The organism is Flavimaribacter sediminis, from assembly GCF_019492055.1.
Classification (GTDB): domain Bacteria; phylum Pseudomonadota; class Alphaproteobacteria; order Rhizobiales; family Rhizobiaceae; genus Flavimaribacter; species Flavimaribacter sediminis.
Window position 1 is genome coordinate 397,872 of record NZ_JAICBX010000003.1, and the last position, 57,671, is coordinate 455,542.

General features: G+C 57.8%; 53 protein-coding genes and 1 pseudogene (2 of these 54 cut by a window edge). 30 read left to right on the forward strand and 24 right to left on the reverse strand.

All coding sequences use genetic code 11. From position 1 onward, the window contains the following. Both K1W69_RS17590 and K1W69_RS17595 read right to left on the reverse strand, forming a co-directional pair. On the reverse strand, window positions 1-347 hold the 5' portion of the coding sequence (locus K1W69_RS17590; RefSeq protein ID WP_370688267.1) for a paraquat-inducible protein A. 145 nt of this gene lie to the left of the window's left edge; the window shows 347 of its 492 coding nt (coding positions 1-347); the start codon lies at window positions 345-347; its stop codon lies beyond the left edge, outside the window. 118 nt (window positions 348-465) lie between these two features. After that, window positions 466-819, reverse strand: coding sequence for a flagellar export protein FliJ (locus tag K1W69_RS17595; RefSeq protein ID WP_220229731.1), 354 nt, complete (start codon window positions 817-819; stop codon window positions 466-468). 422 nt (window positions 820-1,241) lie between these two features. Between K1W69_RS17595 and ctrA the strand changes: the two genes are divergently transcribed. Further along, window positions 1,242-1,943 (forward strand): response regulator transcription factor CtrA, encoded by a 702-nt coding sequence (ctrA, locus tag K1W69_RS17600; RefSeq protein ID WP_220229732.1) that lies wholly within the window; start codon window positions 1,242-1,244, stop codon window positions 1,941-1,943. A gap of 91 nt (window positions 1,944-2,034) precedes the next feature. Here ctrA and chpT read toward each other — a convergent pair whose 3' ends face one another. Beyond that, on the reverse strand, window positions 2,035-2,670 hold the full coding sequence (gene chpT / locus K1W69_RS17605; protein WP_220229733.1) for a histidine phosphotransferase ChpT: 636 nt from the start codon (window positions 2,668-2,670) through the stop codon (window positions 2,035-2,037). A 165-nt stretch (window positions 2,671-2,835) separates the two neighbouring features. Between chpT and K1W69_RS17610 the strand changes: the two genes are divergently transcribed. Then, complete coding sequence (locus tag K1W69_RS17610; RefSeq protein WP_258571162.1) at window positions 2,836-3,435, forward strand: DUF1134 domain-containing protein; 600 nt, start codon at window positions 2,836-2,838, stop codon at window positions 3,433-3,435. Between the two features lie 136 nt (window positions 3,436-3,571). Continuing rightward, complete coding sequence (locus K1W69_RS17615; RefSeq protein ID WP_220229734.1) at window positions 3,572-5,119, forward strand: coiled-coil domain-containing protein; 1,548 nt, start codon at window positions 3,572-3,574, stop codon at window positions 5,117-5,119. Between the two features lie 33 nt (window positions 5,120-5,152). On the opposite strand, the gene K1W69_RS17620 is transcribed toward K1W69_RS17615, so the two are convergent. Together K1W69_RS17620 and K1W69_RS17625 are read right to left on the reverse strand one after the other, a co-directional pair. Further along, window positions 5,153-5,980 (reverse strand): TrmH family RNA methyltransferase, encoded by an 828-nt coding sequence (locus K1W69_RS17620; protein WP_220229735.1) that lies wholly within the window; start codon window positions 5,978-5,980, stop codon window positions 5,153-5,155. Beyond that, window positions 5,977-6,357 (reverse strand): hypothetical protein, encoded by a 381-nt coding sequence (locus K1W69_RS17625; RefSeq protein ID WP_220229736.1) that lies wholly within the window; start codon window positions 6,355-6,357, stop codon window positions 5,977-5,979. The genes K1W69_RS17620 and K1W69_RS17625 overlap by 4 nt, the downstream gene beginning before the upstream one ends. Window positions 6,358-6,386: 29 nt before the next feature. Between K1W69_RS17625 and K1W69_RS17630 the strand changes: the two genes are divergently transcribed. Together K1W69_RS17630 and rpoH are read left to right on the forward strand one after the other, a co-directional pair. Beyond that, window positions 6,387-7,427: an RluA family pseudouridine synthase gene (locus tag K1W69_RS17630; protein ID WP_220229737.1), complete on the forward strand. Its 1,041-nt coding sequence runs from the start codon at window positions 6,387-6,389 to the stop codon at window positions 7,425-7,427. Window positions 7,428-7,587: 160 nt separating this feature from the next. Continuing rightward, window positions 7,588-8,493 (forward strand): RNA polymerase sigma factor RpoH, encoded by a 906-nt coding sequence (rpoH, locus tag K1W69_RS17635; RefSeq protein ID WP_220229738.1) that lies wholly within the window; start codon window positions 7,588-7,590, stop codon window positions 8,491-8,493. Window positions 8,494-8,594: 101 nt separating this feature from the next. Here the strand turns inward: rpoH and K1W69_RS17640 are convergent, their stop codons facing one another. The 4 genes from K1W69_RS17640 to K1W69_RS27330 form a co-directional block, all read right to left on the reverse strand. Then, window positions 8,595-10,295 (reverse strand): hypothetical protein, encoded by a 1,701-nt coding sequence (locus K1W69_RS17640; protein ID WP_220229739.1) that lies wholly within the window; start codon window positions 10,293-10,295, stop codon window positions 8,595-8,597. A 49-nt stretch (window positions 10,296-10,344) separates the two neighbouring features. Beyond that, a complete protein-coding gene (locus K1W69_RS17645) occupies window positions 10,345-11,643 on the reverse strand; it encodes an adenylosuccinate synthase (protein ID WP_220229740.1) in 1,299 nt (432 codons plus the stop codon). Between the two features lie 203 nt (window positions 11,644-11,846). Then, complete coding sequence (locus tag K1W69_RS17650) at window positions 11,847-12,383, reverse strand: hypothetical protein (RefSeq protein WP_220229741.1); 537 nt, start codon at window positions 12,381-12,383, stop codon at window positions 11,847-11,849. A gap of 104 nt (window positions 12,384-12,487) precedes the next feature. Then, on the reverse strand, window positions 12,488-15,490 hold the full coding sequence (locus K1W69_RS27330; protein ID WP_220229742.1) for a CARDB domain-containing protein: 3,003 nt from the start codon (window positions 15,488-15,490) through the stop codon (window positions 12,488-12,490). Between the two features lie 374 nt (window positions 15,491-15,864). Between K1W69_RS27330 and K1W69_RS17660 the strand changes: the two genes are divergently transcribed. Beyond that, window positions 15,865-16,761: a DMT family transporter gene (locus tag K1W69_RS17660; protein ID WP_220229743.1), complete on the forward strand. Its 897-nt coding sequence runs from the start codon at window positions 15,865-15,867 to the stop codon at window positions 16,759-16,761. A gap of 17 nt (window positions 16,762-16,778) precedes the next feature. Here the strand turns inward: K1W69_RS17660 and serA are convergent, their stop codons facing one another. Together serA and K1W69_RS17670 are read right to left on the reverse strand one after the other, a co-directional pair. Further along, entirely contained in the window at window positions 16,779-18,374 is a 1,596-nt protein-coding gene (gene serA / locus K1W69_RS17665) for a phosphoglycerate dehydrogenase (protein ID WP_220229744.1), read from the reverse strand. Window positions 18,375-18,446: 72 nt separating this feature from the next. Further along, window positions 18,447-19,622: a phosphoserine transaminase gene (locus K1W69_RS17670; RefSeq protein ID WP_220229745.1), complete on the reverse strand. Its 1,176-nt coding sequence runs from the start codon at window positions 19,620-19,622 to the stop codon at window positions 18,447-18,449. Window positions 19,623-19,897: 275 nt separating this feature from the next. On the opposite strand from K1W69_RS17670, the pseudogene K1W69_RS17675 reads away from it, so the two are divergent. The 4 genes and pseudogenes from K1W69_RS17675 to K1W69_RS17690 form a co-directional block, all read left to right on the forward strand. Beyond that, window positions 19,898-20,650: pseudogene (locus K1W69_RS17675) on the forward strand (portal protein); the annotation flags it as partial. Further along, complete coding sequence (locus tag K1W69_RS17680; RefSeq protein ID WP_220229746.1) at window positions 20,647-21,006, forward strand: hypothetical protein; 360 nt, start codon at window positions 20,647-20,649, stop codon at window positions 21,004-21,006. The pseudogene K1W69_RS17675 and the gene K1W69_RS17680, both read left to right, overlap by 4 nt. Window positions 21,007-21,008: 2 nt before the next feature. Next, window positions 21,009-21,893, forward strand: coding sequence for a hypothetical protein (locus tag K1W69_RS17685; protein WP_220229747.1), 885 nt, complete (start codon window positions 21,009-21,011; stop codon window positions 21,891-21,893). Window positions 21,894-21,977: 84 nt separating this feature from the next. Beyond that, window positions 21,978-23,219, forward strand: coding sequence for an nSTAND1 domain-containing NTPase (locus tag K1W69_RS17690; RefSeq protein ID WP_220229748.1), 1,242 nt, complete (start codon window positions 21,978-21,980; stop codon window positions 23,217-23,219). Between the two features lie 193 nt (window positions 23,220-23,412). Here K1W69_RS17690 and K1W69_RS17695 read toward each other — a convergent pair whose 3' ends face one another. The 3 genes from K1W69_RS17695 to K1W69_RS17705 are packed head-to-tail and all read right to left on the reverse strand — an operon-like array spanning window position 23,413 to window position 25,574. Continuing rightward, window positions 23,413-23,919 (reverse strand): HAD family hydrolase, encoded by a 507-nt coding sequence (locus tag K1W69_RS17695; RefSeq protein WP_220229749.1) that lies wholly within the window; start codon window positions 23,917-23,919, stop codon window positions 23,413-23,415. A 2-nt stretch (window positions 23,920-23,921) separates the two neighbouring features. Further along, a complete protein-coding gene (locus tag K1W69_RS17700) occupies window positions 23,922-24,884 on the reverse strand; it encodes a DNA-processing protein DprA (RefSeq protein WP_220229750.1) in 963 nt (320 codons plus the stop codon). Between the two features lie 3 nt (window positions 24,885-24,887). Beyond that, the gene (locus K1W69_RS17705; protein WP_220229751.1) at window positions 24,888-25,574 is read right to left on the reverse strand and encodes a phosphoribosyltransferase; all 687 of its coding nucleotides are present in this window, start codon (window positions 25,572-25,574) and stop codon (window positions 24,888-24,890) included. A 368-nt stretch (window positions 25,575-25,942) separates the two neighbouring features. On the opposite strand from K1W69_RS17705, the gene K1W69_RS17710 reads away from it, so the two are divergent. Both K1W69_RS17710 and K1W69_RS17715 read left to right on the forward strand, forming a co-directional pair. After that, window positions 25,943-26,836, forward strand: coding sequence for a phage capsid protein (locus K1W69_RS17710; RefSeq protein WP_220229752.1), 894 nt, complete (start codon window positions 25,943-25,945; stop codon window positions 26,834-26,836). A gap of 133 nt (window positions 26,837-26,969) precedes the next feature. Beyond that, the gene (locus K1W69_RS17715) at window positions 26,970-28,415 is read left to right on the forward strand and encodes an aldehyde dehydrogenase family protein (RefSeq protein ID WP_220229753.1); all 1,446 of its coding nucleotides are present in this window, start codon (window positions 26,970-26,972) and stop codon (window positions 28,413-28,415) included. A gap of 42 nt (window positions 28,416-28,457) precedes the next feature. Here K1W69_RS17715 and K1W69_RS17720 read toward each other — a convergent pair whose 3' ends face one another. The 7 genes from K1W69_RS17720 to K1W69_RS17750 all read right to left on the reverse strand — a co-directional run bounded on the left by K1W69_RS17720 (window position 28,458) and on the right by K1W69_RS17750 (window position 35,106). Continuing rightward, window positions 28,458-29,378, reverse strand: a complete 921-nt coding sequence (locus tag K1W69_RS17720) for an HpcH/HpaI aldolase/citrate lyase family protein (protein ID WP_220229754.1) — start codon at window positions 29,376-29,378, stop codon at window positions 28,458-28,460. After that, on the reverse strand, window positions 29,375-30,370 hold the full coding sequence (locus K1W69_RS17725; RefSeq protein ID WP_220229755.1) for a branched-chain amino acid ABC transporter permease: 996 nt from the start codon (window positions 30,368-30,370) through the stop codon (window positions 29,375-29,377). The genes K1W69_RS17720 and K1W69_RS17725 overlap by 4 nt, the downstream gene beginning before the upstream one ends. Before the next feature lies 1 nt (window position 30,371). Then, the gene (locus tag K1W69_RS17730; protein ID WP_220229756.1) at window positions 30,372-31,262 is read right to left on the reverse strand and encodes a branched-chain amino acid ABC transporter permease; all 891 of its coding nucleotides are present in this window, start codon (window positions 31,260-31,262) and stop codon (window positions 30,372-30,374) included. After that, entirely contained in the window at window positions 31,249-31,968 is a 720-nt protein-coding gene (locus K1W69_RS17735; RefSeq protein ID WP_220229757.1) for an ABC transporter ATP-binding protein, read from the reverse strand. The genes K1W69_RS17730 and K1W69_RS17735 overlap by 14 nt, the downstream gene beginning before the upstream one ends. After that, window positions 31,961-32,695 carry an ABC transporter ATP-binding protein gene (locus K1W69_RS17740; protein ID WP_220229758.1) on the reverse strand — a complete coding sequence of 245 codons (735 nt, stop codon included), beginning with the start codon at window positions 32,693-32,695 and terminating at the stop codon, window positions 31,961-31,963. The genes K1W69_RS17735 and K1W69_RS17740 overlap by 8 nt, the downstream gene beginning before the upstream one ends. Window positions 32,696-32,769: 74 nt before the next feature. Next, window positions 32,770-34,032 (reverse strand): ABC transporter substrate-binding protein, encoded by a 1,263-nt coding sequence (locus K1W69_RS17745; RefSeq protein WP_220229759.1) that lies wholly within the window; start codon window positions 34,030-34,032, stop codon window positions 32,770-32,772. A gap of 147 nt (window positions 34,033-34,179) precedes the next feature. Next, the gene (locus K1W69_RS17750; RefSeq protein WP_220229760.1) at window positions 34,180-35,106 is read right to left on the reverse strand and encodes a LysR family transcriptional regulator; all 927 of its coding nucleotides are present in this window, start codon (window positions 35,104-35,106) and stop codon (window positions 34,180-34,182) included. Window positions 35,107-35,216: 110 nt separating this feature from the next. Between K1W69_RS17750 and K1W69_RS17755 the strand changes: the two genes are divergently transcribed. The 8 genes from K1W69_RS17755 to K1W69_RS17790 all read left to right on the forward strand — a co-directional run bounded on the left by K1W69_RS17755 (window position 35,217) and on the right by K1W69_RS17790 (window position 44,548). Next, entirely contained in the window at window positions 35,217-36,425 is a 1,209-nt protein-coding gene (locus K1W69_RS17755; protein ID WP_220229761.1) for a CaiB/BaiF CoA transferase family protein, read from the forward strand. Window positions 36,426-36,439: 14 nt separating this feature from the next. After that, window positions 36,440-36,811, forward strand: coding sequence for a N,N-dimethylformamidase alpha subunit family protein (locus K1W69_RS17760; protein WP_258571163.1), 372 nt, complete (start codon window positions 36,440-36,442; stop codon window positions 36,809-36,811). Then, the gene (locus K1W69_RS17765) at window positions 36,811-39,063 is read left to right on the forward strand and encodes a N,N-dimethylformamidase beta subunit family domain-containing protein (RefSeq protein WP_220229762.1); all 2,253 of its coding nucleotides are present in this window, start codon (window positions 36,811-36,813) and stop codon (window positions 39,061-39,063) included. The genes K1W69_RS17760 and K1W69_RS17765 overlap by 1 nt, the downstream gene beginning before the upstream one ends. Before the next feature lie 99 nt (window positions 39,064-39,162). Beyond that, a complete protein-coding gene (locus tag K1W69_RS17770; protein ID WP_220229763.1) occupies window positions 39,163-39,900 on the forward strand; it encodes an IclR family transcriptional regulator in 738 nt (245 codons plus the stop codon). Between the two features lie 159 nt (window positions 39,901-40,059). Beyond that, the gene (gene dctP / locus K1W69_RS17775; protein ID WP_220229764.1) at window positions 40,060-41,097 is read left to right on the forward strand and encodes a TRAP transporter substrate-binding protein DctP; all 1,038 of its coding nucleotides are present in this window, start codon (window positions 40,060-40,062) and stop codon (window positions 41,095-41,097) included. A 255-nt stretch (window positions 41,098-41,352) separates the two neighbouring features. Next, a complete protein-coding gene (locus tag K1W69_RS17780; RefSeq protein WP_220229765.1) occupies window positions 41,353-41,862 on the forward strand; it encodes a TRAP transporter small permease in 510 nt (169 codons plus the stop codon). Between the two features lie 3 nt (window positions 41,863-41,865). Next, on the forward strand, window positions 41,866-43,140 hold the full coding sequence (locus K1W69_RS17785; RefSeq protein WP_220229766.1) for a TRAP transporter large permease: 1,275 nt from the start codon (window positions 41,866-41,868) through the stop codon (window positions 43,138-43,140). A 4-nt stretch (window positions 43,141-43,144) separates the two neighbouring features. After that, window positions 43,145-44,548 carry an amidase family protein gene (locus K1W69_RS17790; RefSeq protein WP_220229767.1) on the forward strand — a complete coding sequence of 468 codons (1,404 nt, stop codon included), beginning with the start codon at window positions 43,145-43,147 and terminating at the stop codon, window positions 44,546-44,548. Between the two features lie 36 nt (window positions 44,549-44,584). On the opposite strand, the gene K1W69_RS17795 is transcribed toward K1W69_RS17790, so the two are convergent. Next, window positions 44,585-45,508 (reverse strand): mannonate dehydratase, encoded by a 924-nt coding sequence (locus tag K1W69_RS17795; RefSeq protein ID WP_220229768.1) that lies wholly within the window; start codon window positions 45,506-45,508, stop codon window positions 44,585-44,587. Window positions 45,509-45,877: 369 nt separating this feature from the next. Here K1W69_RS17795 and K1W69_RS17800 point away from each other — a divergent pair, with 369 nt between their 5' ends. The 10 genes from K1W69_RS17800 (at window position 45,878) to K1W69_RS17845 (ending at window position 56,243) form a co-directional block, all read left to right on the forward strand. Continuing rightward, window positions 45,878-46,708, forward strand: coding sequence for an ABC transporter permease (locus tag K1W69_RS17800; RefSeq protein ID WP_220229769.1), 831 nt, complete (start codon window positions 45,878-45,880; stop codon window positions 46,706-46,708). Between the two features lies 1 nt (window position 46,709). Next, a complete protein-coding gene (locus tag K1W69_RS17805) occupies window positions 46,710-47,627 on the forward strand; it encodes an ABC transporter permease (RefSeq protein ID WP_220229770.1) in 918 nt (305 codons plus the stop codon). 2 nt (window positions 47,628-47,629) lie between these two features. Further along, window positions 47,630-48,655 (forward strand): ABC transporter ATP-binding protein, encoded by a 1,026-nt coding sequence (locus K1W69_RS17810; RefSeq protein ID WP_220230014.1) that lies wholly within the window; start codon window positions 47,630-47,632, stop codon window positions 48,653-48,655. Continuing rightward, a complete protein-coding gene (locus K1W69_RS17815; protein ID WP_220229771.1) occupies window positions 48,652-49,653 on the forward strand; it encodes an ABC transporter ATP-binding protein in 1,002 nt (333 codons plus the stop codon). The genes K1W69_RS17810 and K1W69_RS17815 overlap by 4 nt, the downstream gene beginning before the upstream one ends. After that, complete coding sequence (locus K1W69_RS17820) at window positions 49,650-51,182, forward strand: ABC transporter substrate-binding protein (protein ID WP_220229772.1); 1,533 nt, start codon at window positions 49,650-49,652, stop codon at window positions 51,180-51,182. The genes K1W69_RS17815 and K1W69_RS17820 overlap by 4 nt, the downstream gene beginning before the upstream one ends. A gap of 28 nt (window positions 51,183-51,210) precedes the next feature. Further along, window positions 51,211-52,386, forward strand: coding sequence for a mandelate racemase/muconate lactonizing enzyme family protein (locus tag K1W69_RS17825; RefSeq protein WP_220229773.1), 1,176 nt, complete (start codon window positions 51,211-51,213; stop codon window positions 52,384-52,386). Window positions 52,387-52,390: 4 nt separating this feature from the next. Beyond that, a complete protein-coding gene (locus K1W69_RS17830) occupies window positions 52,391-53,518 on the forward strand; it encodes a mandelate racemase/muconate lactonizing enzyme family protein (RefSeq protein ID WP_220229774.1) in 1,128 nt (375 codons plus the stop codon). A 13-nt stretch (window positions 53,519-53,531) separates the two neighbouring features. Continuing rightward, window positions 53,532-54,497: a D-2-hydroxyacid dehydrogenase gene (locus K1W69_RS17835; RefSeq protein ID WP_220229775.1), complete on the forward strand. Its 966-nt coding sequence runs from the start codon at window positions 53,532-53,534 to the stop codon at window positions 54,495-54,497. 156 nt (window positions 54,498-54,653) lie between these two features. Then, window positions 54,654-55,079 (forward strand): hypothetical protein, encoded by a 426-nt coding sequence (locus K1W69_RS17840; protein ID WP_220229776.1) that lies wholly within the window; start codon window positions 54,654-54,656, stop codon window positions 55,077-55,079. A gap of 438 nt (window positions 55,080-55,517) precedes the next feature. Next, on the forward strand, window positions 55,518-56,243 hold the full coding sequence (locus K1W69_RS17845; protein WP_370688268.1) for a tyrosine-type recombinase/integrase: 726 nt from the start codon (window positions 55,518-55,520) through the stop codon (window positions 56,241-56,243). Window positions 56,244-56,340: 97 nt separating this feature from the next. Here the strand turns inward: K1W69_RS17845 and K1W69_RS17850 are convergent, their stop codons facing one another. Further along, the gene (locus K1W69_RS17850; RefSeq protein ID WP_220229777.1) at window positions 56,341-57,339 is read right to left on the reverse strand and encodes a 3-hydroxyacyl-CoA dehydrogenase family protein; all 999 of its coding nucleotides are present in this window, start codon (window positions 57,337-57,339) and stop codon (window positions 56,341-56,343) included. A gap of 42 nt (window positions 57,340-57,381) precedes the next feature. Further along, window positions 57,382-57,671: the 3' end of a TRAP transporter permease gene (locus K1W69_RS17855; RefSeq protein WP_220229778.1), read on the reverse strand. The gene runs 1,612 nt beyond the window's last position; only the last 290 of its 1,902 coding nucleotides appear in the window; the start codon falls outside the window, past its right edge — the gene reads right to left on this strand; the stop codon is at window positions 57,382-57,384.

Here is a 57,671-nt window from a genome sequence, read left to right on the forward strand (position 1 = left end):
GCGGCGACGATCACCAGCGCAACCAGCAGAACGTCCATCATCGACCATTTGGACATCAGGGGCACCAGGCTGTAGAGAAGGCCGCGCCTGCCCGAGCCCGCGCCGCCCAGGGCCTCCGCCGCCACGGCCATCAGCTTGATTACCGGAAAGACGATCGAAAACGCCGCGACGAGGCCGGCCAGCAGGAAATCTCCACCGCTCCACAGCGAGGCGACGATCGCGACCAGCGACGGCGTTTCGGTAAAAAAGTAGAGTTTCTCGAACCGGACAAGCGGCAGGGTCAATCCGAGAGCCAGAAAAAACGGCCCCGCAATCAACAATATGGAAACGGGAATTCTGTAACGCACGCCTTTTGCCGCCTTCGGGACTGCCCGTGCGGCACGAGCGCCGCGGCTGCAAACAAGCATGGATCGGGCTGGAAGACCAGCCCGCTTTGCATTGGCCTATGCTGTTGGCCGGGTTTGGCTACACCGCCTTGTTGCGACCGGCGCCGTCGCGCTGGTCAAGCGCGGCGGCTTTCTCGAGTTCGGCCTCGGCTGCCTCCACCGCAAGTTCCGCGGCGTCCTGCTGGACCTTTAGTTCGCGAATGGACCCTTTGAGATTGTCTGCGCGCTGACGGGCGGCTTTCGCGAAGGTCGGGTAGGCGAAATGCGAGGGATCCGAGATGCCCGCTTTCTTCTCTTCCGCCGCGATCTGGTACTCCAGCTCGGCGGCCATCTTGTCGAACTCCGCCATCATGAGCTGGATCTGACCGAGTTGCCGGCGCTTGTCATTAACCTGAAACTCCTTCAGGCGAAGAAGGCTCTCACTCGATTTCATACGCAATACTCCCCTGCACGCGAGACCCAGGAACTCTACCCCGAAAAACGCACTAAAAAATTAACGGATCACCCCCGAAATCGGCGTCAAGTCCGTTCTCAAGGCCGTTTTGGTAACCTTTCGTTTACGGACATCGTTAATCATAGGTCACATCGCTTAAGGCGGGGTAAATGCGGCGCGTGATTCTTTCCGTGCAAATGACGAATCCGCCGAATCAGTTAGAAGTGGTTCTTAATGTATCACTTGAGAGTCAGTTTTTTGTGTTTTCGAGAGAATTCAACAGCTTAGGACGCAATGTTGACAAATCAATCTGCGGTTGCCATACAAAATTAGACTTTGTTAACCATTTGGTGACAAGGTGATGGGGCCGGTTCTTCGGCTTTCGGGGACGCGGTTGTCGGCGGCGGTACAAGGGGAAAACGATGCGGGTACTACTCATTGAAGACGATAGCGCTACCGCTCAGAGCATCGAACTGATGCTCAAATCGGAGAGCTTCAACGTCTACACCACCGATCTCGGTGAAGAAGGCGTCGATCTCGGCAAACTGTATGATTACGACATCATCCTGCTGGATCTGAACCTGCCGGACATGTCCGGCTACGAAGTGTTGCGCACATTGCGCCTGTCGAAGGTCAAGACCCCGATCCTTATCCTGTCCGGCATGGCCGGCATCGAGGACAAGGTGCGCGGGCTCGGCTTCGGCGCCGACGACTACATGACGAAACCCTTTCACAAGGACGAGCTGGTCGCCCGCATTCACGCCATCGTTCGGCGCTCGAAGGGTCACGCCCAGTCAGTCATCACCACCGGCGACCTGCTGGTCAACCTGGACGCCAAGACAGTCGAGGTCAGCGGCCAGCGCGTGCACCTCACCGGCAAGGAATACCAGATGCTGGAGCTGCTTTCCCTCAGGAAAGGCACCACGCTCACCAAGGAAATGTTCCTCAACCACCTTTATGGCGGCATGGACGAGCCCGAACTCAAGATCATCGACGTGTTCATCTGCAAGCTGCGCAAGAAACTCGCCACCGCGGCCGAAGGACGCAATTACATCGAGACGGTTTGGGGCCGCGGCTACGTGCTCCGCGAACCGGACGAAGACGAGATTCTCGAAAGCGCCTGAGCGACCGCCAAACGGCTCACAAAGACATCAACGCCTCCGCATAGCGGAGGCGTTTTGCATTAGGGCCCAGAGCTGGCAAGCCTTTGAATTTTCAGGAGACTTTGAAGACGATCTCTTCAGGTCCGGCCACGGTTTCGATATGCATGCCGCATTCCTCGGCGAGCAACACCGTGTAATAGAGCTGGATGCTGTGGGCGTCGATCGCCTCTTCGTTGCGGCCGTTGCACAACTCGATGAATTTCGCCGACAGCCGCACCATCTTGCCTCGCGCCGTCAGCGTAAAACGCGGTTCCGTCTCCAGGTCTTCGAGCACGATGTCAATCGTGCCGCCGCGCGGAATGGCGCCGTAGGCGACCAGGAAGAGATTGAGCAGCAGCTTTACCTTGTTCTTGGGAACGATCGCGCGCGCGCCCGTCCAAGTCACTTCGGTTTTTGAATCGGCGCGCGCGAAATCGACGGCGGCCTTCTCCGCCTCCCCGGTATCAATCGACGCGCCGACCGATCCGGAAGCGCCGAAGGCGAGCCTCGCGAATTTCAACCGGACCGACGCGTTGTGGGCGCTGGACCGGATCAGGTCCATCGCATCGTCATCAGCGCCGCCCTCGTCAAGCAGCTCCAGCCCGTTGCTGATTGCCCCGACCGGAGAGATGATATCGTGACATACGCGACTGCAAAGCAGCGCGGCCAGATCTGGACCGGTCAAATTAAGACTTGGATTTATCGACATACTTCGCCCTTCAGAATCGCTGACGCCTCTGCCGACATGCAGATATTGCAGCTCCGTTGCGGGTCGCCATAATGACAACACATTTGGTAAACGGATAATTAATATCAATGCGTCATTATCTCCGCGATTCGCAAGGTGTCGAGAAGGTTTCGTCGGAGATTCACAATGAGAATGACCCTTCAACTGTTTTCGAAGGCGGTAATTCAGGTAATTGGCGCTGTTTTTCTTCTCCTGGCTGCATCATGGCCTGCTTCCGCGCAGCAATATCAGCAACAGACTTCGCCCGGCTACACGGTCGAGGAAGTGCAGCGGGCCGGAGAGCAGTTCTTCGGCAGCGCGACGGACGGTCTTGCCCGTGTCGTCGAGCGCGCATTTGAGCGGTATGGCCTGCCAAACGGATATATTCTCGGTCAGGAAGGCTCCGGCGCGTTTTTTGGCGGCCTGACCTATGGAGAGGGCCAGCTCTACACGAAGAACGCCGGCGAACACACGATGTTCTGGCAGGGTCCTTCCGTCGGGTTCGACTGGGGCGGACAGGGCAGCCAGGTCATGATGCTGGTCTACGATCTCAATTCGGTCAGCGACATCTATGGCCGGTTCGCCGGAGCAAGCGGCCAGGCCTACGCAGTGGCCGGCGCCGGGATGACCGTCCTCCAGGGCGGCAGGGTTATCGTCGTGCCCATCAGGACGGGCCTTGGCGTGCGCGTCGGTCTCAACCTGGGATATCTCAAGATGACCGGCGAACCAACCTGGAACCCCTTCTGATCCGGGAGTTGCCAGCGGTTTCGCCGCTTGACGGGCGCCGCGCGCACTTGCGTGGAACCCGCCGACACGCTACGAAGTCGCCGCGCCGGCGTATGATAGCCGGCCATGGCGCGGCCATGCTTCCTGGACGAACGGCGTGATTGAATTTCTGCTCATATTCGGGTTCGGTTTTCTGGTCGCAATCCTGCTGACCATACTGGTTGCGCCCGCCATATACGGCCGCATCGTGAAGCTGACAGAAGACCGCATGAAGGCCACTGTCCCGCTGAATATCGCAGAGGTCAGAGGCAAGGCGGACCTCGCCCGCGCCGCCTATGCAAGCGAGAACGCCAGGCTTGCGAGCGATCTTGACCGACAGGTCGAGATTTCGACCCGAGCCCGCATCAAGGCGGACAAGCTTCAGGCAGACCTCGCGCTAATGGCGGGCGGAAAGCAGGAAGCCGAGCAGAATATTCAAACATTGTCCAATGAGGCGGATCGGCTGCGCCTCGAAATCCACGCCAAGGAAGAAGCCATCAACACGCTCGGGCGTGAAGTCCAGGAACTCGACCGGATCCGCAGAACCGGCGAACGCGAAATTGCGCAGATGCGCAACGACCTGATCGCCGCCTCGACGGAGATCGAAAACCTGCGGATCGATCTCGCCACCTCTGCGACCGAAACCGTTAATCTCAACGCCGAGATCGCATCGGAACGAGACCGGCGGCAACGGACGGAAAAGGAACTCAACGCGCTGTCGGACACGCTGAAGGAACTTGAAGCAAAACTCGGCAAGGAGCAGGACGAACACAACGAAGCCCGGATCAATCTGAGCGCAGCCCTTTCTTCTCTCTATAATCGGGAGGAAGAGGTGAGGCAGGCGGAGAAGGAATCGGCGAAAAAATCCGAAGATCTTGGCGAAGCGCGCCGGCAGCATGAATCAAACCTGCAGCAATTGCTGGAATACGAAGCTGAAGTCGGACGATTGACGGAACGATACGATGGATCGCAATCATCGTTGCAGGCGACAAAAGCCAGCCTTCAGGAATTGCGCGAGACGGTGAGCCAGCTTCAGGAAGAGCGCGATGCGCAGCAGAGGGAACTGGAAGCCGGCCACAGGATGATCGCAACGCTCGAAAAGGCGCTGGCCGCCGAGGAAGCGCGCTCCGGCAAACTCGCGCGGCGCGTTACGCAAATGGCTGATGAAGTCGAGACGCGCAACACGACAACGTCCGACGCGCCCGCTGCGAACGCCTTGACTGCGGACGCCGCCGCTTCGGATTCGTCAGCCGAATCAAACCAGTCTGCAAACGACCGGCGAAACGCCGCCTTCGGAGTCATCGGGCGGGCGCAGAACTTTCTGACGAAGGCCGTGAAACCGGGAGCGATGGACAACCCGATGGTCGCCAACAGCAATGCGAGATCGGAAGCCGCCGAATATGCCGAACTCCAGCAGCAGCAGGCGGCGCTGGCGGACAAGCTGAAATCAGGGGACGCAAGTGCGGATGAAGACGCCTTGCGGGAAGAAATGGCGGCAATCGCAGCGCGGGTTATCGCACTGGCGGGACGTCGCGAAGGCGAAGGCTCAGCCATTCTGGCGCTACTGGCCGACGAGATGAAGAAAGCGCCGGAAGCCGCCGATGGCTCGCAGCGCACCAGCCTTGCCGATCGCGCGCGCGCCGAACTCGAAAATCGACAGGTCTGAACTGCCTTTCAATCACTGTTCCCTTGGGCCGGATTAGCCGACGCGATCACCACGCCCTTTAAGACAGAACATCGCAATCGCCGCCGCTGTCGCGACGTTGAGGCTATCGAAGTCTGAAGATTGCGGTATTCTGACCGAACCTGTGCGGTCCATCAGTGATTTCGGAAGCCCCTCGCCTTCCGTGCCGACCAGCAACGCCTTGCGACCTCTCGTTTCTATATCCAGTATCGAGACCTTGCCCTCAGGCGAGAGCGCGAGAATGTCAAACCCTGAGTTGTCCAACACGTCGATCATCTCCCCGATATCGCCGCCTCGTACATAGGGCACGGTCAACGCGGCCCCGACCGAAACCCGGATCGATTTGCGATACAGCGGATCGCAGCACTGCCCGTCGAGGCAGACCAGATCGGCCGAGAAGGCGGCGGCATTACGAAACAGGCTTCCAAGATTGTCGTGGTTCGAAATGGCGTTGCAGGCGAGCACCAAAGCGTCTTCAGGCAGGTTCGCGACAGCTTTTCGGAAGTCCGGCGCCGCGTGCGCGCGGCCAACCGCAAGCACGCCTCGGTGCATGGGAAAGCCGGCGATGCTGTCCATCACGTCGGCATTGCACACCATCACGGGGATATCGGCGGCGAATTCGGACAGCACGTCCGCCATGCCTGTCACCCGGTTTTCAAGCAGCAGAATTTTCTGCGCCGTAAAATGACTGGATCGGGCGAGCATGCGCAGGACAACCCGGCCCTCGGCAATGAACAGTCCCTGCCGGCCGACAAGGTCGCGTTCCCTTATGTCTCGAAATTCGGCGACGCGATCATCTCCGGCGTCGGTGATCGGGATCAGCGGCTGCCGGATCGTGTTCATTTCAGGTCGATGACCGCGACGATCCGCGCATGACCGATGTCGTAGAGCAGGACCTGGCTCGCTCCGTCCGCCGACTGGCCGTAAAACAGCAACAAACCGCCATTCATGCTCACCTGGGCCACGTCGAAACCGTCCGGCAGATCCGCTTCCACCTCCAGGCGACCTGCCGCAGGAATTTGCAGATCGCTGGCGGCGGTCACCATCACGTCCTGGTCGTTCGACATTATCTTGTAGACAACACCGGCCAGAACCGCCATCAACCCGATAAACATGATGCTTATGGAAATTCCGAGCAGCCGAACCATTTTCCGGCGCACCTTCTCCATCTCGGGGTCGAGTGGTTTTTCGTCCTGTTCGTCCGGATGGGTTTCCGACATAATGGCCTCGTTTGTATGCGGCAACGTGAATGAAAGAACCCTTTACCCAAGCCGACGCCCGGATGAAAGTGCTGACAGCGGATGAAAACGCTGCAGGACGCATCGACGCGTGGATCGCAGCGAGCGTTGACGGCGATTTGTCGCGCAGCCGTATCAAGGCGCTGATCCTGGAAGGCGCGGTCAGCATCGGCGGCGCGGCGGTGACAGAGGCGAAGCATCGCATAAAGCCTGGGGATATCGTCGAGATAAACCTGCCTGAACCGGAAGACGCCAACCCTGCGCCCGAAGACATACCCATCGATGTCCTTCATGAGGACGACGAAATTATTGTCGTTTCAAAGCCCGCCGGCCTTGTCGTTCACCCCGGCGCCGGAAACGCATCGGGAACGCTTGTGAATGCGCTCATTCATCACTGCGGCCAGTCCCTGTCTGGCATCGGCGGCGTACGCCGTCCGGGCATTGTGCATCGTCTCGACAAGAATACGAGCGGCGTTATGGTGGTGGCCAAGAACGATGCAGCGCATCGTCACTTGTCGGAACAATTCGCCGATCACGGACGCAGCGGCGCGCTCAAACGCGCCTATCTGGCTTATGTCTGGGGAACGCCTGCGCCTTTGAAAGGCGTTGTCAATGCGCCGCTCGGACGCGCTGCAAGCGACCGGACCAAACGCGAGGTCAAACGCAGGGAATCGGCCGACAGCCGTCACGCGGTCACGCATTACCGCGTTGTCGAACGCTTCGGCGACAATTCCGATGCGATCGCCTCTCTTGTGGAATGCCAGCTTGAAACCGGACGAACCCACCAGATCCGTGTCCACATGGCCCACATCGGCCATCCTGTTATCGGCGATAGCGAATACGGATCGGCCTATCTGACGAAAGCCAACCTCTTGCCTGTGGAAACCGCAGCCATTGTGCGCGGGCTCGGTCGACAGGCTCTCCACGCCTATCTCCTGGAATTCGAGCATCCGAAAACAGGCGAGCTGATGCATTTCGAGGCGCCGCTGCCGCCTGACCTGCAGAAACTCGGTGATTCTTTGCAGGCTGCGGGCCGTATTGACGCCTCATAATTGATTCAAACTAAACCGGCAGACAGTTCCGCCTTTTTTCAAAACCTTGATATCAACCCGGCGAATAACTATCTGCATATTTTTGGACAACCGGCATTTTTGCGGTTGAACTGGCTCGCCGATTGTCGGGAGCCAGATAAAATCAAGAGAGGGGTGCTTGATGGCCCAGAATACCTTGCCTTCCATTTCTTCCGCCGAAGGCGGACTTAACAGATATCTGGAAGAAATCCGACGTTTTCCGATGCTCGAGCCGCAAGAGGAGTACATGCTTGCGAAACGGTATCACGAGCACGAGGACACCGACGCCGCGCACAAGCTGGTGACCAGCCATCTGCGCCTCGTCGCCAAGATCGCCATGGGTTATCGCGGATACGGTCTGCCGATCGGCGAAGTCATTTCCGAAGGAAATGTAGGCCTCATGCAGGCGGTGAAGAAATTCGATCCCGAGCGCGGATTTCGCCTGGCGACCTACGCCATGTGGTGGATCAAGGCCTCGATCCAGGAGTATATTCTGCGATCCTGGTCGCTTGTCAAAATGGGCACGACCGCCAATCAGAAACGCCTGTTCTTCAATCTGCGCAAGCTGAAGGGAAAAATTCAGGCGCTTGACGAAGGCGACTTGAAACCCGAACAGGTGGCGCAGATCGCCAACACGCTAAACGTCTCCGAGGACGAAGTCGTCTCCATGAATCGTCGTCTGTCCGGCGACGCCTCGCTCAACGCCCCGATCAAGGCGTCGGAAGGCGAATCAGGCCAGTGGCAGGACTGGCTTGTCGACGAAAGCGATGATCAGGAAGCAATGCTGATCCGGCAGGACGAACTGGAAGATCGTCGCGGCATGCTGGCGTCGGCGATGGACGTGCTCAACGAGCGCGAACAGCGCATCTTCAAGGCAAGGCGCCTGTCGGAGACGCCGATGACGCTGGAGGAACTGTCATCCGAATTCGGCATCAGCCGGGAACGCGTGCGCCAGATCGAGGTCAGAGCTTTCGAGAAAGTTCAGAGCGCCGTCAAGAAGGCCGCCCTGGATCGCGCCAAAAGCCTGCAAACAGTCGATAACGGGTAACGCCAGGAGCGATTGCTGACGAGAACGACGCGGCTCACGCCGCGTCGTAATGCATTGTTGTGACGAGAGAGCGATGGAACCAGCGCCTCCGAACAACTCGTCTACTGCGAGGCGCCCGCCGAAGCCCGTGCTTTCCAGGCGCGGACGACCTGATCGAAGACCTGGGCGCCGGTCGCGCCTTTTTCGAGGGCCATGACGGCGCGTTGACCGTTTCCATAGGCGATCGGAATGTCGATCCAGTTGCGCTCTTCAAGCAGCCGAACATTCAACTCGGCCGCCTCGACATAGTCGTTCAGCGCTATCATGAAGAAGCTGTCCGTAATCTTGGCCGGCACCGAGATCAGTGTGTCGCCTCTGTCCTGTTCGTTCTGTTTCATCGCGGGACTCTGCACCTGGGCGATGCCGCTGCCGTTGAAACTTTCAGTAAGAGCAAACACAATTTCGATCAGATGGCTTGCAGGAAGGGACTGATCAGCATTGCGCTTGATCGTGATGAGCGCGTTAAGTCCCTTCGACGGAACGCTGACCTCGGCCTGGATGGCGGGCTCCGGAGGCAGGGCGTCGCCTGGTGACTCGCGCACCACGGACCAGAGGACGGTTCCTTCCTCGCCGGTCGTTCCCTGCTGACCGGGAATTTCCTCATACAGAAACATCTTCTGGCTTACGCCTGGAGCATCCGCGCCGGATTGCGTCGCGGCGGCGGGTTGCTGGTTTGCCGAGGCGGCAGACGCCGCCTGGTAATCCGTCAGCGCGGCCATCGACTTGCCTTCTTCGGTCAAATTGGCGGAGGCTGTGCGCGCCGGGCCTTCATCGACCTCGCGACCATCCGGCAGAAGCCGCTGTGTGAACTTGTCGGAATCGGCGGCGTTGTCAATCGCAGCTCGGCTGGTTTCCGACGGAACATCCTCGGTCCTGCGTTCTACCGCCTGCTCAGGTTGTCCTTTCTGGTCGCCATCCTCGACGACGCCGTCGCCGCCGAGAGCCATGATGGTCTGGCTGATATCGATGATTGGCCCCCGATAGATATAGGCCGCTACGCCAATCGCGATCAGGATGATCAGTATCAGGACTGTCGAGATCCAGGAACCACCGCGGCTCGATCCGGTCTTGCGCGATTTCCCTGCAGAGCGCTGACTTTCGTCGTTCCAGTCCGGTTCATCCTCAGCCCAATCGTCGAAGCCGTCGCTCCGGGCGCCGCGGTGCGGCGGCGGCGGCATGGGCTCATCCATACCGTCGTCATAGTCGTCATCTGCGTAGCCGCCCGTTTTGTAGCCGTCCCCGTAATCATCTTCATAACCGTCTTCGTAGTCGTCGGCATAGGCGTCTTCCGGCCCGTAGTCAGGCTCTTCATATACCGGCTGACGTCTTTGCTGGCGGGGCTGCTGAGGCGGGGGTGGAGGCGGCGGTGGCGGGCCCCTTCTCTGCTGCGGATGCGGAGGAGAAGGCTGCTGCGGAGGCGGAGGAGAAGGTTGCTGCTGCGGCGGCGGGGCGGATTGGGGCTCGACGTCGTAGTCTTCCAGCCCTTCCATATCTTCCGCACGGGCGCCAACGATATCTGCGAGCAATTCGTCCTCGAGACTCGGCGCTTCGTCGAGGTTGTGCTGATCCTCGATATCCCTGATCGCGTCTTCCAGTTTCGCCAGTTGTTTCTGCTTCACGGCGTCCGAAAGCGGAGGATTGATATTGTCGAGCTGTCGGGAAATTGCTGCCCGGGCACGGTCATAGACTTTTGCGCGCAAGTCCGGCGTGTTGTCGTTCAGCCCGTCAACGGCTTTTTCTATGACTGAGTGAAAATCCACCATACGAATGTGCTCTTTTGATACGCGACGCTAATGCCAACCGGGATTCAGCTTAATCTTCAAAAGGATCAGTAACAAGGATTGTATCCTCCCGTTCCGGACTTGTTGACAATAGCGCAACTGGAGCACCGATCAATTCTTCAATATGACGAACGTATTTTACAGCCTGCGCCGGAAGATCATTCCAGCTTCTCGCTCCGACTGTGGATTCCTTCCATCCTTCGAGCGTTTCATAAACGGGCACGACGCGCTCCTGCTGGCTTTGGCTGGCCGGCAGAAATTCCATGTCCTGATCGTCGAGCCGGTAGCCAACACATATTTTCAACTCGTCCAACCCGTCGAGTACGTCAAGCTTCGTGAGCGCGATGCCGGTGATGCCGTTATTCGCGACGGCCTGACGCACAAGCACTGCGTCAAACCAGCCGCAACGCCGCTTTCGGCCCGTCACCGTCCCGAATTCGTGGCCGCGTTCACCCAGAAACTGACCGACCTCATTGTCCTGCTCGGTCGGGAACGGCCCTTCGCCCACCCTTGTTGTATAGGCCTTGGTGATGCCCAGAATATAACCGAGCGAGCCCGGTCCCATTCCTGATCCTGCGGCCGCCTGGCCGGCGACCGTATTGGACGAGGTGACGAAGGGATAGGTGCCGTGATCGATATCAAGCAGCGTGCCTTGCGCTCCCTCGAAGAGAATCCGTTTACCCGCGCGACGCCGCTCATCGAGCAAACGCCAAACGGTCTCGCGAAACGGCAAGACGCGATCGGCGACCGACTGCAGTTCCTCCATGATTGTCGAATGCTGAATTTCCGGTTGGTCCAGGCCCCTGCGCAGGGCGTTGTGGTGGGTCAAAATGCGATCAACCTTGGAAGGAAGCGTCTCCATATTGGCAAGGTCCATGACGCGGACCGCCCTGCGACCGACCTTGTCCTCGTAGGCGGGCCCGATGCCGCGCCGGGTCGTGCCGATCTTCGATCCGGAGTTGCTGGCCGCATCCTCGCGCAGCGCGTCGAGTTCACGGTGCAGCGACAGAATCAGCGTCGCATTGTCTGCGATTCGCAGATTGTCCGGGGTAATCGTCACGCCCTGGGTCGCCAGTCGATCGATTTCGGCGACGAGCGCATGCGGATCGATGACGACGCCGTTTCCAATGACCGACAATTTGCCTTCCCGCACCACACCCGACGGCAGCAGGGACAGCTTGTAGCTTGTTCCGTCGATGACCAGCGTATGGCCGGCGTTGTGCCCGCCCTGAAACCGCACGATCACATCAGCGCGTTCCGAAAGCCAATCGACGATTTTTCCCTTACCCTCGTCTCCCCACTGCGAGCCGATCACGACGACGTTGGTCATACAGTCCCCTTAACTACGATACATCCAAATACAGCCCGACGCGGACCAAACCCGCGCCTCTATAACGCAATGTATGCCCAAACGAAATGATTTGACGGAATTGCGCAACCTATTCTGCGCCCGGCGCGGCGCCATGCGCTGTAACGAATTGTCCCGACCCATAAAAAAGGGATAAATTCACCGTGCTCAGCGCACCGCGGAAGTCAGTTGCGCGCCTGACCATGAGCCGTCGATTGCAGGCTGCGCAGAAAGCGGCGAATATCGGAAGGCGTTGCGCCCCTTTCGAACGCATCGAGCGAGGCCTGAGTCCAGCCGCTGGCGGGGCGCAATTCGGCGGCCAATCTCCGATGCTCCCGTCGCTCCCGGGGTTGCAGAGGCAATTTCGCCGCCTCATTGATGAGAAGCACCAGATCGTGGACGAGGCGCATGCCTCGAAAGGCCTCCATCATCGGTTTGAGGAGCGACCGGTCGTCTTTCCAGGAACGGCCTTTGAATATGTCCTGCGTCACCCTCTGACCCGCGCCGAGGCAAGAATATTGCATGCATCCGCGAAATCCGCGCTGTTCACGTTGATCATGGATCGCACACCCTTGGGACGGGTCGAGATGTTCGCAAGGAACGCCGGAAGGCTTGTCGATGGCGAACATGTCCGATTTGTCGAAGGCAAGGGCTACGCAGCACAGGTCTGCGCACCGCGAACAGTCGTCACGCAGGTCCGGCTCAATCGATCTGGCGTTCATATCCGACAACAAGAAACATCGACCCGAGGCATTGATCGGCGTGTTCTATCAAACGCCCGGTCCGCCGACAATGGCAAACGAACGACCGCCGTCTGCCCCCCTTGTCAACCAGGCAGGGGCAGGCATTGCCCTTCAAGAACATTGTTGTTTTCGTTGGTCTCCTCAATCAATTCCGGATCGTCCGCCAAAACATTGAATGTACAGGCCGCGGGACACCGCTCCGGAATCGGAAACCCGATCTCCGTCGTTTCACCGCTCGCAAGCGCGGGAGTATCGACATCCGGGACGGCAAGCGCGCCGAATTGGGCGGAAGTGATCGAGGCGGGCGCCGCCCCTGGTCCGAGGTTTCGGACAAACACCCTGATCTCCTTAGGCCTGTTGCCCTCACCCGGCCCTGGTGGAACACAAGAGTATTTGAGCGGCGTAAGATCCGGCTTCTCACGCGGCGTCGGCTCCTTCTCGACAGGTTTGCGAATGCGCTCCCGTATCTGCTCGACATGCATGCTGGTTTGCGCGGTCGTGACCGAATACAGTCCGGACACGTCGAGCGATCTTGGCGCCTGCACCACCACGAATCCTTCGGCGAACGGGACGGGATTTCCGGCAATGTCCGACGCATTTCTCAAGATCTCGGTACATTCCGTTTTCAAGGCCTCGTCATATGCGAGTTCGTCAATGGCCAGCGGAAAGACGTTGCCCGGCTTCTGCGCCGCCGGCGGATAGGTCAAGGCTACTTTCTTGAACAGATGCACCTGTTCATCGTTCGGATTATGGATATTGACCGTGGTCGCATAAATACCGCGCGTCAGAGGCGCGGGCTGCAGGCTCGTCTGTTCGCCGCAAGCGAATTTCGCCGCATATTCGTATTTGACGCACAAGGCCCGCGCGTCGATGACCGTCTCGTTATTGTCCTCGTCCAGATCCTTGCCGGTGATGCTTTCAACGACAGCCCTGTTGTTTACGGTCAGGAACTGTGCGCCGTCGCAATCCAGATCTGCTCTCAGGCGCAGGCCGAGTTTGAAACTCATGCTTTTTCCAACCTCCAGCATGACAGGATCGCAGGAAACCTCCTGATTTCCAGACAGCGCACATCCACCCGGAACGTCCAGTAGCACCGCCTGTTCGGGAAAGCTGTCCGTCAGAACGAATTCGGCGCGGTTCGGGCCATTATTGGTGACGGTGACGTCGTAGTCGAGGCTCTGGCCGGCGACCACGAAGTCCGAAACCACCTGCTTTTCGACCTGGAAATCGGTCGCGAGCGTCTGCTCGTATATTTCGAGTATCTCGTCGCCATCGTCCACCTCGATCGCCTGCGCCAGATTGCTGACTGGACCGGTTTCCGAATCGTCGAAGTCCAGTTGGCTCAGCACGATCGCATCCCAGTCGTTGAAGCCGGAAAGTTCCTCCAGATCGCCGTCGTTGTTGATATCGGAATCGACGCCGGTCTCGCCGGAATTGCTATCTCCGTCCCAGTCAATGGCCACATCAATACGCGAATCGACCCATTGTCCGGCGGTCTGGTCGAAATAGGTGATATGATTTGCCTGGTCGCTCGGATCGGTTCGTTTGCCTTCATCCAGATCGTCTTCATCGAGAATACCGTCGGGCTGCGGGATCGGAGCCGACACGCGACCGCCCGGCACGCGTGGCGGCGAATAGTCCATGATACGGCAATCCTTCACGCCGTCGCCGTCGAGATCGCTTGCCGTTAGCGGATTCTCCTGCTTGATCCCGAAAGCGTAGGCATAGTTCATGATGCTGACGAAATTCGGCTTCCTGTTCGGTTCGCCCGGAGCGCCCCCATGCCGCAAGCCAAGCGCGTGGCCGAGTTCGTGCATGAGCGTCGCCGATCCCGTGCCTGAGGGAAACAGACCATTTTGCGGGGCCTGGCAGCCGACGGTCTCCGGCGCCAGCAGGATCAGGACATCATTGCCGCCGAGTTCCGCTTCTCCGAGAAGCGATCCCTTGCGAGGCGCGCTCATCACATAGCGAAAGATCTGACGGCGTTCTTCATCGAAATTGTCGTTGCGGGTTTCATAGAACTCCACTTCACCATCGCCATCCTGATCCGTGCCGAGATCCGTAATGTTCGCGACAGGGACCTGATTGCCTCTCCCGAGATTGCCGCCTCCGGCGGCCAGATCGGAAAAGGCGATGTCTCCGACCAGACAATCCGTATCGCCCGCGTCGGCAAAACCGTCGGACCCGTTGTCTATTCCGTCGTTGCAGCTACCGTTGGAAAAGCCATCCTCCGCCGCGGAAAGATCGATCAGATTGCCCGCGTCGACATGGATCTCTATCCCGTCGGCATTGTCTGGATTGACGATGCCGCCCGCATCCTTGGGCGCGAGCGCAAAAGCATTCTTGAGCGCCTGAACCATGCCACGGGTTGGTTCAGCGCCTGGCATCCAGTCGATTTCCAGAAACAGATCCTTGTGGTTGGGATTGGCGCCCATCGCCACGAGATCGACGTCGACGCCGTTGGAAGGATCGCAGTCGGCGTCTACCCCTTGTGTCTCCCAGAGGTCGTAGAGACCATCGCCATCGGAATCGTCAAGATCCGTGGAAAGCACCACTCCCGCCAGTTCGACCCTGCGGCTTCCGGTGCGGAAATCGGAATCGCCCTGCAGGCCGTTAGCGACCGCCCGCGCCCGTATGAACGCAGCATATTCGACCCCGGCGGTCAGGTTTACATCCATTTCAATGGGAGCGAAGGGAATGGCGTTTACTGGCTGGATGGTCGAGGTGAAGGGCGCGCCGTTTTCGCTGTGGTCCACGGCGACGACGCTCGCAAGTTCGACATCGTTCGTCAGGTCGCGAAGCTTGGCTTCCACCCGGATCGATCCGGCATTGATATTGCCAAATCCATGAAGTTCGCCAACCGCCAGAATACCGTTGAATGACGCATGAACGGGTCCGCTGATCGTGGGCGTAAAACGAAATCCAAGCTCCGCGGTCGAACTGTTCTCTGAGCCGGCGGCGCCGCCTTCCGCGCTCAACCGCGCTGTGTTCGCCGCCGCTTCGACGGAGGCGTTCTGCCCGCCGCTGCTGGTAAAATCGATTGTTGTGAGCGTGAGTTCTCCGCCGCAGAAGGACTCTGCACGCACTTCTCCGGTCAGACCGAGCTCTATAAGTAATGACGGAATAAATAGCGCAGAAACCAAGACAAAACCGTTAAAATTCATATCTAAATCCCTCTAACTTCGCAGTTTCCACCCTTCAATGCATATGCCGTTTATTCAAAATGATTTTATTAATGGACAATAATGAGACTGATTTTACATTTTTTACGAATATACTTTCAAATATTGTTAAGATAGAGAAATTGTCTCGTGATATACTATTCGTAATATTTATATTATGTATTCAGGTGAGATCTGCGACGATCCGAGGTTAGCGGTGAATTCCATTTACACACCCGCCAAAATCCCCTACCCCGGCATTCCGCCGAAGAACCGGTCCAACAACGAGAAGTTCGCCAATGCACCTGCGCGCCTACGTCCTGCTGGTAGCAACCACCATGATGTGGGCGGGCAATACGATTGTGGGGAAACTGGCGGTCGGTCATATCAGTCCCGCCGTTTTGACGCATCTGCGATGGACCATCGCCATCGTCATCCTGTTTCCAATCGCCTGGCCTCATCTGAAGAAAGAATGGCCGATCATTCGCAACCGCCTGCCCTATCTGTTCGCTCTGGGAACGCTGGGCTTCACGATCTTCAACAACCTGTTCTATATCGCGTTCAAATATACGAGCGCGCTTAACGTGGCGATCGAGCAGGCTTCGATGCCGCTGTTCATATTCCTTCTGAGTTTTCTGATTTTCGGCAGCCGCCCGACACGTTTCCAGATCATAGGGTTCGCGATCACGATCACGGGCGTCGCCACGGTTGCAAGCCATGGACAGCTTTCTCGCCTGGCGGACCTCGATGTCGGCCTTGGCGACGGATTGATACTGCTGGCCGTCGTCAGCTACGGCGCGTTCACTCTCGCATTGCGATGGAAACCCGACCTGCACTGGGCGAGCCTGATGCTAACCCTATCCGTGTCGGCGTTCATCGGGTGCATTCCGGTAACGCTGTGGGAATATTCAGCCGGCGAAGCAATGCTCCCGGACAAACAAGGTCTGGTGGTTCTGATTTACGCCGCGCTGTTTCCGTCGATCCTCGCCCAGATATTCTATATCCGTGGAAACGAGCTGATCGGCGCCGGTCGCGCCGGCGCCTTCATCAATCTGGTGCCGCTGTTTGCGACCGGACTGGCGGTCGCCATCCTGGGCGAACAACTCATGCTCTACCACATCGCCGGCATCGTTCTGGTGCTCGGCGGGATCACGCTCGCCGAGCAAGGTCATGGTACGGCTCAGAAATCCGGCTGAGCCGCTTTCGGATCCATCTACGCGACGTCGAAGACGAGCGGCTTGGCCGACAGGATTTCCTTGTGGGCGAGAACCAAGTCGAGCACTTTCTCGCCCACCGGATCGTCGACATAAAGCAGCGCGATTGCATCGCCGCCCGGCCGGTTCCGGCCAAGGGAGAAGTTCGCGATATTCACGCCGGCGTTGGCGAATTCCGTGCCCAGAATACCGATAATGCCCGGGGCGTCCGCATTGGTCGTGTAAACCATATTGGCGCCGACCTCGGCGTCCAGATTGATGCCCTTTATCTGGATGAACCGCGGCTTGCCGTCGGAGAAGCAAGTGCCTGCAACCGAACGCGTGTTCGCAGCCGTCTTGACCGTCAGCTTGATATAGCCGTCAAACACGCCTGACTTGTCGCGTCGCGCTTCCGACAGGATGATGCCGCGCTCCTTCACCATGATCGGCGCAGAGACCATGTTGACGTCGGCGACCTGCGGCCGGATCAGTCCCGCCAGAACGGCGCTGGTGAGCGCCTTCGTGTTCATATTGGCCGTGCTGCCGTCATAGAGGATTTCGACCTCCTTGATGGCGCTTTCGGTCACCTGCCCGACAAAGGCGCCGAGCACTTCCGCGAGCTTGACGAAAGGCTTCAGCCTTGGCGCTTCTTCCGCGGAAATTGAAGGCATGTTGATCGCGTTTGTGACGGCGCCTTTCAGCAGATAGTCGGACATCTGCTCGGCTACCTGCAGGGCGACGTTTTCCTGCGCCTCGTTGGTCGAAGCGCCCAGATGCGGCGTGCACACCACATTGGGCAATCCGAACAGCGGGCTCTCGACAGCCGGCTCGACCTCGAAGACATCGAAACCGGCGCCCGCGACCTTGCCTGAGCGAATGGCGGCGGCCAGATCGGCCTCGACGACGAGACCGCCGCGCGCGCAGTTGATGATGCGGACGCCTTCTTTCATCGAGGCGATGGCTTCGGCGTCAATGATCGCCCTTGTCTTGTCGGTCAGCGGAACGTGCAGAGTGATGAAGTCGGCGCGCTTGAAGAGTTCCTCGAGTTCGACCTTTTCAACGCCGAGCTCTTCCGCCCGCTCCGCGGATAGAAACGGATCGAAGGCGACCACATGCATCTTCAAGCCGATGGCGCGGCTGGCGACGACCGAACCGATGTTTCCGCAGCCGATGAGGCCGAGCGTCTTGCCGGTGATTTCGACGCCCATGAATTTCGACTTTTCCCATTTGCCGGCCTGGGTGGAGGCGTCGGCGGCCGGAATTTGCCGGGCGACGGCGAACAGCAGGGCGATGGCGTGCTCGGCGGTGGTGATCGAGTTGCCGAACGGCGTGTTCATGACAATGACGCCGCGGCGCGAGGCCGCCGGAATATCGACATTGTCCACCCCGATGCCGGCGCGCCCGACAACCTTCAGCTTGTCCGCCGCCTCGATCAGCTTCTGCGTGACCTTGGTGGCGGAGCGGATGGCGAGACCATCATACTGGCCGATGATTTCCTGAAGTTTTTCCTTGTCCTTGCCGACATCCGGCAGAAAATCGACTTCTACGCCCCGATCCCTGAAGATCTGGACTGCGGTTTCGGACAGTTTGTCCGATACGAGAACGCGTGGCGCCATGAAGGCCTCCCTTGAAACGCAATTTCGAATGAGGAATGAAGAGGGGTCGCGTGCAAGCGACCCCTGATTTCGTCAGGCGGCCGCCTTCAGCGAACCGAGCTGTTGATGAAAGGCCCAGTCCAGCCAGGGCATGAGCGCTTCCAGATCGGATGTCTCGACCGTCGCGCCGGCCCAGATGCGCAGGCCAGCCGGAGCGTCGCGATAGGCGCCGATGTCCTTGGCGACGCCTTCCTTGTCGAGAAGCGCGACAATGCCCTTGGCGAATGTCGCCTGCTCGTCCGCGGGAAGGGACGCGACGGCGGGATGGACGATCTTGAGACAGACGGACGTGTTGGACCGGGTCGCCGGATCGGCCGCCAGGTTGGCGATCCAGCCGGTCTTTTCCACGAAGCCGTCTATGGCGGCGAAATTGGCGTCGGCGCGGGCCAGCAAGGCCGAAAGACCGCCGATCCGCTTCGCCCAGTTCAGGGCGTCGAGATAGTCCTCGACACACAGCATCGACGGCGTGTTGATGGTTGCGCCCTCGAAAATGTCGGCGATCAGCTTGCCGCCTTTCGTCAGGCGGAAGATCTTCGGCAGCGGCCAGGCTGGCGTGTAGCTTTCAAGCCGTTCCACGGCGCGCGGACTGAGGATCAGCATGCCGTGTCCGCCTTCGCCGCCCAGCGCCTTTTGCCAGGAGAAGGTGACGACATCCAGTTTTTCGAACGGCAACGCCTGCGCGAAGGCGGCGGACGTGGCGTCACAGATCGTCAGGCCTTCACGGTCGTCCGGAATGAAATCGCCATTCGGCGCGCGAACGCCGGACGTCGTTCCGTTCCAGGTGAAGACGACGTCGCGATCGAATTCGATTTTCGAAAGATCGGGCAATTCGCCGTAATCGGCTTCCAGCTTTTTCACGTCGTCGAGTTTGAGCTGCTTGACGACGTCGGTGACCCAACCGGAACCGAATGATTCCCAGGCGACCATGTGAACGCCGCGGGCGCCGAGAAGCGACCAAAGCGCCATTTCGACGGCGCCGGTGTCGGAGGCCGGCACGATGCCGACGAGATAATCGTCGGGAACGCCGAGCACTTCCCGGGTAAGGTCGATCGCCTGCTTGAGTTTGGCTTTGCCCGCCTTGCCGCGATGCGAAACGCCGAGAGCGGCGTCGCTGAGAGCTTCCGGGGACCAGCCCGGCCGCTTGGCGCAGGGGCCAGATGAAAAACGGGGATTAACCGGACGGATGTCCGGCTTGGATATATCTGTCATGTCTCTATCCTTCCAGATAGTCAGCCTCTCGTTGGGGAGAGGTGTCCCGTCTGGCGAGATAGCGAAAGTCCCGGAAAACCGCAAGAAAAATAATTCAGTATGTGCAGCTTCCTGCAACGATTTGCAGAACGAAGCGGGAACCGTGTCAGTAAATTGGCACAAATCTGGCACAGGCAATTCACGGTCTGTTCTTGCAGATCAAGGGACAGATCTGCCTCTTGAAAACGAAACCGCCGCTCGGGCTGGACCCCTGAACGGCGCAGAACAAGGCCCAGGAACTGGCGCTGCGCTCCGCCGCGATCCAGATGCTCGGCCTTTGGGCCTATCGCGCCGGCGGCACCTTCAACCCGGACACGGTGCGGCTTGGCCCCGGCGAGTTCTGGGCGATGCAATCGACGGGCGGCATCATGGGGCCGGACGTGCAGCGTCTCGACCAGCCGGGCGGACGACTGGAAATCGCCCGCATGGTGATCGCCAACGGGCAACAGCAGATCCGCGACGCGCTGCTCGACACGCGGATCAACGACGATGGCGGCACGCCGGCTTCGGCCTCGGAGATCGCCGTGCGGATGCGGCAGAATTCCAACACCTATGTCGGCTCCTACGGGCGGCTGAACAATGACGTTCTGCCGGTCGTCATGCCGCGCGCCATGGAGATCCTGAAGGACTGGCGATTGCTGCCGGAACTGATGGTGTTCAACCAGTTGCTCGCGACCTTTTCCGTGCCCTCCCCGATGGCGATGGCGACCAAGGCCGACCAGCTCGAGGCGATCACCAATTTCATGCAGCTCGTCGAGGCGGTGGAAGCGCTTCCGCATGCCGGGCGGGAGGTTTCGAAGCCGCGCTTCTACGACCGCGCCCGCAAGGCGATGATGGTCGACCCGTCGATCGTCACGACCGAAGCGGAAAAAGAGGCCTTCGACGAACAGGCCGCCAAGCAGCAACTCGCGGCTCAAATGGGCGAGATGGCCAATCGCGCCGCGCCACAGCTTGCGCAGGGTCTGATGAATGGAGGCCAAGCAGCATGACAACGATGACCGCACTCATGCGCGACGTGTTGCGCTCGGACAGCCTGTTCGCCGACATGTCGGATCAGGACTTCGAGACGCTGATCGACCAAATCAGCCCGGCCGAGACCGGGCCGGATTTCGTGCCCGACGAGGACGTCAAGCGGATGCTCGCGGCCTTCTGGACGTCGCACGATGCCCGGCGGGTGATCGAATGGCTGCTCGATATCACCATACGGGCGCCCTACCCCGTCACCGGTCAGAACCGGGACGATCTGGCATTCGCCGCCGCCAAGCACCAGGCGCGCGTGGCGATCGGCCGGGCGGTGGTGATGGCGGCAGCACAAGGTTTCAAACTGCTCAAGAAGGAACGATGACCATGAGACACTTGATTGAACGATATCCCCCCGCCTTTGCTCCCGAAGGCGAAGGAGGCGCGCCCGGCGGCGATGGTGGTCAGGCCGACCCGGGCAACAGCCAGCCGGAGAGTAACGAAGCTGCAGGCGCATCTCCGGCTGGCGACCCTCCCGCCGAGCCCTACCGGCCGGACGGCCTGCCAGAAACCATGTATGGCGACAACGACCACGGCACGATCGACAAGATGGCCGAGGCGCTGAAAGGCTATCGCGACCGGGACGCGCAGCGGCAGCTTCCGGAAACCGCCGAGGCCTACAGCCAGTTCGATCTGGAGAGCGCGCCGGAAGAGATCCGGCCGATGATCGGCGAGCTGGCGAGCGACCCGCTGTTCGGCAAGGTTTCGGCGATCGCGCTGGAAAGGGGCGTGCCGGTCGGCGACATGCAGGCGATCACGCTCTCGCTCTATTCGGCCGCCCACGAGGCGGGCCTATTCGAACAGCATATCGACCCGGCGCAGGAACGCTCGCTTCTATTGCCGGATTCGGCCGCGACCCTGCCGAAGGAACAACAGGACCAGGCGATCGACCAGCGCCTGCAGGCGAATTCCGATTTCGTCGACCTGATGGTGCAGAATGCGGGGCTAGACAAGGCCGTCGGCGAGCACGCCAAGCTGATGCTGATGGACACGGCCGCCGGCAACCGCTTCTTCGAATGGATCGCCGGTCAGGTGCAAGGCACCGACCGCGCCCAGCCGCAGCCCGGTCAGGGCGGAAATACCGGCGCGTCACGCCGCGAGCAGCTTCGCGCGGAACTGGCGAAGCCTGAAATGCAGCCGGGTCATCGGATGTTCGATCGGGCGAAATACGATGCTCTGGAGTCGGAGTATCGGACAGTCGTAGGCAACTAGCTAGTCAACGCTTAATGGCCTTTAGTCAAAGCATTATCCATGTTAGTCAAAGCTTTGTATGCAATTCTGATGCGGAGAGTCGCTTTGGCAAAAGCAAATTCCATGGACACGAGCGATTGGCTATCCCTCGAATTTGAGATCGTAAACTTGTTCGATGGGGCTCCTATCGACGAGGAAGATCTATTCGCTGGTCGTACATCTGAAGTCGCGAAAATGTTGCGTACTGTGATGGAGAAGTCGAAACACGCAGTGCTCTTTGGTGAAAGAGGAGTCGGCAAGACATCCTTATCGAATATTTTCTGGAAGAGATTTGGAAATACGATAAAAAGCTTTGTTGTAGCTAGAGTTCAAGCAGGTCCAAAGGATGATTTTTCATCACTCTGGATAAGAGCTTTGGATGAGCTAAAAGCTACCGGAACTTCCGTTGGCAAAGCTGGATACGTGCAATTTAATACGAACTATTATTCGATCAGTCCAACAGAAATAAGACGTGAATTACAAAAATGCAGCCCCAATGCGCTACCTATTATTATCATCGATGAGTATAATGAGATAACAGACACAGATACAAAAACTTTAACAGCAAATTTAATAAAAGAATTATATGATTTTTCTGTAACAACGACCGTTTTATTGGTTGGTGTGGCAGAAAACATAGGTGAATTAATCGAAGACCATAAGTCAATAGGTCGTGCACTGATACATGTACCTCTGAGCCGAATGTCAGATTCGGAACTTAAAGAGATCATCGAAAAGCGTGCCAGCAGAACACGCATGAAGTTTTCCGGCGATGCCATATGGACCATCGTAACGCTTTCTCGCGGTCTACCTTTTTTCACTCAGACTTTGTCCAAATATGCCGCTCTTCACGCGATAGAACTGCGGAAGTTGATTGTTAGCAATGACGACGTCGAAGCTTCAATGGATCGCTTTATCGAAGACACAGCAATATCGTTCAAAGACGCCTACCGAGACGCAACACGGAGTAATCAGACCAACAATTTCCAGCAGTCGTTGTTGGCTTGCGCTCTAGCTAAAACTGACGAGGAAGGCTTTTTCACAGCAAATGATGTAGTTGAACCCTACAGTGCGATAATGCGAGAAAGAAAACGAATAGCACACTTCGAAAAACACCTACGTCGATTTTCATCTGACGAAGGTGGAAACATTCTCATAAAGCGCGGAGGCGACAGACAACAAACTTTTCGCTTCACCGACCCGATGATGCAACCCTATGTTATCATAAGGGGAATTCAGAATCAGATGATAGATGAAACAGCACGCACAACTCTTCTACAGCGTGAACAAGGCACACTTGATATCTGACTTTGTTGGGTACAACGCCGGCAACCCTTTCGTCGAATGGATCACAAAAAAAGTTGCTATGCGGCGTCAGCGCGAACATCCTCGTGTGGAAATACATTAAACCGAATTTCAATCGATTGTTCGATGTTCCGCCGGGAAGCGTAATATCAATACGGGTTCGGTTTATGTTGTTCCGTCGAAGTGAGAGTTCTTACTACGCACCTAATTCAGCACGGAAATAATCGTGTAGCTCAACAACCGAACTGAATATCGCGTCAGGCCCTGACTCAATGAGTTCATCAATATCAACACAACCCCATGCAGACCCTATCGCCACAACGCCGGCATTGCGAGAAGCTTCTGTATCCTGAGCTTGATCGCCAACATGATATGTATCCTTTGATGATGCGCCCGCTTTCGACATCGCCAAATTTAGTCCTTCGGGATGAGGCTTCTTTCTAATTACCTGATGGTAGCCTACGACGATGTCTATCGGCCAACGGTGTAATTTAATAAATTCCTTTGGAACCATATCTGGACTTTTGGTGACTATGGCCAACGTCTGCCCGGCTTCATGGAGATCCTGCAGGAGCTCAGCGATACCATCATAGACTGGAAGCTCATGGATACTTGCCATAACTGCTTTCCAATTTCTTGCTGCCCGGAGGTGCTCGACCGAGGAGGTATCGACAAGCGTCTGATCGAAATCGAAAATTATCATACTCAGAACGCCATGGATGTCTGACTTCGATCGGCCGGTGATTTGTTGTTCGTTTCAAACGTGAGGCTTCGAGCATCTTTAATCTTGTTTAAGAACGCGATTAGTTCTGCACCGTCTGAAACTCCCCTAGCTATGTTCTGAGCAATCAATTGCTGATTGCCTCTAGTCTTATCTTCACGATTCCAGTTACTTGGGTGTTTTATACAAGCCAAAGCTCGATGTTGTTCTCTAGAAAAACGAACCGTATGCATGGTTCCACCCTTGACATCTGTTTCTATGACCAGCACGGCATCGGAAAGACCACTTTGAATACGGTCCCGTTCAGCGAATGCCTGCCGCATAGGAGTAACTCCCAGCGGATATTCGCTTACCAGACAGCCCCCAAATTCAAGGAGCCTACCAGCCAGGCCGCGATTGGCTGCAGGATAGATTTTATCGAGACCGTGAGCCATCACTGCAATCCCGGTTCCATGAGCATCTAGACAACCTTCATGCCCATAAGTGTCGCATCCATGCGCAAGACCGCTTACAATCACGAAGCCCGCCTCGGCAGCAGTTGATGCCGACCTTCGCGCCACCTTCTCTCCGTATTGGGTGGGTTCTCGGGTTCCTATGACAGCCAAACTCTTGGGAGCATTGAGTCCCGCCACATCACCTTTCACATATAACATAGCTGGAGGATCTGGTATGTTGCGCAATCGCTTTGGATAACCCTCATCGTGAAAGGAAAAGAACTTTATTCCCTCAAATCTTGTTCTTTCCAACTCGTCTTGTGTGCGCTCCCACGCTTCAGAAAGTACTTCCGTCGGAAGTTTCGCTTGAGCAGCGAGGTTTAAAAATCGATATTTTACATCATCTTGAGGCAGTGGACTGTTGATAATTCGTAATGCTGCACGCCGCCCCACGCCCTTTACCTTCATCAATGCGGTGAGCGCTGCAGAGGACGCTGATATAGCTTCCTTCATTTTCTAGCCCTTCTTGTATTTGGCATCGTGCTCCATTTCACCTTTCTTCCAGAGTCTGTCCCATTTTTCAGGGACGTGGTCATTATCCGGATTTGGGCAGTAATCGACGCTTTCATTTTTACCGAATGCTATTCCGTAAACGCGACACTTTGGATTTGTTTCAAGCACAGCCAAGGCAATATGAGAAAGTGTATCACCACGCGTTATTAAATCATCAAAGATAAATACGTGGTCGGCATCAAGTTGCCTGCACTGGTAATTAGCTTTTGCTAGTTCAGCACTCCGTTCCTCAGCTGAATATAGGTTATGTATCTTGCCATGCACCTGCTTTGACAACACGGTATCATTGTATCCTGCATCACATATCCTCGCACACTCCTTGGCAATCCACGGAATAGACCTCCCAGGGTCCGCCTGCTCTTCTCCAGAAGAAAGTGCCGGAATAAACAGTGTGCGATCAGGTTTAACCTTAAGATATTTTATGAGCGGTGGAACAGCATCGTATAGAACAGTTGCACCTCCCCATTCCGCTTTATTATCTTTATTTTTGAAGCGGTTAAACCGATTCGTCCAATTCTCTCCTGAACGATCTTTTAATCTGTACGCGATGGCATAAGTGTAAGTGAGCCCAGCTGAAACACTTAGTTCAGAAAAACCCATCCATCCACAAATCTTATTGTAGTGAATCATACCCCCTCCAGTCTGCCCCGCGAGGAAACTAGATAACTGTTGCTAGATATGCAACTGTTGAGAGTATAATAGGTGTTTATTATTCACAGTATGTCTGCTGCACCTAGTCAGTATTATCTCACAAACTATCTCAAGCATGAGCTGACTAGAGAAATTACACAATCTACAAACTGGCCTTGGCTCTGCCACGTTCGAAGCATAATCACCTCTAGCAGTAACACCACTTAACCCTCCCCTCTCTCCCCCATCATTGACCCTGCGGCGGGTGCGACCCGGCTGCGCTGCGGGCTATCCTTCACCGGACCCCGCGGCCGGCCGGCTCTATCGGCTCCGATGCGTGAACCGAAATCTCATTCAGGGGTCATTCAATGGCAGATCAGATCGAAGCCTGGTTCCGTGAGCTCATCAAGGACAAGGTGACCGTCGCCATGCAGGCGCATGGCGGCATGCTCGACGGCACGATGATGTCGGGCGACACTCAGGCGAACACCGTCAAATTTCCAATCATCGGCCGCACCGAGGTCTACAAGCTGACCGGGGCGATCGAACCGGTGCCGACCAGCGGACCGGATCTCACCACCGTGCAGGTTACCCTCGAAGACTTCGAGGCTTCCGCATGGTGGCGCACACAGGACGCCTACAAGGCCGGACCTTCGGAGAAGGATTCGCTCTCCAAGATCCTGACCTATGCGGTGCGCCGCAAGCGCGACACGATCAAGCTCGACGCGGTCGCGACATTCGCCGAGGTCGATGAAGATGTCTCCACGATCGGCGACGGGACGGATATTCCGGACCTCTTACATTTCGAGCAGGGACGCGCGGAGATCTCAGGCGCGGGCGCAAGCGCGGAAGACGAGGAAGGCGGGGTCTTCGTGCCGATGCCGGCCATGTGGTTCAGCCAGCTCAAATTCTACAAGGAGTTCGCCGACGCGCAGTGGGTCGGAAGCGAGGACGCGCCCTTTTCCAAGCGACAGCGCACCAGGATGCGCACGCTGCAGGGCGTGACCTATATCGAGTGCCCGGACGAATATTTTACCGGGCCGGACGCCACCTCGCTCTACACCCATATGTGGGCGAAACCCGCCATGGGCGCCGAAACGCCGTGGAACCAGGAACAGGCCTCGCTTTCCCAGCATCAGGAACTGCAGGGCTCGCCCTGGCTCGCCAAGACCGGCGTCGGCGGCGCGGCCATCGGCATTCAGGGCAAGGCGGTAAAACGCTTCTGGCTGAAGAAGATAACCGCGCCGACCCGGCCCGAATAATCGCTCTCCCGCGTCCGGCCTTGCCGCCATCGCAAAGAAGTATGATCCGAGCAACATATTCTATTGGTCTTAATCGAACGACCATCTTACCCTGCGGCCGAATTCGGAACTCCGCGAAAAAGGATGCTCAGAGATGGATGGTTCAAACACGATCCTGATTTCCAACACATGGCGCAGCGCCGAAAACGGCGGTGTCATCGACGTGATTGCACCAGCCCAGGGTACGGTGCTTGCGCAGATTGCAGCCGGTGGCGAGAGCGACATCGACCTTGCCGTCGCGGCAGCGCGAAAGGCCTTCGAGGAGGGAGAATGGAGCCGCCTGACCGCCGCCGAACGGGGGCGTCTCCTGACCCGTGCAGGTGATCTGGTTCAAAAACACGCTGAGGAACTGGCAGAGCTGGAAGCCGCCGACACGGGCAAGCCGATCCGGCAGGCCCGCGCAGACATCGCCGCCGCAGTGCGCTATTTCGAATATTATGGCGGTGCGGCCGACAAGTTTCACGGCGAGACACTGCCCTTCATGAACGGCTATCTCGTCGCGACTGAACGGGTGCCGCACGGCGTGACCGGGCACATTATTCCGTGGAACTACCCGGCCCAGATGTTCCCGCGCTCGATCGGACCGGCACTGGCGACAGGAAACGCGGTGGTGATGAAGCCTGCCGAAGAAGCCTGCCTGACAACGCTGAAGATGGCGCAACTGTGTGTCGAAGCCGGTTTCCCCGAGGGGTCGATCAACATCGTGACCGGATACGGGCACGAAGCCGGCGCGGCACTCTCCGGACACGCCGGTATCGACTTCGTGTCATTTATCGGCAGCTCCGAAGTCGGCGTGCTCATTCAACAGGCCGCCGCTCGCAACCACATAGGGTGCACCCTGGAACTGGGCGGCAAATCCCCGCAGATCGTGTTTGGCGATGTTGATATGAACAAGGCGCTGCCGTTTCTTGTCAACGCCATCGTCCAGCATGCGGGCCAGACCTGTTCGGCGGGCTCACGGTTGCTGGTCGAGCGCAAACATTACGATGAGATCGTCGGAACAGTGGCTGATCGCTTCTCGCAGGTCCGCGCCGGAACGCCCGAGATGGATCACGATCTCGGCCCCGTTGTCAGTCGCAAGCAGCAGCAACGGGTTCTCGGTTTCGCCTCAGCCGCAGAAGCAGCCGGCGTTCCGGTGATCGCCGAAGGCAAAATCGCCGATGGCGTTCCGGATGGCGGCTTTTTCGTTGCGCCGAGACTGTTCGGTCCCGTGCCGCGCGAAAGCAGTCTCGCCAATGACGAAGTGTTCGGTCCCTATCTGTCGGTCATGCCTTTCGAGGACGAGGCAGACGCCATCGCGCTGGCGAACGGAACGCCCTACGGGCTTGTCGCCGGAATATGGACGGAGAATGGAAGCAGGGCGATGCGCGTCGGCCGCAAGATGCGGGTCGGTCAGGTGTTCGTGAACTGCTATGGCGCAGGCGGGGGCATCGAGCTGCCGTTCGGCGGCATGAAGAAATCAGGCCATGGGCGCGAGAAGGGATACGAAGCGCTCTATGAATTCACCGCCGTCCGCACGATGGTCGTCAAGCACGACTGACGTTTCCACGTGCCAGGCATGGCGGCCGGCCGACCCCGATGTTTACTGCCGGTCGCGTTCTGCGATCATGCCCGCCAGGGCGATCATGTCGTTGAATATGCGGACCGATGCGACATCGACCATCTTGCCCTCAAACTGTATGGCGCCTTCGCCGCGCGCCCGCGCTTTTTCATAGGCGTCGGAAATCGCCATGGCCTTTTCGACCACCGCCGGATCTGGAGAAAATATCTCTTCGGCCAACTCGATTTGCGCCGGGTGGATGGCCCATTTGCCTTCAAAACCGAGAAGCGCCGCACGACGCGCCTCTTCGCGATATTTTTGCGCATTGTTGAAATCAGCATAGGGACCGTCGATCGCCGCAATTCCGGCGACCCTGGCCGCGACGGACACCCGGTTGCGGTGATAGTGAAACAGATCGCCCGGATAATCGTCGGTTTCTCCAACGCCGGAGGTCACGATGCCTTGGCTGGCCGCATAGTCGCCCATGCCGAAGATAAGCGCCTCCAGGCGAGGAGATGACGCCGCGATCTCATCTACATTCGACATTGCTTCGACTTCCTCTATCAGGACTTCGAGGCCAATAGGCTTGCCTATGCCATGCTTTGCTTCGAGCATCGTGATCAGACGGTCGGCAAATCGAATATCTTCTGCGTCTTTCACCTTGGGCAGGATAATGACATCGATCGTCGCGCCGCATTCCGCGACCAGACGCGTAATGTCGTCCAGCGCCCACTGGCTGGACAATTCGTTGACCCGCGCGGCAATCGTCCCGCACCGGAAGCCGCCTTCATTGACGGCCTTGATCACCCTCTCCCGGGCCTCTTCCTTGGCGTTGGGCGCCACCGAATCCTCCAGATCCAGGAATACATAATCGACGGCGCGGTTGCGCGCCGAAGCGATCAGTTTTTCGCTGGAGGCCGGCACCGAAAGCTGACAACGGCGCAACCGCTTTGGTCTTGTCATTTTTCATCCTTCAGCATTGCGGGGTCGCCTGCGGCTCCAGATCGGCCTTTGAGGAGCTGGCCGGCGAACTCCGGAATACCCGCGAGCCCGCCTGGGAAGAACCGAAGAACAAGAACGATCAGCGTCGCGGTCACCAGATAACGGCCTGGGCCCAAAGGCGTCAGAAGTTCCGAAATTATGGTGAAGACGAATGCGCCGGCGATCGGCCCCCAGATCGTGCCAACGCCGCCCAAGAGAAGCATGGACAATGCGAGCGTCAGGAACGAGAATCCGAACATGTCGGGACTGGCTGACCGGACGTACTGTGCATAAACAGAACCGACGGCGCCGGGAAAGACGGCGGAGAACATGAAGGTCATCAACCGGACCTTTGCCAACGGCAAGCCGCGGGATATCGCGTAGGTTTCATTATCGCGAAACGCGATGACGCTGCGCCCGAAGTGAGAGCGTCTGAACCAGAGCATGGCCAGCAGCGTCACGACAAGCAGCAGCAGAGCGAGGTAGTAGTAACCGGCGTTCTGGAAATCGCGGAAGGAAAACGCGCCGATCTCGAGTGGAGGAATGGAAACGAGCCCGAAGTTGCCGCCGGTGAGATCCCGCTGGTTGAGGACGATCTGAAGACACAATTGGGTGAAGGCGAACGTCACGAGGATGACGTAAATGCCCTTAAGCCGGAGCACGGGCAGGCAGACGATGACCGAGGCGATGACGGCTGCGACAACGCCGATCGGCATGCCCCACCAGGGAGAGACATCGAAGGTCTTCGTCATAACGCCTGTCGCGTAGGCGCCGATTGCGAAAAACGCCATGTGACCGAAGTTGAAGACCCCGCCATAGCCCAGCGTAACGTTCCAGCTCGAAACAAGAACCGCATACATGATCGCGATGATGGATATATGCCGGATATAGGAATCCGAATTCACCAGCGGAAGAATGAACAGGACTGCGAAGAACGCGACCGTCAGGATACGGTTGAATGCTGTTACGTTCATCTCAGTCCTTCCCCAAAAGGCCAGACGGGCGGATGAGAAGGATGGCGATGAAAATCAGAAACAGCACGGCCTGTGTCCAGTAGGCGCCGATATAATAGGTCGAAAGCGCTTCCGAGAAGCCGACCACATAGGCGCCCAGTATGGTCCCCGGTATGCTGCCCAGTCCGCCGAGGATCACCACGATCAGGGCCTTGAGCAAAGGTTCCGCCCCAAGACCCGGCGTTATGAACCGGATGGCGCCGAGCATGATGCCCGCAAAGCCGGCAAGCATGGCGGCGGTGGCGAACGCCACGGCGTACATCCGGCGTACATCGATGCCGGAAAGTTCGGCGAATTCCCTGTTCTGCGCAACCGCCCTGATGGCGCGGCCCGTCCAGGTGAATTTGAGAAAGGCCCACAGCCCCAGCATCAGCAGCGGCGCAATCACGATGATGACGACCTCGTGGCCGGAGATGACGGTGCCGGCGACCCGCAGGTTGCCGTCGACCACCTTCTCGAGCTGTTTTATGCGCGGCCCCCAGATCAGGAGCGCAGAATTCTCGATGAAGAAGGCGCCCGACAGCGTGGTCATTACGGCGATCAGGACGACGTTCTTCTGGTTCAGAAAGGGCGCGATCAACAGACGATTGATGACGAGGCCCATGACGCCTGATGCGATCAGTGCGCCGACAATGCCTGCGGCCAGACCCAACCCGTATCCCTTGGGATCCGATATCTGCCAGGCCACATAGGCGGCCGCGGCCATAATGGCGCCGTGGGTGAAATTGAAGATACCGAGCGTATTCCAAACGAGCGCCAGACCCGAAGCCATGAGCACATAGAGCGACGCCAGCACCAGGCCACTTACGAAAGTCGTCTTCAGAGCCAGGAGGAGCGTATCAAGCAACGCCAAAATACATCTCCCGTATTCTGGAATGTTCGAGGCTCTGTCCGTCTCCGATATCGGCTTCTATTCTCCCTTCGCTCATGAAGAAAAGACGGGTGGTGAGCGTGCTCAGGAATTCAGGATCCTGTTCCACGATCATGGTCTGGACGCCGGATTCGACGATCTTGGCGATGGCGTCCCGCAATTCCATCTTGAGTTTCGGCGAAAGACCCAATGTTGGTTCGTCGAGGACAAGGAGTTTCGGCAAGGCCATCAAACCGCAACTGATGGCCACCATCTGCCGTTCGCCGCCCGACAAGGTGCGGGCGCTTTGTCGCCGTCTTTCGGCGAGACGGGGAAACAGTTCGAACACCTGCTCGAGCGTGGTCTTGTGAACGGCTCTCGCCCGCGGGGCAAATCCGCCGAGCAGGAGGTTTTCCTCCACCGACATTTCGCGGAAAAGCGTGTTGCCCTGTGGCGCGTGCACCAGACCCAGGCGCATGATCTGAGCGGCGGGCCGGTTGGTGATGTCCTCACCCATGAAGCGGACGGTTCCTTCCCATGCCCGGTTCAGGCCCGAAATCGTCCGGAAGAATGTCGTCTTGCCATGCCCATTCGGGCCTATGAGCCCCGGCTTGTCCGAGGCTGTAATGGTCATATCGACACCATGCAGCACGGGCATGCGTCCATAACCGCTGACCAGCCCGGAGACGTCAAGGGTCACGTCACCCATCGCTCTGGTTTCCAATATATGCTTCGACGACCTTTGGATTGCGGACGATCTCGCGCGGCAGACCTTCAGCCAGAACCTCACCGAAATTCAGGACGATCAAACGGTCCGATACAGCGACCAACAGCGGAATGATGTGCTCGATCAAGATGATCGACACGCCCAGCCTGTTGAGTTGTCGTATGAGTTCGACCATTTCCTCGATCTCTGGCTTCGATAGACCTGCCGCCGGTTCGTCCAGCAAAAGCACCAGCGGGTTGTGCGCGAAGGCCGTGGCGACCATCAAACGCTTGCGGTCGTAGACATTGATTTCTCCAGCAAGACGGTCACTGTGCGCGGTCAGACCGAAGAGTTCCAGCAATTCATCCGCTTTCTTCTGCTTCGAAGACGGCGTACCCGAACCCGGCTTGTCCGGCATCGACACAAGGATATTTTCAAGAACGGTCAGGCTTTCGAAATCCATCTCGGTCTGGAAGATGCGCAACAGGCCCGCATCGACGATCTGGCGCGGGCCGAGGCTCTTGAGCGGCTTTCCGTCAAGGCTGACCTCGCCTGAATCCGGCGGAAAGGGAATCTTCGTGAGTATATTGAAGAGAGTGCTTTTACCGGATCCGTTCGGTCCGGCAATTCCGAGTATCTCGCCCCGGTTGAGGGTAAAGGAAACGCCGCCGATTGCCTGAAGAGCGCCAAAACTTTTCCTGATGTCTTTTACGTCCAGCAGCGGCGTCATTTATCTTCTTTATTCCGGAATAAATTTGGGCGTCGGGGCCGGTGCGCACGCCGACCCCGACTACAATCGGCAGGCTACTCGGCCATCCACGGTGGCGTCTGGCTGTCGCCGGTTGCAAATTCCTGCGGATAGATCGTGATCCGATCGCCCTCCCAGATCTGGTAGAACTGTATCGGCAGGTAACCGTCGCCCTGTATCGACAGATGCGTTGCGGGGTCGAACTTTACCCGGCCGTGGACCATTTCCTTGTCGGTCTTTGCGAGCGCCGCAGACATGGCTTCATAGTTCATCGGGTCACCCACTTCCTCGAGGATGTCCTTGTAGAGATACACCATCTCATAGACGATATAGCCATAGATCGAGCTGTCATAGCCATATTCTTCGACATATTTCTCGCCGATTTCCTTGGTGCGGGGCCGCACTTCACCGCTGATCGGTCCGCCCAGCATATTGTAGAGAACGCCGGTGGAATTCTTCCGCGTCAGGTCGACGAATTCGGGAACGGAAGGGGCATACTGGATGAACAAGAGCGAATCCGTAGGATCTTCCATGAACTGATTCATGAACGCAGCTGCGTTGGAAGACGAGGCCTCCGTATTGATAATGACGGCGGGCGGATTGGCACGGATCTGGTTCAGCATCACACGCCAGTCATTGATTTCCACCGGCGGAACAACATCATCGAAAACCTTGGTCCAGCCTTCCGCTTCCATGGCTTTCTTGAGGCCTTCATAAATCGGCATGGAATATGGGTTGTCCGATCCGATGATCGCGTATGTTTTTTCTTCAGGCGCAAAAGTGCCGTTGTCGATCATTTCCTTGATAACGAATGGCAATTCTGTCTGGTATGCGTCGTAGGACGGCGCGAGCGACCATACGTTTGAAAACTTGTCCGGATCTTCCTGGATGATCGAGCGATACTGGTTGGAGTTGGCCGCCACCATGTAAGGCACACCGATATCGGCCACATACTCCATTTCGAAACCGGACAACGACCCGAACGGAGTCACGATGGCTCCAAGGTTTGGCGTCGCTTTCAATCGTTCGACAGCAGCGAGAACGGCGTCCGGCGTCATTTCCTTGGTGTCGAACTGCTGGACGTCGAACATATATCCATCGACTCCTCCGGCAGCGTTGATTTCCTTGGCGGCGAGAAGCGCTCCGTTATAACCCTCGACCGCGTCAGCAGCAAACGGGCCTGCAAAGGCGCCGAGTACCCCGAGCACAATGGTTTTGTCTTGGGCGATGGCTGGAGCAGACGCGGTTGCGACTGTGGTGAGTGCGATGGCGCCAGCGATGAATTGCCGCCGAATAATAGAAGTCTGAATTGCCTGCATGGTCACATCCTCTTTCGGCGTGGAAAAACGCCGTCCGGCGGGTAGGAAAGCGCCGTTCGGCTCGTCTCAAAAACTATATGGAGGGGAAAGTTGGCCACAAGACCGGTAATTTGGATAGCGCGATAAAATCGCGTTATGGCCCTGGGCTTATATGGCGACCGTGGATTCCAGCCAATGATCGGCATTGACGAGACGCTTCGTCAGCTCGACGACGAGGTCCGAGATCTGCTCAGTCGCGCGCGTCGGCGCCCATTCGCCCGAACGGGCCAGAAAGACATCGCGTTGCAAAACCGGCTCGACGATTTTCAAGGCGCCGAGCTGCCCCGCTTCCACCTCTTCGCGGATTGCGTACCAGGGCAGGACCGTAAAGCCGTATCCGGCCGCCGCCAGGCGCTTGATCGCCACCAGGGAGTCCAGCTCCGTCTTGACATTGATGTCCACGGACCCGGATTGGGACGTGCGGTCGATAACATGTCTCAATCCGTGGCTTTCACCAGTCAGGATCAGCGGGTGCTGCGCAACCTGCCTGAACTCGATATCGCGGCCTGACGGAAGTTGGTCGGGAGATCCGACGAAATAGAGCATGTCCGAAAACAGATGGATCGTCTCGAATTGCAGTTGACTGTCGATGTCGAATAGCAAGGCGAGATCGAGCCGACCGGCCGCAAGCCAGTCCACCAGATAGCCACTGTAGTTTTCCGAGACTTTCAATTCGACTTTCGGGAACCGTTTTTCCGCCTCCGCAAGCAGAGGGACCGTCAGGGCCAGGGAGATGCTGGACGGCAGGCCGATGGTTACTTCGCCGGACGGGTTTTCGGATTTGTTCTGGACGTCGCGCGCGGCCAGATTCATCTGGTGAATGATGACTTCCGCGTGACTGATGAGCGTCTGGCCGCATTCGGTCGGAACGACGCCTTTCGTGCTGCGATCGAAGAGACGAACGCCAAGTTCGCCTTCCAGGTTCGCGACGTGGTGGCTGAGAGCAGGTTGTGCGACGTTGAGTTCGTTAGCGGCGCGGGAAAAGCTGCCGCACCGGGCTATGGTTATGAAGTAACGAAGCTGCCTGACATCCATTCCCCATAACTTTCTTGTCTAAGTATAGAGGAATGATGTTTTTGCATCACCCGGCTTCAAATGCAACAAACCGGAGGAAGAAGAGCGGCGACCGGACGGCATAAACGGTGATGACAAGGCATAAGAAACCTCTCGACGGCATCCGGGTACTGGACCTCGCGACATTCATAGCCGCGCCTTTCGCGGCGTCGATCGCCGGAGAGTTTGGAGCCGAGGTAATAAAGATAGAGCATCCCGACAAGGGCGATCCACTCCGAAATTTCGGCACACCGTCCGGGGAAACTCCGGATACATTTTGCTGGCTCAGCGAAGGGCGCAACAAGAAGTCTCTGACGCTGAATCTGAAAACGCCGGAAGGCGCCGCCATACTTAAGCGGCTCGTCGCCGTATCCGATGTCGTGTGCGAAAATTTCAGACCGGGAACGCTGGAAAAATGGGGGATTGGATATGAAGACCTCAAGGCCATCAATCCCCGCCTCGTCATGCTTCGCATTTCCGGATTCGGACAAACCGGCCCCCTGAGCGAACGCACGGGTTTCGCCCGTATCGCGCATGCTTTCGGCGGCCTCGCCTATCTGACAGGGATGCCAGGCGGCCCGCCGCTGACGCCAGGCTCGACGTCGCTTGCCGACTACGTGTCAGGCGTCTACGGAGCTTTGGGAATTGTACTGGCCCTTCGGGTCAGGGACCGTGATCAAATTGGCCAGTGTATCGATCTCGCACTGTATGAGCCAATATTTCGCATGCTTGATGATTTGCTGCCCGCCTACGCAGCAAACGGCGCTGTAAGGGGTCGGCAGGGTCTTGGCACATCGAATGCGTGCCCGCACGGGCATTTTCTGACCGGTGATGGACGCTGGGTCGCCATAGCCTGCACCAGCGATCGCATGTTCGAGCGCCTTTGCAAGGCCATGGGACGCCCGGAGCTCTCTGATCCGGAGCAACTAGGTCGTGGTCCGGTTCGCATCTCAAGGCATGAGGAAGTCGACCAGATCGTCCAGGACTGGCTCTCAGGAATGACGGCCGACGAAGCCCTGACCATCTGCGCGTCACAGGACGTGCCCTGTTCGCTGGTGAATTCAATTGCGGATATATTTGGCGATCCGCACTTTGAAGCGAGAAACAACTATGTGACACTGAAGCACGACGCACTGGGAGCGGTTCCCGTTCCCGGCGTTGTTCCGCATCTGACCGAAACTCCAGGAGAGATTTCCAACCTGGGACCCGAACTGGGTTGCTCGAGCGACGAAGTCCTGTCGGAACTGCTGGGGCTCGGCCCGGATGAAATTGCTTCGCTTCGGGCAGCCGGAGCCGTTTGATACAGGAAGGCAGCATGACCGATTTCCACGTACCCCCGCCTCATGTCGCAAAAGGCCAGACTGTTTGGGATCGGATCAAGGCGCGCGGATCGGAACTCTATGCGGAGTTTTCGGAAAAGCCGATCGGCGCGCACAGCCCCGATCTTCAGTTCGTGTTACAGCATTTCCGCAAGGCGCCGGTCAAAGGGAAATACGTCCTGGTCGCAGAAATTCCGCACAAGCGGTGGGTGCTTGGAACATTGACAGGCGAGCGGGGCGATCCTGTCATTACGAATGAGGATTTGCGATTTACCTCGATCGAGGACGCCGAACGATATGTCTTTCGACTGCGCTGGAAAGACCTGACAGGCATTGACCCCGGCTCCGATGGTGAGGGCTCCGTCTGATGCTGCCATATATCGTAGGATATCTAGACAAGATCAGCGCCACGCCGGGCGAAACGCTGAAAGTTCATGTGAGTTGCACGACCGCAGAGCAGTACGAAGCCAGTCTCGTACGCACGATCTGCGGTGATCTGAACCCGAAAGGGCCAGGTTTCAAGGAGGAACAGGTCTCTGCTGTCGGAGACGGGACCTATCCTGCCAGAGAACAGGTCTGCAATGCAGGCTCCTGCGTCCTGGTGCTTCCCCAGGCCGCTTACCGAGATATCCGGAGCTTCACGCTGCAGGCGCATATCTGGCCAACGACGCCGGAACTTGGAGACCAGGCCGTTATCTCGTTGCAGGACGCACATGGCGGGGGCGTGAGGCTGGGCGTCGGGAAAGACGGGTGCATGGAACTCGTCGCGACTGACAGACAGGGACAGCAACTCCGTCTGTCCAGCGGAGTGAAGCTCACCGAACGCCAGTGGTATTTCGTCGCCCTGGTATTCGACGCTGATGCGGGCGCTCTTTGCCTTTATCAGGAGCCTTATGCCAGAACGGGCGCCGGCGAAGCGCCAGTCGCCAAAAAACTGGAGACAAAAGAGGCGCTTGATCTGCCTTCCGAGCCAATGCTGGTATTTGCCGCACGCATGACCGGCATGGAAGGAGAGCGCTGTTTTACCGACCTCCATTTCAACGGGAAGATAGAGAAGACGCGCTTCGCCAGAGGCGCATTGAGCCGGCTGCAGATGGAAGTGCTCAGACGAGAGACGATTGCTCCGGAAGTGGCCGGGACAGTGCTCGGATTCTGGGACTTTTCACGCGAAATCTCCGGCGAGCGAATAATCGATCTTTCCAAACACGCAGCACACGGAAAAACCGTCAATCTGCCTACCCGCGCCATGACTGGCGCCAACTGGACCGGGGAGGAAGTCAACTGGAACGCCGCTCCGGAGCAATATGGCGCGATCCATTTTCATGACGACGACCTTCATGACGCACAGTGGGACGTAGATTTCGAACTGATTTTGCCTGAAAATCTGAAAAGCGGAGTCTATGCCGTCAGGCTTGTTGCGGGCGATCGGTCTGAACGCATACCGATATTTGTGCGGCCAGTACAAGGCTCAAAACGAGCGCCGGTCGCCTTTCTAGCCTCGACCGCCACCTATCTCGCGTACGCGAATCTGAATCCGGTGCCCTTCGACATCGCAGAACTTCTCTCAAGCCGGCTCATTATCCTTCATGAAGCCAACCGGCTGATCGACGAACACAAGGAATGGGGTCCCTCGCTTTATGATATCCATTCGGACGGCAGTGGCGTCGCCTACTCGTCCCGTTTGCGACCGATACTCAATTTTAGGCCGGGATATATAAGTTCCTTCGGCACGCACGGATCGAACCTGCGGGAATACAACGCTGACACCCATATCTTCGACTGGCTGGAGGCGCAGGGCGTCGATTACGACGTTATCACCGACGAAGACCTTCACGCAGAAGGGTATCCGCTTCTCAGCCACTACCAGACGATCGTGACGGGCTCGCATCCGGAATACTTCTCACCGACGATGTGGGAAGCGACCAAAAGCTACGTCGATGGCGGAGGCCGGTTGATGGTTCTCGGCGGCAACGGGTTCTATTGGCGGATTGCCTATCATCCCGCGCTGGACGGGGTCATGGAAGTGCGCCGATGCGGCCCGGCCATTCGAACCTGGGAGACCCAGCCCGGCGAGGAATTTCACAGCTTCGACGGAAAACGGGGCGGTCTTTGGCGCGCCCACGGACGTCCCCCGCAATCCATTGTCGGATGCGGCTTTATTTCTGAAGGATTTGATCTCTCGACCCACTATCGCCGTACGCAAGCGAGTAAGAACCCTCGCGCCGCCTTCATATTCGACGGGATCGATGAGGATGTCATTGGAGATTTCGGCCTTCAGGGCGGTGGCGCGGCAGGCGTAGAGATCGACCATGCGGATCCGTCTCTCGGTACGCCGACCCATGCCCTGATCGTGGCGTCTTCCGAACATCACACTGAGTCCTACAGGCTGGTGAACGAGGAAATGAGCATTACAGTGCCGACAGTCACGGCGCCTGTCGAAGCGCGTATCGCCGCAGACATGGTGTTCTTCGAAACCTCAGGCGGCGGCGCCGTCTTTAACGTTGGATCAATCGCCTGGGCGGGTAGCCTCAGCCACAACGGCTATGACAACAATGTCAGCCGCATCACCGCGAATGTTCTCGATCGTTTTACCAACCCGGAACCATTTGTCCTCGAATAGGAACCAGGCAGATGTGCTGTCACCGCTCAGGCTCTTTGGATCGCCTAACCGAAATCCTCCGGAAAAAGCCGACAATTCAGTATGAGGTGGCCTCGTGACATGGAACAGCCACTCGTAAAATCCGCCGGTCGTGTGTTGCAGATCTTTGAAATCTTCGCGCAGAACAAGCGCGCCATGCGCATTACCGAGATTGCCGAGGAGCTGGAGATTCCGCAATCGAGCGCATCGCTTCTGGTCAAGACCCTGATGCAGAACGGCTATCTCGACTATTCGACGCGGGGTCGGTCCGTCCAGCCGACGATGCGGTTGACACTTCTGGGCAGTTGGCTCAACAGCCAGTTCTTCAAGGCCGGGAGCATGCATGAAATGCTCCAGGAAATCTCCGACGTTTGCGAGGACACCGTGGTCCTCGGGGCCGAAACAGAGATTCACCTGCAATATATCCACGTGGTGGCCGGGACTCATCCGTTACGCTACGATCTCCAGCCTGGGGCAACGCGCTATCTTCTGGAATCCAATGCCGGTCGTGTCCTTCTTTCCATGAAGACGGACGAACAGATCGATCTGATCATCACCAAGACACATCTGGCGCGGGCCCTGCCATCTGTCAGTCGAAGGGTGTTGTACGACATGATCGACAAGATACGGCGCGACGGCTATTCGTTCGAGCCTGACATGGTCGTTCCGGGAGCCAGTGTCATCGCCGTGCCGCTGAAACCCGGCGCCGTCAAGCGTCCACTGACCATAGGCATCGCCGGACCAACAGAGCGATTGCGTGTCCATCTATCTCAGAATGTCGAGATCCTGATGCATGCAAAGTCGAAATACCTCGCCTGAATCACCCCAATATTTCACGTATGTGATGGTTGCCGCCACGACGCTGGATTTCAGTGGCAGTCGACAAATTCACGTCACTATAGTTGTGCTGTCGCCCGGCAGACCCGTCGCAATCCCCCGACGACGAGACCGGGTGAAACAAACAACGGAGACACAGTTATGTTCCAAACTGGACGCCGCAGGCTAGTCGCAACGGCAGCGATTGCGACCATGAATTTCACCGCGATGACGACCCTGCCAGCCATAGCTCAAGACGATGTATACGAACTCAGGGTATCGGTGGACACCAATCTGCAGACAAGCCGCACGGCGCATCTTGCTGAATATCTAAACGAAATCGAAAAGCGGTCCGACGGCCGCCTGAAGCCGACATTATACCACTCCGCGCAACTCTATGCCGACCGGGACGTGGGCAAGGCGCTGCTCCAGGGCGCAGTCGAAATGGCAATGCCAGGCTCCTGGACGCTTTCAGGCATCGTCTCCGATCTGGATTTCCCGGGACTGCCCAGCTTCTTCGGAGTATCGGCCGAGGAAGCGCGCGAGATCGTTGATGGCGAAGTGGGCGAAATCATCAACGCGGAGCTGGATGCCAAACTGAATTCACATGTGATCGGCCGATGGCATGAACTCGAGCCGCTTCATACCTATTCGGTGGACAAACCCATCGAATCCTTCGAGGACATGAAGGGTATGCGCATACGCCATCCGGGAAGCGCGATGCAATCGCTCCAGATATCCCAGAAGGGCGCAACACCCGTGGTCGTACCGTGGCCGGATGTCGCTCTGGCGCTAAACCAGGGACAGGTCGACGGTCTGGTCAGCACGCATAATACGGTGATTTCTGGCAAGCTCTGGGATACCGGCGTTAAATACACCTTCGAGGACGCCAATTCGCGTATGTACCAGATGATGCTGATCGCAAACCCGGCCTGGGAAAAACTCCCCGATGATCTGAAAGCGATCATGGAGGACACCTGGGAAGAAATGCTGCCCACCTTCCTGGAGCGCGTTCGCAACTCCGATGACCGGGATCGGGAAGTTCTGGTGGAAAATGGTTTTACGGTCTACCAGCCGACGCCGGAACAGCTTGAGGCGCTTCACGAAGCCCTGGCGCCGACCGAGGAAGACGCCGTGAAGGAACTCAAGATCAATCCGGCAATTTCCGAAGCGATCATAAAAGCGCGCGGCGGCATGTAGCACAAAGTTCAGTCGACTGCAGCCGGAGCCGAAGCCCCGAATCTCCTTGCACCGCAAGCCTGACGGCTGGTTCGGCTTCACGGTATCCAAAAGATCCGTGAGGCCAGTCCTCAGGAAGCCTCACGTCTTCCAGCGTGGATGGGCTCCTAGTTTTTCACATATGTGATGTTTGCAGGTAAGCAACTTGTATTCTCTTTCCCTTGCAGGTTTCTGCGATGAAGATTTGACGTCGCTTCTGACGTACAGGAGGCTGCGTTGATCAGGATACTGGACCTGCTCGAAAACTGGGTCGTCGGCATTCTCGGCCTGTTCATGCTTGTCTTTGCGCTTGCGCAGGTGGCGGCTCGGTATCTGTTGCCCGAACTGGTGGCCGGCGGCGGCGAGGAGTTGATCGTCTATATTTTCGTCTGGGCGGCAATGATTGCGTGTGCGGGACAGGTGACCCGGCAGGGGCACGTCAGGGCGAACCTTGTTCTACGGCTTCTGCCGATTGGCGTGGTGCGTTTTCTAGAAGCAATCAATGCGCTGGCTGCGCTGACCGTCTGCGCAATATTCATCTGGTTCGGTTCCGACGTGGTGAACATCGCCATACTGATCGATGAACACAGCCAGACCGGCGTCAGCTTTCCGATGTGGATCTATTATCTCGCTCTGCCGGTTGGGGCCGCTCTTATGGCCATTCGCTATGTTCTGTTGCTGGTCCGCATCATCAGTGAGAAAGGATCGGTTACAAAAGAGGGCCTGATGAGAGAAGCGAGCGTTTAGCGCATGGCAGCGATCGTCCCCGTCCTGTTTTTCGTTCTGCTCGCCTTCGGCGCGCCGATTTTCGTGGTTCTTGGTCTGACGGCGTCGCTAGGATTTTCTCTGAACGGTCTGTCCCTGGTCCCGTTCGCTCAAAAGGTCATCGACCAACTCAATTCTCCAATGTTGCTGTCGATTCCTTTCTTCGTGATGGCGGCGACCTACATGGAAAAGGGCGGCATTGCACATGCCCTTGTCGAGATGGCCGGGGCGTGGCTTGGTTGGTTGCGGGGATCTCTCGGCATCGTCGCCATTGTCGCCTGCGTGATCTTCGCGGCGATTTGCGGCTCTTCGGTCGCCACCTGCATCGCGATGGGAACCATACTCATTCCCGCGATGACTGCTCGCGGCTACGATCGTCCTTTTGCACTCGGACTGATCGGAGCCTCGGGGACACTGGGAATTCTGATACCGCCGAGCCTGCCGCTCATTCTCTACGCGGTGATCGCGGACGAATCCGTTCCGCGCCTGTTTCTCGCAGGCGTGGTACCCGGACTGCTGGTGGCGCTGGTCTTTGCAGGCTGGGTTGTTTTCCGGGCCCACCGCCGGGGTTTGCCGAAGGGCGACCCTTTGACAATCGATAATGTCGTTGGCAAGACCGTCCACGCCCTTCCCGCACTGTCGATCCCCCTAATCATCGCCGTCGGCATATATGGCGGATACGTCACCGTCTCCGAAGCAGCCGCAATGTCGGCCGGCGTCGCGCTTCTGGTGAGCCTTGGCTATTATCGGACCATTGCCATGCGCGACGTTATTCCCGTGACGGCTCAAGCCGTGGGCAGCGCCGCGGTAATCACAATCATCGTCGCGGTCGCCCTCGCTTTCGGTCACTGGATCACGGAATCGGGCGTGCCTGCGGCAATGGTGCGGGTGATTGGCGACGCAGGCCTGCAATCCTGGCAGTTTCTGCTCCTGATCAATCTAGTCATGTTCATCATGGGCATGTTTCTCGAAGTGGCGTCCATACTGCTGATAACGCTTCCCATTCTTCTGCCGGTACTGCCTGCTCTCGGCATAGATCCTATACATTTCGCAATCATCCTTACCATCAACATGGAAATCGCGATGATAACGCCGCCGGTCGGACTGAACCTCTTCGTCCTGACCGGCATTTCGGGGGCACAGATATCGGAGACGATCAGGGGCGTCAGTCCGTTTGTCGTTCTGCTCATCATCATGCTTCTCCTTATCACCTTCGTGCCGCAGCTTTCCCTCTGGCTCCCGACAACGGTTTACGGATGAAACCATGGCTATGACTTTTCGGGAATATCGCGATCTGGGCGCCACCGCATTGATGGAGGCTTATGGAAAGGGCGATCTGTCTCCAGTCGAGGTCACATCCGTGGCGATTGAGGCCATGGAGGCGGTCAACCCGAAAATCAACGCCGTGTTCTTTCGCGATGACGCGGGCGCTCGAAACGCAGCGCTGCGTTCGGAAGAGCGATGGCGCAAGAAACAGCCGCTCGGTCCGCTCGATGGCGTGCCGACACTCGTGAAGGACGGGCTCTTCATGTCAGGGGTTCCCATGTACCGGGGAACGGCTGCTCTCGCTGCCAATCCAATCCTTCCGCCATTCGACGCGCCTTGCGTGGCCCGGCTGCGTGAAAGCGGGGTGATCCTGCTCGGCAAGTCGACGATGTGCGACCTCGGAATGATGGCCGCCGGTTATTCCTCGATGTTCGGCCCCACAAGGAATCCATGGGATCTCGACAAGACCAGCGGAGGTTCGAGCTCGGGAACCAGCGCCGCGCTGGCGGCGGGCGTGATACCCATCGGCGTAGGAACGGACATCGTCGGTTCGATCCGCGTGCCGGCGTCCTTTTGCGGACTGGCCGGTCTGAAACCCAGCTATGGCCGTGTCCCGTATTACCCGAATTCGTGCCCGGCCGCGGTGGCGGGGCCGATGGCAAGAAGTGCGGCGGATATGGCCTTGCTGATGCAAGTAATAGCAGGGCCGGATACGCGGGATTTCGCCAGTCTGCCTTTTGACCGATCGCTTCAAGGGGCGCCGCAGGAGGCGACGCTTCGCGGTCTGCGCTTCGGTTTTCTGAAACATGTCGGTTTTGGCCTGGCGACGAATGCTGAAGTCGCCGTGCTGGTAGAAGGCGCCGTTGCGAAATTGCAGGAAGAGGGAGCGGTCGTCGAGGACATCGATCCTCCCTTCAACCAGCAGGAAGCCGACGCCATAGAGGATTTCTATCGCCACCGCTCCTATCACGAACTGAAGACCCTGCCGGTAGATGAACGGGCAAAGGCAGAACTGATCGATGCGTGGGCGCGGAAAGCAGCTGGTGATAGCGGCAATGACCACCACGCTCAGTTCCTGCTGACGCAATTGGCGCGCGACAAGGCAATGCAGATGTTGGCGGACCATGATGTCCTCGTGCTGCCGACAGTGCCCATCACCGCCTTTGACGCGGAACTTTCAACACCGGAAGGCCACGGCCAGTTCGCGCCTTTCTGCAATACGCTGCTTTTCAATCTGACCGAACAGCCCGCGCTGTCGCTAAATTGCGGATTTACTTTGGAAGGAATGCCGGTCGGTCTGCAACTCGTGCTGCCACGATTTGCCGACCGCTTTGCACTCGACCTCGCGGTTACGGTCGAACGCGTGCTGGCGGTATGTAGAAAATGGCCCAACTTGGCTTAAAGGGATGTTGGGAACGCAGTCGCAGCCAGTCTTTGATCAATCTCTCTGCGCCTGAGCCAGCAACGCCTTCATGTAGCCCTGGGCGTAAGCGGCGTAAGCGCGCGATCCGCCCACGATCGGCAACTCGTGATCGAAGTTTATGCTGCCGGAATAGTTGGTGGCGACCAGCGCTTCCATGATCCGGAACATGTCGTAATAACCTTCGTCGGGAAACGTCTCGGAAAATCGCGGAAGCGTGGCGGTGACATTGCGAAAGTGGACTTCCCATACTCTGCCCGTGGGCACGTATTCGTAGATAGCGTCGACAGGGTCTCCTATGCCCTCGAGCCACGTTCCACAGCAGATGGTCAGCCCGATCTTGTCGCTCGTCGCCGCATGGAAGGCGGTTCTGATATCGTCTTCGGTCGAGAAGATGCGGGCCGCGCGGCCGGCTTCAGGAATGGGAGGGTCGTCGGGATGGAAACCGACCCGAACCCCTGTCTCCTCGACGACCGGTTCTATTTCACGGAGGAATGTGACGAAATTCCCGAACACCTCGTCATGGGTATATGGCCGCTCTCCCACAGGGCGCTCGTCGCTGACGACGACGCCCGGATTCTGCGGAAGGCCGCGTCGTAGAGGCTTGGAAAGATCGACCTCGCGCGCCTGGACGCCTCCGCGGAGTTGAGCGAAGCCGCTGGAAAGGACAAACCCGGGAGAGGCAAGTGCGATCGTATAAGTCAGCCCGACGGCGTGAACCTTTCGCAGCCATGCCTTGAACGCCTCGATTTTTCGTTCGCGAAGGGGTGTCGCGAGCATGATGTCATCCAGCATGGATGTCGCGGTCATGTTGCGTATGTTGTCAACGACGACGCCGCCCTCGACGTACCGGGCGATGATCGTCCGGAGACCCTCCACTGTATCGTGGGGTGTATCTGGCATGATGCGGACATAGGTCCGGTCTACGCCCAATTCACGCATGACGCGCAAATCCTCGTCCGACGGCTCAGGTCCACCTGGAATTGTGAATTTCACATTGTTACCTGCAATGCCTTGACGATACCGAACCTCGATTCAATAATCGCAATATTTCGTGCATTTGAAAAGGCATTTTCAAACGCATGATCGGTACGCGAAAGAATACGCTGGCCTGAATCTTATTATCATATTAATCAATTTCTTCGGGAGGATAAAACAGACGTCGAAGGTCGGAGGAATCCGTCGTAGAAAAAAGCAGCGATTGAATAAAATTTGCATCAACTTTGATGCTGGCGGGCGATTTGGAGGAGGAACGCAATTTCCAGCCTTGAGAATACCGGACATGTTCGTGCGCAGCACCGATTCGGCGCTGTGTTTACGCGTGTCGGCAAGGTTCCCTGGATTCCCATAGTCCTGTTGGCGCCGGTGGTGGTGTGGGGGCTGTTCGGCCCGTGGATTTGGCCCCACGAGCCGACAGCGATCGATTTCGCCGCGCGCTTGAAACCGCCAGTCTGGCTTGAGGGTGGGACCGCAAATCACCTCCTGGGCACCGATCAGTTCGGACGCGATCTTCTCAGTCGCCTGATCGAAGGGGCCAGGGTCGCCCTGATCGTTGCGGTCTTCGGCGTGTTTCTCGCCGCGCTGGTCGGCGTGGCGGCGGGACTGGCCGCCGGCTACTTCGGTGGCGTCACCGACAACATCATCATGCGGATTGTCGACGTCAAAATGTCCGTGCCGGCCATTCTGCTGACAATTCTCATCGGCTCGGCGATCGGAGCGGGCGTAACAACGGTGGTGGCGGCGATCGCGATCACGTTCTGGGCGGACTACGCCCGCGTTGTCCGCGGCGAAACGCTGTCTTTGAAAGAACGCGGCTTCGTCGAACTGGCGAAGGTCGCCGATTGCAGCCATCTGCGAATTCTCACCCGCCACATCCTGCCAAATCTCCAGGCAACCATTGTCGTGCTCGTTACCTTGCAGCTCGGTCGGGCGCTGATCCTCGAAGCCGCAATCACCTATATCGGGATCGGCATACAGCCGCCTTCGTCTGCCTGGGGACTGATGATCAGCGATGGCCGCAGCCTGCTTTCGACCGCCTGGTGGCTTGCGGCCTTCCCGGGGTTCGCCATTACGGCGACCGTGCTTGGCGCCAATCTGCTGGGCGACTGGCTGCGCGACGCGCTCGATCCGAAGGTCCGCTGACATGGGGTCGTTTATCGTCAAGCGCCTGTTTCTTGCCGTCGTTACGATCGTCGGCGTCTCCATCATCGTCTTCGTGTGCGCGCGCCTTTCCGGAGACGTCACCTTCCTTCTCCTGCCGACCGACGCCACCGAGCAGGACATCAGAAATATTCGCCAGAGCCTCGGCCTCGATCAACCGCTCTGGGTCCAGTTCATGCGCTTCGTGGCGGCGGTCTTTCACGGGGATTTCGGTGAGTCGATCAAATATCAGGTTCCGGCCATGGACCTTGTCGTCGCACGCATTCCGGCGACCGTCCAACTGACCCTCTCGGCGTTTTTCATCTCGATCGTCGTCGGTATTCCGCTGGGCGTGGTTGCAGCGCTTCGGCGCAACTCCGTTTCCGACTGGACCATTCGATCCGTCGCCGTGCTCGGACAATCGATGCCGAATTTCTGGATCGGTCTGATGCTGATCCTGCTTTTCGCCGTGAAACTGCAATGGTTGCCGAGCAGCGGCAGAGGCGGTTTCAGCCACCTCATACTCCCGGCCTTTACCCTTGCCCTGTTCGGCATCGCCGCCATCATGCGGGTAACCCGGTCTTCGCTGCTGGAGCAGCTGGATATGGATTATGTCCGGTTTCTGAGCTCCAAAGGTCTGTCGGCCAGGCTCATCCTGTGGAAGCACATGTTGCGGAACGCGATCATTCCGGTGCTTGCGCTTTGTGGCGTGTTGCTCGCCAACCTGATCGGCGGCGCGGTGATCATCGAGGCGGTTTTCAACTGGCCGGGTCTCGGCAGTCTGGTCGTGGAATCCGTCGTTGGCCGCGATTATCCGGTGATACAGGCGGCGGTCATTCTCACGTCGGTCTTTCTCATACTGCTCAACCTGTCGATTGACGTCGCTTTCGGCGTCGTGGACCCCAGGATCCGATACCAGTGAACATGATCGACACCCAGGCGAAACGAAAGACGACCGTGTCGCAGGATCCACCAGCATTTCTGCATGTCGACAATTTGCGCACGGAGATAACCTCAAGGCGAAGCGGTCGGGTGGTGCGCGCCGTGAACGGAGTCTCGTTTCGTCTGGAACGCGGCAGAATACTCGGGATCGTCGGGGAATCGGGTTGCGGCAAATCGATGACCGCCTATTCCATCATCAGGCTGCTGCCAAGATCCGCGCGGACGGTTGGAGGGCGCATAGAACTCGAAGGCGTCGATCTTCTCGCCCTTCGCGAAGGCGAAATGGCCAAGCTTCGCGGAACCCGGATCGCCATGATCTTCCAGGATCCGATGATGACCCTCGATCCGCTTTTCACCATCGGCGACCAGCTTGCCGAACCGTTGAGAAAGCACAAAGGACTATCGGGCGGGCCGCTGCGCGAGCGCATGCTCGAACTCCTTCGCCAGTTTTCGATTTCTTCGCCGGAAACCCGCCTGCGCCAGTATCCGCACGAACTGTCCGGCGGAATGCTGCAGCGGGTTGTCGGGGCTATTGCACTAGCGGCTGATCCGGAACTGGTGATCGCGGATGAACCAACGACAGCGCTCGACCCCACTGTCCAGGCGCAATATCTTGATTTGCTCGACAACTTGAAGAAAAGCCGGGATCTGTCGCTGATTATCGTCACGCACGATTTCGGCGTCGCGGCGCGTCTTTGCGACGACATTCTGGTCATGTACGCCGGGCGCGCCGTGGAAAAAGCGCCTGTCGAGGCGACGTTCGACACGCCGCTCCATCCCTACACGCAAGCGCTGCTCAAGCTGGTGAACCTGTCCGATACGGATGGCGGAGACCATTTTGTCACGATCGAGGGTAGTCCGCCCGACCTCTCGGAGCCGATCGAAGGCTGCCCGTTCGCCCCGCGCTGCCCGCACAAGATGCCGATATGCGCCGATGAAGATCCGCCGGAATTCGCCGTTGATTCCGGCGCTGCCTCTTGCTGGCTCTATTCGGAGACGGCGACATGACGGTTAATGGCGACATTCTGCAGCTGGAAGACGTTGCGAAGCGTTTTTCCGTTCGTCGCAGTCCGTTTGCGCCACGTCGCTCGATCCGCGCCGTCGACGGCGTCAATCTGACCGTAAGATCGGGAGAAACTCTTGGCCTGGTTGGAGAGTCTGGATGCGGCAAGTCCACTCTTGCCCGTTTGATCCTGAAACTCCATGACGTTTCCACAGGTCGCATCAGCTTCCTCGGACAGCAGGTTCACGACGCCCGCGGACGCAATCTCTCCCGGTATCGCAGGCAGGTGCAGGCTGTGTTCCAGGACCCGTTCAGTTCGCTCAGTCCACGTATGACCGCCGGGCAGATCGTCGCGGAGCCGATGATCGTAAACGGCGGCCTGTCGTCGCGTGAAACAGACGAGCGTGTCGCCGATCTCTTCGACAAGGTCGGATTGAATCCCGCCTGGATGGAACGCTATCCGCATGAATTCAGCGGCGGCCAGCGCCAACGCATCGCCATCGCGCGCGGAATTTCCCTCAACCCGAAACTCCTCGTCCTCGACGAGCCCGTGTCGGCGCTTGATCTTTCGGTAAGAGCTCAGATCCTGAATCTGCTCAAGGACCTGCAAAGGAACCTCGGGCTGAGCTACCTCCTTATCTCCCACGATCTCCCGGTGGTTTCGCGCATATGCACCCGCATCGCCGTGATGTATCTGGGTCGTATCGTCGAAATCGGACCCGCCAGGGAAATCGTCGCAAATCCCCGTCATCCCTACACGAAGGCGCTGTTTTCTGCGGTGCTTCCTGAACATCCGCGCGCGCACCATCAACGCATCGAACTGGAAGGCGAAGTGCCCTCGCCTCTCGATATCCCGTCCGGTTGCCGTTTCCGGACCCGCTGCCCGATCGCCGTCGAACGCTGCGAGGTCGAGCCGCCAGCCAACCTGATGATCAACAGCGACCATATGGCCGAATGCCATTTCGCTATCGAAAAGCCAAACCATGGAGGAGAACTGAAGTGAAAAAACTGTTATTCAATACTGCCGTCGCCCTGGGCCTCGCGCTGATGGCGGTTGCGCCGAACGCCGCTCAGGCGCAATCCGACGATACATTTTCCATTGCGACGCCGATCGAGCCGGACACGCTGGACGCCCTGAAAACCCGTCTTCCTCCGCTCGTCCTCGGCACGATGACCAATATAAACGAGCCGCTGATCGCAGCCGACGCCAACGGCGACCCGGTTCCCGGGATGGCCGACTGGACAATTTTGGAAGACGGCAAGGTCATAGAATTCAAAATTAAGCCAGGCGTCAAATTCCACAACGGAGACCCCCTGACGGCCGAGGATATCAAGTTCAGCCAGGAACGTCAGTCCGAACTCAACAAGTTCTACGCACGGCAAATGGCGAGCTTCGACCATATCGAAATTGTCGACGATCAGACGATCCGCTTCGTCTTCAAGGAACCCACTCCGGGATTTTTGAGGCAAAGAAGCCTGCTAATTGCGTCCAAGAAACATTTCGACGAAGCAGGTGAAGAAGGATTCACCCAAAATCCGATCGGGACCGGACCGTATAAATTCGCCGGATACAAATTCGGAGAATATATCGATCTGGAAGCCTTCGATGAATATTGGGGCGGCGCTCCGGAAATCAAGAAGGCGCGCATAGAGTTCATCAAGGATGACCAGACGCGCGTCGCCAAGCTGCGTTCCGGCGAGGCTGATCTCATCATGCACGCTCCCATGGAATCGGTGAAGCCTCTCGAGGGCGACGGTTACAATATCTCCGGAGTGCCAGTGCATCCGACGCTTGCTGTTTATTTCCACACACTCAATCCAAAAGCGCCTTGGTCCGACATTCGGGTGAGGCAGGCGATCTCGAAAGCAATTGACGGAAACGCCATCGTGGATGGACTGCTGGGCGGCGTTCCCAACCGGTTTCCTGCGCTCGGACCCGAAGAAATCGGCTACGATCCCGACCTCAAGCTGCCGGAGTTCGATCCTGCCACTGCAAAACAGCTGCTTGCGGACGCCGGCTATCCGGACGGGTTCACCATGCCGATGTACTACATGTCGGGAGGCTACTCCGGGATCAAGGAAACAGCCGAAGCGATCGCGCTTTTTCTCAAGCCCATCGGCATCGATGTGGAACTGCAGGGTCTCGACCAACTCAAGTCGGTCGAGATGTTGCGCGAACTGCACAACAATCCGGACGCCATGATGGTCGGCCTGCATCCTTTGACGATCGCCAGCACTCCGGAAGCCGCCTATTCGATCGGGCTGTCATTTGCCACGACCTCTCCCTTTTCGCTGCACAATCAGGAAGGCGTGACCGAGCCGATCGTGAAGGGGCGTGTCACGATGGATGACGAGGAACGTGGCGAACTGATCCGTGAGGGGATCAGGGCCCTGTACGAGAATGTAATCTATATTCCGATGTGGTCCAGCGTCTCCGTTTTCGCTATGCAGCCGGAAGTGTCCTATCAGGGCATCCCCCGGACGTCCGGCGGGGCCTGGCTGCGCATCAACGACATCGAGGTCGACCAGTAGGTCGGCCTCAGCGCCAGAAGGAAGCCAGATGCGCATAACAGGCATAGAGGATCTTCACGCCAGCGGAGGCAGGAAGACGATCTCGTTCCTGAAAATCACGACGGACGAAGGCGTGACAGGATGGTCCGAGTTCAGCGAGTTCATCGGCTCGAAAGGGCTCACCGCCCTGATCCGTGAGATCGCTCCCGGCCTTATCGGGGAGGATCCCCGCGCCACCGGGCGCCTGTCTGCCATGTTCAAGGCAAAATCCCGCGTCGCTTCCGGCGGGCTGAATGCGCTCGCCTACGCCGCGATCGAGAACGCCTGCATCGACATCAAGGCAAAAGCGCTTGGCGTTCCGGTTTACGAACTTCTCGGAGGCGCGATCCGCGACCGCCTCCGGGTCTACTGGTCACACTGCGGAACCTACCGCATTTCCACACCGGAGTTGTATGGCGCCCAACCGGTGCGATCGGCTGAGGACTTCGCCGGGCTCGGCCGGGAAGTCGTCGAAAAAGGCGTCGGAGCGTTGAAGACAAATATCGTGATATTCGATGCGCCGAAGCCCTTTGTCTATTTCGGCGGTTTCGGCGTCGGACCGGGCCACCCGGAAAGGGATCTGCCGCAATCGGTGCTGACTGCTGCGGTCGACCAACTTTCCGCGTTGCGTGAAGGCGCGGGAAAAAGCGCGGCTATCATGCTCGACATCCTGTCGAATTTCAGACCTTCGGATTGCATCAGGCTGGCGCGGGCGCTCGAACCGGTCGATCTCGCCTGGCTGGAACTGGACTTGCCCGATCCCGAAGCGGTTTGCGATATCCGGCGATCGGTGCGCACGCCGATTGCTTCGCTGGAGACGTGTTATCATCGCGAGATGTATCGCCCGTTTCTCGAAAAAAGAGCGGTTGATGTCGCGATAATCGATGTCATGTGGAACGGCATTTACGAGTCCGTCAAGATCGCCGATCTGGCCGACGCATACGATATCGGAGTGAGTTCCCATGCCTTCACCAGTCATCTGGCTCTGATGATGAGCGCGCATATGTGCGCTGCAATTCCCAACTATCGCTATGTCGAAATGGATTTTGACCAGCCGCAATGGAACGACGAACTGTTCCATACGCGGCCAGTGGTCGAAAACGGTCACCTTCTGGTGCCGGACGGCCCGGGCTGGGGCATAGAGGTCAACGAGGACGCTGTTCGCGCCAATACACCGGGGAACTGATGCAATGATAATCGAGTCTGTGGAGGCCTTGCCGGTCGCCATGCCGCTGCCCGCCGACTATTCGTTCCGAGCCGGCCCGTTCCGGTTCGCCGGATTTCGTTCGGCCGTCGCCGTCAAGGTGACGACGCGTGACGGGATCGTCGGATGGGGCGAGGCGATGAATGCGCGCTCGACCCAGGCTATTACGACCCTGATCAACCGCACGCTCGCCGGTCTCGTCGTCGGTGAGGATGCTTCCGCCGTCAACGCGATATGGGACAAGATCTATCGGTCGTGCATCAAGTCGTCCGGCGCCGATGCAGGTTTCGCCATCGGTTTGAGCGGCATCGACATGGCGCTCTGGGATATCAGGGGCAAGGCCGCCGGAATGCCGCTATACCGGTTGCTGGGCGGCTGGTCGAACGGGATCAGAACGTATGCCGGCGGCCTGTCCCTCGGCTTCGAGCCGCCGGAAAAACTGGCCGATGAGGCGCTTGGTCTGGTTGAAAAGGGTTTTCGTGCACTGAAACTGCGGGCCGGCGATACTCTGGAAATGGACTTCGCTCGCGCAAGGAAAGTACGCGAAAGCCTGCCGGACTCCGTCAGCCTGATGATCGACGCCAATACGCTCTATTCCCTGGAAGAGTGCCGGATCGCCGCACCCCGGTTTGCCGATATGGGTTTCCTCTGGCTGGAAGAACCCTTTCCGCCGCAAAACCTCGCCGCCTATCGACGCGCCGGACACTTCGCGAATATTGCGTTGGCCGCAGGGGAGAACCATTTTACGCGCTATGATTTCCAAGAACTTCTGGACATCGATGCGATCGGTCACGTTCAGCCGGACCTGTCGAAATGTGGCGGCATCACCGAAGCTCTGCGCATTGCCGCGATGGCGTCTGCAAGGCACGTGCCCCTGTCTCCCCACAGCGCCACGACAAGCCTCAACTATGCGGCCAGCATTCACCTGCTTTCGGCCATCGACAATCCCGGTTGGTTCGAGGCCGATGCCTCGGCCGCCAATCCCTTGCATCATGATATCGGCACGAAGCCCTACGAGATCGAAAACGACGGAACGGTACGCCCTTTGGACGGGCCCGGAATCGGCATCGAGATCGACGAGGACCTGCTGCGGGCTCATGTGCTGACAGACTGATCCGGAGGCCCGCTTGCCACGCATCGTTTCCTTTCCGCTCATCGCCCGAGACCTGATCAACGGCCAGCTCTCCGCGTTGACGGGGATCGATCTTGTCGTTCCGGACAGCCTGGAACAAATCCCCGACGCTCTAGATGGAGCGGATGCGTTGATCATGCCGGGTGGAGAAACGCATTACAGCGCCGACATCGCCGCCGCGATCAGGGACCGAGCCCACGATCTGCGGTGGATCCAATTGACCTCCGCCGGCTATGACGGCCTCGTCGCTTTTGGTGTTCCGGACAGAGTGGTGATTACGGGAAACGGCGGGGCGCTCGCGGTTCCGGTCGCCGAGCATGCGATGGCGCTGCTGCTCTCACTCTCCCGCCGCCTGCACGAAAATGTCCAAAACCAGATGCGACGAACCTGGGAGCGCAATACGCAAGCGCCGGTAAAAAGCCTGGAAGGCTCCACGGTTCTTGTCGTGGGGTACGGGTCCATCGGGCGTGAGGTCGCGCGACGGGCGAAGGCCTTCGGTATGCACGTCATCGGCATGCGGCGGACACCGACGCCGGATGAGATGGCGGACGAAATGGTGGGAATGGACGATTTCATACCGGCGCTCCAAAGGGCGGACGCGATCATTCTCTGTCTTCCTTTGAACGGTGCGACGCACCAGATCATCAACCGGGAGACGCTCGCCGCCTGCAAGCCGGATGCGTGGGTCATCAATGTCGGTCGCGGTGGTTTGATCGACACCGAAGCTTTGATGGACGCTCTGCAAAATGGAATGCTTGGAGGCGCAGGTCTGGATGTGACCGAACCGGAACCCGTACCCGCCGACCATCCACTCTGGGCAACGCCGAACGTCATAATATCTCCCCATGTCGGCGGCGGCGGCAGTCGAAAGAGCTATGAGCGTATTGCTGATACGGTTACTGAGAACGCGCGCCGTTTCGCAGTCGGTGAGACCTTGCGCGAAGTCATCAACCTGAGGTGAAAGCAAAGCGCTAATGCGCTCTATCCAACAAGGAATGTGACTGCGCGTCAGTTCCTGACGAGTTCAGCCAGTCGGCCAAAATCGAAGCGCCAGTATATTGAGAATTCCCAATAATTCATAATTGGCGGGAATTAGCATTCATGAGAATGCAATCATATGGATATCGATTTCTATAAACATCGCTTCACGCGCGCACAGCTGATCGAAATCACTGGTGTGCCAAAACTGACTCTGCAGAACTGGCTTCATCGCAATACGATTTCCGTTACGCCAAAACAGAAAGGCGGCACAGGAAACCGGCGCCTTTTCTCCGCTTTTGATGTGGTGAAGATTTCGACGGCATTGTATCTCACCAATCTGCTGGTGTCGCCCTCTCTGGCAAATCAAATCGTCTCCGACGATCGTTTTGAGCAATGGGTCGGATTCAGTCTATCCCACTCTGAAGATGAACCGTCCAAGTATTACTTTGCAATTTTATACTGGAACAATGATCAACTGGTGGTTGATTTCATCGCAAACGAAGATCAATTGGCTTTTTTCCGCAGCCTCAACGAAGTCGTTTCAGAGAGTATGAAAGTCTAGTTCATCATACGAATTCAGGACATCGTACTCGATGTCAAAAATCGCATTGTAAACCTGCTCTATAAGAAGCTGAATGAGGAAAAGCTGTCGAAACTGACGGATCAGGAACGCAGCATCTTGGCGATGATGCAACACCGCCTCCGGGAGGCGGAGAATTGAATAGATTACCTGATCAGAGAACCACCAACATTTTTCAAAAGCTAAAAACAGATTTCAGCACCCAAAGGCATTGGGACGCCTGACATATCATTGTAGGCCCTCGAAAGGATTGTGACATGACAGTATCTATGAAGCGTAGCGAAACTCCATCGCTTAGGGGGATCGACCAACTTCCAAGGCGGTCTTCCGAAAATGTTCTCGGGTGCACCCGCTTTGGTTTAGACCGCCTGGCGAGTCTTTCTGCGAGAAAAGGTCGAGGATTTCTGGAAGGACACACCGGTGCGCGAGATCACCGCCGGCGCAATCCGACAGTCCGCAATCAGGCTCTATCCTAACGCCGGCCCCGCGACATGCAATCGTCAGGTTATCGTGCCGACGCAAGCGATTATCAATCACGCGGCTGAACTCGACTGGTGCCCTCCCATGCAGGTAAAGCGGTTCAAGGTCGCCACAAAGGTCAAGGAACCTGCAACACTGGAATGGGTTGAGGCATTCGCGGAACACGCCTCCCCTCACCTCGGCGCGCTTTGCTTGTTCATGTTCGGCACCGGCGCTCGGATATCCGAGGCGCTTGCCATGACCTGGTCAGATATCAACTTGAAGTCTGCTACGGCGTTGATCCGCCAGACCAAGATCAATGACGAAAGAGTTGCGCATTTGCCGCCGCGAGTGGTTGCCGCGCTTGCGAACATTCCGTCGAATCATAATCCGGACGGTAGCGTCTTTCGATACGTACACCGGACTACCGCACGGCAGGCCTGGAACAATGCGATCAAACGCGCAGGCATCAAGCAGCTATCATTTCACAGTTGCCGTCACGGCTTCGCGACAAGTCTGCTTCATGCGGGCGTGGACGTTGTCACGGTCGCCGAAAACGGTGGTTGGAAAGTAGTGACGGAAGTGGTCCGCACCTATGGGCATTCGAGGACAGAGAAATCGGTCACCGACGCAATTTTTGACACGAATTTGACACAGCCCGAAAAATCAAAGAATGCAAGTAATTGAAAAGAAAGGAAAAAACAATGAAACATACTCATCGCTCGTTGGGGAGAGGTGTTCCGCTGCGGGCATTAGCGAAAGTCTGACAAAAGGGCAAGAGAAATTAATGTGACGATTCGACTTCGTCAGTCGACGCAGCGGATAGAGCGTCGAAATGCGAAGCCGCCTGATCGATACGGTTGAGCAGGTTCAGGCTCTGCATCAAAGCCGTACGGAATTCTTCGCGAACGCGTTCAGCCTCATCCGGCGTCCACCGCCAGAAACCTTGCAGCGCCTTGAGGCCGGTGTGACCCTGTTTCACCTTTTCCGCCAGGATGGGACCAGGCTCGGCGTTGTTCGCCAGAACGGGGTAGATGCTACTTGCCGCAGCCATCTGCGTGTCGAGACCAGACAATTCCTTCTGCATCAATGGCCCCGCGGCGAGAAAGCGCATGCCGAAGCTGTACCGGACTGCCGCGTCGACGTCTTCCGGAGACGCCAGGCCTTCGTCGATGACTGCGAAGACTTCGCGCATCATGGCGTGCTGGATTCGGTTTGCGAGAAACCCCGGCGTATCGCGGTTTACGAGCACCGGCGTCCGGCCTGCGGCGCGGAGCATCGAGACCGCGCGGTTCGCCACGGCCGGATTCGTGTTCTGACCACGCACGATCTCAACCAATGGCACAAGATGCGCTGGCAGGAAGAAGTGCATGCCGATAGCGTTGTGATCCAGCGACAGTCCCTCAGTGATCGCGCTGATCGGGATCGCCGATGCGTTCGACGCGACGATCGCGTCACGCGCCACGCGCCCTGCGATGTCCGAGAAGATGGCGCGCTTCATCGCCAGATCTTCCGGAACCGCCTCCACAACAAGGTCGGCGTTTCTCCAGTCCGTCGCATGCATCCCGGACCGGATCATCAGCCGCGACGGTTCGAAGTCATGGCCGGTCTCGGCGACGCTGACGGCAATGCCCTCCCGGGTTACTTCGACCTTCGAAGAATCTCGCAGGACAACCTCTATCCTCGATCCGCCGCCCAGGAACATCGCTGCTATGTCGCGTCCCATCGCTCCGGCGCCGACAACGATGACATGCTTCGCAATCACTGGATTGTCGTCAGCCATGGGCGGAGGCTTTCATCAGATCGGCCACACTGACAGCCGCCTCTAACCGTTCTGCAATTGCGGGTTCAGGGGCTCACCTTTCGCCTTTGTCGTGCGAACCTGCGTGTACAGCGTTGCGGCAAAGGCGGCGATGCCGAGCACAAGCATCGGGTATTCGATGGGCAGTTCATCGACATGCCGGAATGCGGAATATCCCAGCAGGCAGGCTGCGGCGAGCGTGGCCAGCAATCGTTCCTTCGCTGTAAAAACGCTCAGGCCGCATCCATAGATCGCTGCGGTGAGCGCCGTCATGCCGAGCGGCACGGCAATTATCGTCCCGATCCCCCAGACCC

Coding starts and splice junctions, on each gene's coding strand:
- K1W69_RS17745 (WP_220229759.1), bottom strand. CDS start 34,032: ATGCAGGCAATTCAGACTTCTATTATTCGGCGGCAATTCATCGCTGGC.
- K1W69_RS17850 (WP_220229777.1), bottom strand. CDS start 57,339: ATGGCTGACGACAATCCAGTGATTGCGAAGCATGTCATCGTTGTCGGC.
- K1W69_RS17620 (WP_220229735.1), bottom strand. CDS start 5,980: ATGAACACGATCCGGCAGCCGCTGATCCCGATCACCGACGCCGGAGAT.
- K1W69_RS17740 (WP_220229758.1), bottom strand. CDS start 32,695: ATGACGCCGCTGCTGGACGTAAAAGACATCAGGAAAAGTTTTGGCGCT.
- K1W69_RS17645 (WP_220229740.1), bottom strand. CDS start 11,643: ATGACCAACGTCGTCGTGATCGGCTCGCAGTGGGGAGACGAGGGTAAG.
- K1W69_RS17765 (WP_220229762.1), top strand. CDS start 36,811: ATGCTGCCATATATCGTAGGATATCTAGACAAGATCAGCGCCACGCCG.
- K1W69_RS17710 (WP_220229752.1), top strand. CDS start 25,943: ATGGCAGATCAGATCGAAGCCTGGTTCCGTGAGCTCATCAAGGACAAG.
- K1W69_RS17700 (WP_220229750.1), bottom strand. CDS start 24,884: ATGAAGGAAGCTATATCAGCGTCCTCTGCAGCGCTCACCGCATTGATG.
- K1W69_RS17695 (WP_220229749.1), bottom strand. CDS start 23,919: ATGATAATTTTCGATTTCGATCAGACGCTTGTCGATACCTCCTCGGTC.
- K1W69_RS17725 (WP_220229755.1), bottom strand. CDS start 30,370: ATGAACGTAACAGCATTCAACCGTATCCTGACGGTCGCGTTCTTCGCA.
- K1W69_RS17750 (WP_220229760.1), bottom strand. CDS start 35,106: ATGGATGTCAGGCAGCTTCGTTACTTCATAACCATAGCCCGGTGCGGC.
- K1W69_RS17825 (WP_220229773.1), top strand. CDS start 51,211: ATGCGCATAACAGGCATAGAGGATCTTCACGCCAGCGGAGGCAGGAAG.
- K1W69_RS17755 (WP_220229761.1), top strand. CDS start 35,217: ATGACAAGGCATAAGAAACCTCTCGACGGCATCCGGGTACTGGACCTC.
- K1W69_RS17610 (WP_258571162.1), top strand. CDS start 2,836: ATGAGAATGACCCTTCAACTGTTTTCGAAGGCGGTAATTCAGGTAATT.
- K1W69_RS17660 (WP_220229743.1), top strand. CDS start 15,865: ATGCACCTGCGCGCCTACGTCCTGCTGGTAGCAACCACCATGATGTGG.
- K1W69_RS17770 (WP_220229763.1), top strand. CDS start 39,163: ATGGAACAGCCACTCGTAAAATCCGCCGGTCGTGTGTTGCAGATCTTT.
- K1W69_RS17790 (WP_220229767.1), top strand. CDS start 43,145: ATGGCTATGACTTTTCGGGAATATCGCGATCTGGGCGCCACCGCATTG.
- K1W69_RS17795 (WP_220229768.1), bottom strand. CDS start 45,508: ATGCGTGAATTGGGCGTAGACCGGACCTATGTCCGCATCATGCCAGAT.
- rpoH (WP_220229738.1), top strand. CDS start 7,588: ATGGCCCAGAATACCTTGCCTTCCATTTCTTCCGCCGAAGGCGGACTT.
- K1W69_RS17785 (WP_220229766.1), top strand. CDS start 41,866: ATGGCAGCGATCGTCCCCGTCCTGTTTTTCGTTCTGCTCGCCTTCGGC.
- K1W69_RS17625 (WP_220229736.1), bottom strand. CDS start 6,357: ATGTCGGAAACCCATCCGGACGAACAGGACGAAAAACCACTCGACCCC.
- serA (WP_220229744.1), bottom strand. CDS start 18,374: ATGGCGCCACGCGTTCTCGTATCGGACAAACTGTCCGAAACCGCAGTC.
- K1W69_RS17680 (WP_220229746.1), top strand. CDS start 20,647: ATGACAACGATGACCGCACTCATGCGCGACGTGTTGCGCTCGGACAGC.
- K1W69_RS17720 (WP_220229754.1), bottom strand. CDS start 29,378: ATGACAAGACCAAAGCGGTTGCGCCGTTGTCAGCTTTCGGTGCCGGCC.
- K1W69_RS17595 (WP_220229731.1), bottom strand. CDS start 819: ATGAAATCGAGTGAGAGCCTTCTTCGCCTGAAGGAGTTTCAGGTTAAT.
- K1W69_RS17715 (WP_220229753.1), top strand. CDS start 26,970: ATGGATGGTTCAAACACGATCCTGATTTCCAACACATGGCGCAGCGCC.
- K1W69_RS17630 (WP_220229737.1), top strand. CDS start 6,387: ATGAAAGAACCCTTTACCCAAGCCGACGCCCGGATGAAAGTGCTGACA.
- K1W69_RS17685 (WP_220229747.1), top strand. CDS start 21,009: ATGAGACACTTGATTGAACGATATCCCCCCGCCTTTGCTCCCGAAGGC.
- chpT (WP_220229733.1), bottom strand. CDS start 2,670: ATGTCGATAAATCCAAGTCTTAATTTGACCGGTCCAGATCTGGCCGCG.
- K1W69_RS17670 (WP_220229745.1), bottom strand. CDS start 19,622: ATGACAGATATATCCAAGCCGGACATCCGTCCGGTTAATCCCCGTTTT.
- dctP (WP_220229764.1), top strand. CDS start 40,060: ATGTTCCAAACTGGACGCCGCAGGCTAGTCGCAACGGCAGCGATTGCG.
- K1W69_RS17760 (WP_258571163.1), top strand. CDS start 36,440: ATGACCGATTTCCACGTACCCCCGCCTCATGTCGCAAAAGGCCAGACT.
- K1W69_RS17705 (WP_220229751.1), bottom strand. CDS start 25,574: ATGATTCACTACAATAAGATTTGTGGATGGATGGGTTTTTCTGAACTA.
- K1W69_RS17810 (WP_220230014.1), top strand. CDS start 47,630: ATGATCGACACCCAGGCGAAACGAAAGACGACCGTGTCGCAGGATCCA.
- K1W69_RS17640 (WP_220229739.1), bottom strand. CDS start 10,295: ATGGTGGATTTTCACTCAGTCATAGAAAAAGCCGTTGACGGGCTGAAC.
- K1W69_RS17805 (WP_220229770.1), top strand. CDS start 46,710: ATGGGGTCGTTTATCGTCAAGCGCCTGTTTCTTGCCGTCGTTACGATC.
- K1W69_RS17650 (WP_220229741.1), bottom strand. CDS start 12,383: ATGAACGCCAGATCGATTGAGCCGGACCTGCGTGACGACTGTTCGCGG.
- K1W69_RS17840 (WP_220229776.1), top strand. CDS start 54,654: ATGGATATCGATTTCTATAAACATCGCTTCACGCGCGCACAGCTGATC.
- K1W69_RS17830 (WP_220229774.1), top strand. CDS start 52,391: ATGATAATCGAGTCTGTGGAGGCCTTGCCGGTCGCCATGCCGCTGCCC.
- ctrA (WP_220229732.1), top strand. CDS start 1,242: ATGCGGGTACTACTCATTGAAGACGATAGCGCTACCGCTCAGAGCATC.
- K1W69_RS17735 (WP_220229757.1), bottom strand. CDS start 31,968: ATGGGTGACGTGACCCTTGACGTCTCCGGGCTGGTCAGCGGTTATGGA.
- K1W69_RS17815 (WP_220229771.1), top strand. CDS start 48,652: ATGACGGTTAATGGCGACATTCTGCAGCTGGAAGACGTTGCGAAGCGT.